General features: G+C 54.4%; 52 protein-coding genes (2 of these 52 running past the window's edge). 18 read left to right on the top strand and 34 right to left on the bottom strand.

Features of this window, described 5'->3' with window-relative positions; translation table 11 throughout:
- The 3 genes from HBA55_RS09580 to HBA55_RS09590 all read left to right on the top strand — a co-directional run.
- On the top strand, positions 1 to 123 hold the end of the coding sequence (locus tag HBA55_RS09580; RefSeq protein WP_166989868.1) for a hypothetical protein. 564 nt of this gene lie to the left of the window's left edge; the window shows 123 of its 687 coding nt (coding positions 565-687); the start codon falls outside the window, past its left edge; it ends in the stop codon at positions 121 to 123.
- 30 nt (positions 124 to 153) lie between these two features.
- Positions 154 to 1,701, top strand: a complete 1,548-nt coding sequence (locus tag HBA55_RS09585; RefSeq protein ID WP_166989870.1) for a M48 family metalloprotease — start codon at positions 154 to 156, stop codon at positions 1,699 to 1,701.
- A gap of 246 nt (positions 1,702 to 1,947) precedes the next feature.
- Positions 1,948 to 3,576, top strand: a complete 1,629-nt coding sequence (locus HBA55_RS09590) for a long-chain-fatty-acid--CoA ligase (protein ID WP_166989872.1) — start codon at positions 1,948 to 1,950, stop codon at positions 3,574 to 3,576.
- A gap of 410 nt (positions 3,577 to 3,986) precedes the next feature.
- On the opposite strand, the gene HBA55_RS09595 is transcribed toward HBA55_RS09590, so the two are convergent.
- Positions 3,987 to 4,574, bottom strand: coding sequence for a TetR/AcrR family transcriptional regulator (locus HBA55_RS09595; RefSeq protein WP_166989874.1), 588 nt, complete (start codon positions 4,572 to 4,574; stop codon positions 3,987 to 3,989).
- A 110-nt stretch (positions 4,575 to 4,684) separates the two neighbouring features.
- Here HBA55_RS09595 and HBA55_RS09600 point away from each other — a divergent pair, with 110 nt between their 5' ends.
- A complete protein-coding gene (locus HBA55_RS09600; RefSeq protein ID WP_166989877.1) occupies positions 4,685 to 5,053 on the top strand; it encodes a nuclear transport factor 2 family protein in 369 nt (122 codons plus the stop codon).
- Between the two features lie 108 nt (positions 5,054 to 5,161).
- On the opposite strand, the gene rnhB is transcribed toward HBA55_RS09600, so the two are convergent.
- The 15 genes from rnhB to rpsB form a co-directional block, all read right to left on the bottom strand.
- Complete coding sequence (rnhB, locus tag HBA55_RS09605; protein ID WP_166989879.1) at positions 5,162 to 5,767, bottom strand: ribonuclease HII; 606 nt, start codon at positions 5,765 to 5,767, stop codon at positions 5,162 to 5,164.
- On the bottom strand, positions 5,767 to 6,906 hold the full coding sequence (lpxB, locus tag HBA55_RS09610) for a lipid-A-disaccharide synthase (protein WP_166989881.1): 1,140 nt from the start codon (positions 6,904 to 6,906) through the stop codon (positions 5,767 to 5,769). Before lpxB ends, rnhB begins: the two co-directional genes overlap by 1 nt.
- On the bottom strand, positions 6,906 to 7,676 hold the full coding sequence (gene lpxA / locus HBA55_RS09615) for an acyl-ACP--UDP-N-acetylglucosamine O-acyltransferase (RefSeq protein ID WP_166989883.1): 771 nt from the start codon (positions 7,674 to 7,676) through the stop codon (positions 6,906 to 6,908). Before lpxA ends, lpxB begins: the two co-directional genes overlap by 1 nt.
- Positions 7,677 to 7,702: 26 nt before the next feature.
- On the bottom strand, positions 7,703 to 8,140 hold the full coding sequence (gene fabZ, locus HBA55_RS09620; protein WP_166989885.1) for a 3-hydroxyacyl-ACP dehydratase FabZ: 438 nt from the start codon (positions 8,138 to 8,140) through the stop codon (positions 7,703 to 7,705).
- An 83-nt stretch (positions 8,141 to 8,223) separates the two neighbouring features.
- Positions 8,224 to 9,279, bottom strand: a complete 1,056-nt coding sequence (lpxD, locus tag HBA55_RS09625) for a UDP-3-O-(3-hydroxymyristoyl)glucosamine N-acyltransferase (RefSeq protein ID WP_166989887.1) — start codon at positions 9,277 to 9,279, stop codon at positions 8,224 to 8,226.
- 101 nt (positions 9,280 to 9,380) lie between these two features.
- Entirely contained in the window at positions 9,381 to 9,884 is a 504-nt protein-coding gene (locus HBA55_RS09630; protein WP_166989889.1) for an OmpH/Skp family outer membrane protein, read from the bottom strand.
- A 119-nt stretch (positions 9,885 to 10,003) separates the two neighbouring features.
- On the bottom strand, positions 10,004 to 12,577 hold the full coding sequence (bamA, locus tag HBA55_RS09635) for an outer membrane protein assembly factor BamA (protein ID WP_166989891.1): 2,574 nt from the start codon (positions 12,575 to 12,577) through the stop codon (positions 10,004 to 10,006).
- 128 nt (positions 12,578 to 12,705) lie between these two features.
- Positions 12,706 to 14,061, bottom strand: a complete 1,356-nt coding sequence (rseP, locus tag HBA55_RS09640) for an RIP metalloprotease RseP (protein WP_166989893.1) — start codon at positions 14,059 to 14,061, stop codon at positions 12,706 to 12,708.
- Between the two features lie 123 nt (positions 14,062 to 14,184).
- Positions 14,185 to 15,360, bottom strand: a complete 1,176-nt coding sequence (gene ispC, locus HBA55_RS09645; protein ID WP_166989895.1) for a 1-deoxy-D-xylulose-5-phosphate reductoisomerase — start codon at positions 15,358 to 15,360, stop codon at positions 14,185 to 14,187.
- Positions 15,361 to 15,394: 34 nt separating this feature from the next.
- Positions 15,395 to 16,243: a phosphatidate cytidylyltransferase gene (locus HBA55_RS09650; protein WP_166989897.1), complete on the bottom strand. Its 849-nt coding sequence runs from the start codon at positions 16,241 to 16,243 to the stop codon at positions 15,395 to 15,397.
- Entirely contained in the window at positions 16,218 to 16,928 is a 711-nt protein-coding gene (uppS, locus tag HBA55_RS09655) for a polyprenyl diphosphate synthase (protein ID WP_206019721.1), read from the bottom strand. The genes HBA55_RS09650 and uppS overlap by 26 nt, the downstream gene beginning before the upstream one ends.
- A gap of 195 nt (positions 16,929 to 17,123) precedes the next feature.
- Complete coding sequence (gene frr / locus HBA55_RS09660) at positions 17,124 to 17,681, bottom strand: ribosome recycling factor (protein ID WP_166989902.1); 558 nt, start codon at positions 17,679 to 17,681, stop codon at positions 17,124 to 17,126.
- Positions 17,678 to 18,433: a UMP kinase gene (gene pyrH, locus HBA55_RS09665; RefSeq protein WP_166989904.1), complete on the bottom strand. Its 756-nt coding sequence runs from the start codon at positions 18,431 to 18,433 to the stop codon at positions 17,678 to 17,680. The genes frr and pyrH overlap by 4 nt, the downstream gene beginning before the upstream one ends.
- Before the next feature lie 160 nt (positions 18,434 to 18,593).
- Positions 18,594 to 19,463: a translation elongation factor Ts gene (gene tsf / locus HBA55_RS09670; RefSeq protein ID WP_166989906.1), complete on the bottom strand. Its 870-nt coding sequence runs from the start codon at positions 19,461 to 19,463 to the stop codon at positions 18,594 to 18,596.
- A 111-nt stretch (positions 19,464 to 19,574) separates the two neighbouring features.
- Complete coding sequence (rpsB, locus tag HBA55_RS09675; protein WP_166989908.1) at positions 19,575 to 20,321, bottom strand: 30S ribosomal protein S2; 747 nt, start codon at positions 20,319 to 20,321, stop codon at positions 19,575 to 19,577.
- 356 nt (positions 20,322 to 20,677) lie between these two features.
- Between rpsB and map the strand changes: the two genes are divergently transcribed.
- From map to HBA55_RS09725, 10 genes are all read left to right on the top strand, one after another.
- Entirely contained in the window at positions 20,678 to 21,448 is a 771-nt protein-coding gene (gene map / locus HBA55_RS09680) for a type I methionyl aminopeptidase (protein ID WP_166989910.1), read from the top strand.
- A gap of 126 nt (positions 21,449 to 21,574) precedes the next feature.
- Complete coding sequence (locus HBA55_RS09685; protein WP_166989912.1) at positions 21,575 to 24,268, top strand: [protein-PII] uridylyltransferase; 2,694 nt, start codon at positions 21,575 to 21,577, stop codon at positions 24,266 to 24,268.
- Positions 24,269 to 24,316: 48 nt separating this feature from the next.
- Positions 24,317 to 25,513 carry a succinyldiaminopimelate transaminase gene (dapC, locus tag HBA55_RS09690; RefSeq protein ID WP_166989914.1) on the top strand — a complete coding sequence of 399 codons (1,197 nt, stop codon included), beginning with the start codon at positions 24,317 to 24,319 and terminating at the stop codon, positions 25,511 to 25,513.
- 105 nt (positions 25,514 to 25,618) lie between these two features.
- Positions 25,619 to 26,272 carry an endonuclease III gene (gene nth / locus HBA55_RS09695; RefSeq protein ID WP_206019722.1) on the top strand — a complete coding sequence of 218 codons (654 nt, stop codon included), beginning with the start codon at positions 25,619 to 25,621 and terminating at the stop codon, positions 26,270 to 26,272.
- A 546-nt stretch (positions 26,273 to 26,818) separates the two neighbouring features.
- Positions 26,819 to 27,163: an ArsC family reductase gene (locus HBA55_RS09700; RefSeq protein ID WP_166989918.1), complete on the top strand. Its 345-nt coding sequence runs from the start codon at positions 26,819 to 26,821 to the stop codon at positions 27,161 to 27,163.
- Positions 27,164 to 27,240: 77 nt separating this feature from the next.
- Positions 27,241 to 28,275 (top strand): 2,3,4,5-tetrahydropyridine-2,6-dicarboxylate N-succinyltransferase, encoded by a 1,035-nt coding sequence (gene dapD / locus HBA55_RS09705; RefSeq protein ID WP_166989920.1) that lies wholly within the window; start codon positions 27,241 to 27,243, stop codon positions 28,273 to 28,275.
- Between the two features lie 8 nt (positions 28,276 to 28,283).
- The gene (locus HBA55_RS09710) at positions 28,284 to 29,309 is read left to right on the top strand and encodes an AraC family transcriptional regulator (RefSeq protein WP_166989922.1); all 1,026 of its coding nucleotides are present in this window, start codon (positions 28,284 to 28,286) and stop codon (positions 29,307 to 29,309) included.
- A 104-nt stretch (positions 29,310 to 29,413) separates the two neighbouring features.
- Complete coding sequence (gene dapE / locus HBA55_RS09715) at positions 29,414 to 30,547, top strand: succinyl-diaminopimelate desuccinylase (protein ID WP_166990956.1); 1,134 nt, start codon at positions 29,414 to 29,416, stop codon at positions 30,545 to 30,547.
- Complete coding sequence (locus HBA55_RS09720) at positions 30,544 to 31,458, top strand: DMT family transporter (protein ID WP_166989925.1); 915 nt, start codon at positions 30,544 to 30,546, stop codon at positions 31,456 to 31,458. Before dapE ends, HBA55_RS09720 begins: the two co-directional genes overlap by 4 nt.
- Before the next feature lie 14 nt (positions 31,459 to 31,472).
- Positions 31,473 to 31,895: a GNAT family N-acetyltransferase gene (locus HBA55_RS09725; protein WP_206019693.1), complete on the top strand. Its 423-nt coding sequence runs from the start codon at positions 31,473 to 31,475 to the stop codon at positions 31,893 to 31,895.
- Between the two features lie 82 nt (positions 31,896 to 31,977).
- Here HBA55_RS09725 and HBA55_RS09730 read toward each other — a convergent pair whose 3' ends face one another.
- From HBA55_RS09730 to HBA55_RS09770, 9 genes are all read right to left on the bottom strand, one after another.
- Positions 31,978 to 32,436 (bottom strand): YehS family protein, encoded by a 459-nt coding sequence (locus tag HBA55_RS09730; RefSeq protein ID WP_166989929.1) that lies wholly within the window; start codon positions 32,434 to 32,436, stop codon positions 31,978 to 31,980.
- 927 nt (positions 32,437 to 33,363) lie between these two features.
- The gene (locus HBA55_RS09735; protein WP_166989931.1) at positions 33,364 to 34,446 is read right to left on the bottom strand and encodes an NHL repeat-containing protein; all 1,083 of its coding nucleotides are present in this window, start codon (positions 34,444 to 34,446) and stop codon (positions 33,364 to 33,366) included.
- Between the two features lie 1,133 nt (positions 34,447 to 35,579).
- Positions 35,580 to 36,335 carry an energy transducer TonB gene (locus HBA55_RS09740; protein ID WP_166989933.1) on the bottom strand — a complete coding sequence of 252 codons (756 nt, stop codon included), beginning with the start codon at positions 36,333 to 36,335 and terminating at the stop codon, positions 35,580 to 35,582.
- A gap of 500 nt (positions 36,336 to 36,835) precedes the next feature.
- Complete coding sequence (locus tag HBA55_RS09745) at positions 36,836 to 37,348, bottom strand: YgjV family protein (RefSeq protein ID WP_166989935.1); 513 nt, start codon at positions 37,346 to 37,348, stop codon at positions 36,836 to 36,838.
- An 80-nt stretch (positions 37,349 to 37,428) separates the two neighbouring features.
- Entirely contained in the window at positions 37,429 to 37,815 is a 387-nt protein-coding gene (locus tag HBA55_RS09750; RefSeq protein ID WP_166989937.1) for a DoxX-like family protein, read from the bottom strand.
- The gene (locus HBA55_RS09755; RefSeq protein ID WP_166989939.1) at positions 37,805 to 38,242 is read right to left on the bottom strand and encodes a thiol-disulfide oxidoreductase DCC family protein; all 438 of its coding nucleotides are present in this window, start codon (positions 38,240 to 38,242) and stop codon (positions 37,805 to 37,807) included. Before HBA55_RS09755 ends, HBA55_RS09750 begins: the two co-directional genes overlap by 11 nt.
- Positions 38,243 to 38,643: 401 nt before the next feature.
- Complete coding sequence (locus HBA55_RS09760; protein WP_166989940.1) at positions 38,644 to 40,341, bottom strand: amidohydrolase family protein; 1,698 nt, start codon at positions 40,339 to 40,341, stop codon at positions 38,644 to 38,646.
- 261 nt (positions 40,342 to 40,602) lie between these two features.
- Positions 40,603 to 42,033 (bottom strand): sodium:solute symporter family transporter, encoded by a 1,431-nt coding sequence (locus tag HBA55_RS09765; RefSeq protein WP_166989942.1) that lies wholly within the window; start codon positions 42,031 to 42,033, stop codon positions 40,603 to 40,605.
- Between the two features lie 45 nt (positions 42,034 to 42,078).
- A complete protein-coding gene (locus HBA55_RS09770; RefSeq protein ID WP_240945990.1) occupies positions 42,079 to 43,113 on the bottom strand; it encodes an agmatine deiminase family protein in 1,035 nt (344 codons plus the stop codon).
- Between the two features lie 197 nt (positions 43,114 to 43,310).
- On the opposite strand from HBA55_RS09770, the gene HBA55_RS09775 reads away from it, so the two are divergent.
- The gene (locus tag HBA55_RS09775) at positions 43,311 to 44,249 is read left to right on the top strand and encodes a LysR substrate-binding domain-containing protein (RefSeq protein WP_166989944.1); all 939 of its coding nucleotides are present in this window, start codon (positions 43,311 to 43,313) and stop codon (positions 44,247 to 44,249) included.
- Here the strand turns inward: HBA55_RS09775 and HBA55_RS09780 are convergent.
- On the bottom strand, positions 44,246 to 44,701 hold the full coding sequence (locus HBA55_RS09780) for a GNAT family N-acetyltransferase (RefSeq protein ID WP_206019694.1): 456 nt from the start codon (positions 44,699 to 44,701) through the stop codon (positions 44,246 to 44,248). The genes HBA55_RS09775 and HBA55_RS09780 overlap by 4 nt on opposite strands.
- 381 nt (positions 44,702 to 45,082) lie before the next feature.
- On the opposite strand from HBA55_RS09780, the gene HBA55_RS38015 reads away from it, so the two are divergent.
- Positions 45,083 to 45,835: a PilZ domain-containing protein gene (locus HBA55_RS38015; RefSeq protein WP_166989948.1), complete on the top strand. Its 753-nt coding sequence runs from the start codon at positions 45,083 to 45,085 to the stop codon at positions 45,833 to 45,835.
- A gap of 14 nt (positions 45,836 to 45,849) precedes the next feature.
- Here HBA55_RS38015 and HBA55_RS09790 read toward each other — a convergent pair whose 3' ends face one another.
- The 4 genes from HBA55_RS09790 to HBA55_RS09805 all read right to left on the bottom strand — a co-directional run bounded on the left by HBA55_RS09790 (position 45,850) and on the right by HBA55_RS09805 (position 51,129).
- Positions 45,850 to 47,055 carry a DUF819 family protein gene (locus tag HBA55_RS09790; RefSeq protein ID WP_166989950.1) on the bottom strand — a complete coding sequence of 402 codons (1,206 nt, stop codon included), beginning with the start codon at positions 47,053 to 47,055 and terminating at the stop codon, positions 45,850 to 45,852.
- Between the two features lie 69 nt (positions 47,056 to 47,124).
- Complete coding sequence (locus HBA55_RS09795; protein WP_166989952.1) at positions 47,125 to 48,045, bottom strand: ChaN family lipoprotein; 921 nt, start codon at positions 48,043 to 48,045, stop codon at positions 47,125 to 47,127.
- A 256-nt stretch (positions 48,046 to 48,301) separates the two neighbouring features.
- Complete coding sequence (locus HBA55_RS09800; RefSeq protein ID WP_166989954.1) at positions 48,302 to 49,759, bottom strand: NAD-dependent succinate-semialdehyde dehydrogenase; 1,458 nt, start codon at positions 49,757 to 49,759, stop codon at positions 48,302 to 48,304.
- A 17-nt stretch (positions 49,760 to 49,776) separates the two neighbouring features.
- Positions 49,777 to 51,129, bottom strand: a complete 1,353-nt coding sequence (locus HBA55_RS09805) for an aminotransferase (protein WP_166989956.1) — start codon at positions 51,127 to 51,129, stop codon at positions 49,777 to 49,779.
- Positions 51,130 to 51,241: 112 nt separating this feature from the next.
- On the opposite strand from HBA55_RS09805, the gene HBA55_RS09810 reads away from it, so the two are divergent.
- Positions 51,242 to 52,141 carry a LysR substrate-binding domain-containing protein gene (locus HBA55_RS09810; protein ID WP_166989958.1) on the top strand — a complete coding sequence of 300 codons (900 nt, stop codon included), beginning with the start codon at positions 51,242 to 51,244 and terminating at the stop codon, positions 52,139 to 52,141.
- On the opposite strand, the gene HBA55_RS09815 is transcribed toward HBA55_RS09810, so the two are convergent.
- A complete protein-coding gene (locus HBA55_RS09815) occupies positions 52,131 to 53,459 on the bottom strand; it encodes a spinster family MFS transporter (protein WP_166989960.1) in 1,329 nt (442 codons plus the stop codon). The genes HBA55_RS09810 and HBA55_RS09815 overlap by 11 nt on opposite strands.
- A 331-nt stretch (positions 53,460 to 53,790) precedes the next feature.
- Between HBA55_RS09815 and HBA55_RS09820 the strand changes: the two genes are divergently transcribed.
- Positions 53,791 to 55,617 carry a DUF885 domain-containing protein gene (locus HBA55_RS09820; RefSeq protein WP_166989962.1) on the top strand — a complete coding sequence of 609 codons (1,827 nt, stop codon included), beginning with the start codon at positions 53,791 to 53,793 and terminating at the stop codon, positions 55,615 to 55,617.
- 448 nt (positions 55,618 to 56,065) lie between these two features.
- Here HBA55_RS09820 and HBA55_RS09825 read toward each other — a convergent pair whose 3' ends face one another.
- The 3 genes from HBA55_RS09825 to HBA55_RS09835 all read right to left on the bottom strand — a co-directional run.
- On the bottom strand, positions 56,066 to 56,452 hold the full coding sequence (locus HBA55_RS09825; RefSeq protein WP_166989964.1) for a DUF3391 domain-containing protein: 387 nt from the start codon (positions 56,450 to 56,452) through the stop codon (positions 56,066 to 56,068).
- A gap of 182 nt (positions 56,453 to 56,634) precedes the next feature.
- Positions 56,635 to 57,402, bottom strand: a complete 768-nt coding sequence (locus HBA55_RS09830) for an SDR family NAD(P)-dependent oxidoreductase (protein WP_166989966.1) — start codon at positions 57,400 to 57,402, stop codon at positions 56,635 to 56,637.
- Positions 57,403 to 57,577: 175 nt separating this feature from the next.
- A protein-coding gene (locus HBA55_RS09835) for a hypothetical protein (RefSeq protein ID WP_166989969.1) crosses the window boundary here: on the bottom strand, positions 57,578 to 57,671 show its 3' portion. Its footprint extends 260 nt past the window's final position; the window shows 94 of its 354 coding nt (coding positions 261-354); its start codon lies beyond the right edge, outside the window; it ends in the stop codon at positions 57,578 to 57,580.

Below are 57,671 nucleotides of genomic sequence, written 5' to 3' on the forward strand. Positions count from 1 at the left end.
GTGGTCCCCATCCCGCTGATTGCACGGGTGCAAAAGAACGCCTGTGAGGCCATGGGCGCGCAGATCAAAACGTTCCTGAACCCGCAGGACATTGTCATCAAACAGGCTGGCGGCTCGAAATAAGCCGCCGCGCCGAACCCGGAGAAAAACGCAATGAAAAGACTGTTAGCCTTGGCTCTGATCAGTATCGGACTGATGGTGCTTGGCGGCTGTGCGGTCAACCCGGCCACCGGCACGCCGGACCTGGTGTTTATGAGCGAAACCAAGGAAATTGAACTAGGCAAGGAACTGCACAAGAAAATCATAGAATCCACGCCCATTTACCAGGATGAAAAACTCCAGGCCTACGTCAATGAGGTTGGCCAGAAGGTCGCTAAAAACAGCCATCGCCCGGATCTTGAATATACCTTTACCATTATCGACAGCCCCGACATCAACGCCTTTGCCCTGCCCGGGGGGTTTATCTATATCAACCGTGGACTGCTTGGTTACTTGCAGTCAGAAGCGCAAATGGCCGCCGTACTGGCTCACGAGGTTGGTCATGTCACGGGCCGTCACTCGGTTCGCCAGGATGCCGCCCGCAAGGGTTCCAGTGTGGTCACCGTGCTCTCGGTGCTGACCACCGGCAGTACCGTTATCGGTGATGTCACGGACCTGTGGGGCACCGCCGCCGTCATGGGCTACGGCCGCGAAATGGAGCTGGAAGCCGATGGCTTCGGAGCGGAGTACCTCTACAACAGCGGCTATAACCCCAAAGCCATGATCGAAGTCATTGGCGTACTTAAAGATCAGGAGCGTTTCTCCCGCCGTCTGGCACGGGAATCCGGTAAGAAAACCGCCACCTATCACGGTGTCTTTTCCACCCACCCCCGCAATGACCAGCGCCTGCAGGAGGTGGTGGGCAAAGCGGTGAAGCTCTCGGAACAGCAGGCAGGTACCGACAACAAAGATACCTACCGCAAACACATTGAAGGGATGCTTTACGGCATCAACTACCAGCCTAAAACGGCCAAAACCGCTGATCGCAATACCTACGCCCACAGCAAACTGGGGTTCGCCGTCGACTTTCCCGAGGGCTGGGAAGTGGAAAACCAACGTAACCGCATCGTTGCCATGGCACCGGACAAACACGCGGAAATGACCATCGAGGTAGACCTTCTGCGCCAGCCGGTGGCGCCGGATGACTATATCCGCGACAAACTCAAAATTCCCATGCTGCGTCAGTCCGAAGCCTTCAAGCAGTTTGGCCTGGTTGGCCATAAGGGACTGATACCCACCATTGAGGGTGAAGAGTATCCCACCCGGCTGGCTGTGCTGTACCAGAACCGCCGTATTTACGTTCTAAAGGGCAAAATCCATGGCCCGGCCACAGAGCCAACGGAAGCCGAAAAAGAGGCCAAAGAAGCCGAGAAGGCTTCTGAACAGGCAAAGCCCCCTGAAGAGGCTAAAGCCGAGGTAAAGACCGACGACGAACTGTTTGTGGATACGATCCACACCTTCCGGCCCCAGCGCACGATTCGACGTAAAGCCACTAAAAGCAAAAGTATCCACTTTGTGAAAGCCAACGACCGCACCAGTTTTGCGGCGCTGGCCAAACACGTACAACTGGGCAAGTACACTGAAGAACAACTGCGGCTGCTGAATGGTTTTTACCCCAGAGGTGAGCCCGAACCCGGCGACTGGATCAAGATCGTGCGTTAACCAGAACGGGTAATTGCGGCGTATCCCGCGTCGGAGGAAGATTTTGTCAACAGTGGAGGTTGTCCCTATGTGCCCTGCCTCCTCGTCTGCATAAGACGCCCGGTGACAAACCGGGAACCTTAGCGCGACTGGCATTCAAACAAACGTTTAATTACAATCACTGTGATATCGAGTGATCAAAGAATTGCGAACATAACAATTGCCACATACGAGTAGTACCAAAACAACTTTTTAAGGGAGACTCCAATGCTCAGCACGATGATGAACACCCCCCTGACCATCACTTCGCTTATGCACTTCGCGGAGAAGGTCCACGGCGCCTCGGAAATTGTCTCCGTCACCGCCGACAACCCCAACCACAGCTACACCTATCGCGATGCCTTCGCCCGCGTACGCAAGCTGGCAAACGCCCTGAAGGCCCTCGGTGCCGAACAGGGTGACCGTATCGCCACTCTGGCCTGGAACGATTATCGCCACCTGGAGCTGTATTACGCGATCTCCTGTTCCGGCATGGTGTGTCACACCATCAATCCCCGGCTGTTCCCTGAGCAGCTTGAGTTTATCGTTAACCATGCTGACGATCGTTGGATCTTTCTGGATGTGGCCTTTGTCCCCATTCTGGAAAAAATGCAGGAATTGATGCCCAAGGTTAAAGGTTTTGTGATTCTTACCGACGAAGCCCATATGCCGGAAACCGGGCTGCGCAATGTTCATTGTTACGAAACACTGATTGCCGACAAGCCCGATACCTTTGACTGGCCGCAGCTGGATGAAAACACCGCCTCTGCGATGTGTTATACCTCGGGTACCACCGGCAACCCCAAGGGCGTGGTCTATAATCATCGCTCCACCATTCTGCACGTCTATGCCAGTTCGTTGCCTGAAGCCTTTAACCTTTCCTCCCGCACAGTGGTGATGCCGATTGTGCCCATGTTCCATGTGAATGGCTGGGGTCTGGTTTACTCTGCGCCTATGGTCGGCGCCAAGCTGGTGATGCCGGGACCCAAGATGGGCGACGGTGAGATTCTTTGCAATCTGATTAACGAGCATAAGGTATCGGCCTCGGCCGGTGTACCCACAGTGTGGCTGGCCCTGCTGCAATACCTGGACAGCTCGGGCCAGCGGGTACCGTCTCTGGAGCGTTTGACGGTGGGCGGTGCAGCCTGCCCGCAGATGATTATCGAGGAGTTCGCCCAGAAGCATAATGTGGAGGTTCAGCAGGCCTGGGGCATGACGGAGATGAGCCCACTGGGTACTTATAACCAGCCCCGCCCGAACGAGCTGGATCTTCCCGCCGATGAGTTTATGAAGAACCGCCTCAAGCAGGGCCGCCCGATTTTTGGTGTGGATATGCGTATCGAGGATGAGGACGGCAATGAACTGCCCTGGGATGGCAAGTCATCCGGTGCGGTGAAGGTGCGCGGACCCTGGATTACGGAGTCTTATTACGGTTTGGACAATGGCGGTGCCGATGAGGATGGCTGGTTCGAGACCGGCGATGTGGCCTGCATGACAAGCGATGGTCTGATGCAGATTACGGACCGTACCAAGGATGTGATTAAGTCAGGTGGCGAGTGGATCTCCTCAATTGATTTGGAGAATTGTGCGGTGAATCATCCGGCGGTGGCGGAGGCTGCGGTAATTGGTGCGCCCCATCCTAAATGGACTGAGCGGCCTTTGCTATTGGCAGTTTTGAAGGAAGGTGAGTCCATAACCCAGGAGGAAATGCTGGGCTGGTTTGACGGCAAGGTCGCCAAGTGGTGGATACCTGCCGATTGTGTGTTTGTGGAGTCTCTGCCTCATACGGCAACCGGTAAAATCAGCAAGAAGGATTTGCGTGAGGACTATCAGGATTTTAAGTGGAGTGATGTCTGATCTCTCCTACTGAGGGGCTTCTAGTTGGGTGCATTATGTTGACTATGGCAGTTCAACTTAGGGGGCTTCTGGTTGGGTGCCTCATAGCAGCTGGGGGTTTCATTTTCGGCACTCACTTGCGCCGCTCCACGGTTCCTTCGTTCCCAAAAGAGCCCGGCAAAAAACGCCGGTCTCTTTTACTCACTCAGCGCTGCGTTTTTACGCGCCGAAAACAAAACCCCCAGCCGCTTTGATTCCGCAGTTCTCGTGGGTGGGTGGTTTGATCGCTTCGTGGTTTATTTTAGATTGGCTTGGAATTTTGGTTTTTGATGTAAATACCTTCGACCCTTGCCGAAACTACGCGCCTTGTGGCGGCGGGATCGCTAGCAGGATTACACCGAATTTTTAATGTTGGGCTGGATGGACACTAATTATGAGGATCTCAGTCCTTGCAGTAATTGTCTGAATGTCATTTCCGCTTCGGTTCTTGAGCGTTGCTTATCAGCTGCACGCACGATGGAAAACGCAATTTCGGCAAGAATTGCATTGAGAATTCGAGCGGTCAGTTCGGTAGATTCCATTTCGATTTCTCCCGCTTTTTCGGCCGCGTCCAACCCACTCACCATCAGAGCGAGACTGTGTTTGGCTTCGATATTGCGGCAGCGCTCCCAACCTATCGCCGCCGGCCCTTCGATCACCGTCACCCTGGCGACTTCCGGGTCCGCCAATTCATCCAGCCAGGCCAGGCATCTGCCGATCAGATCTTCAATCGGCGAACCCGTGAGCTCATAGCTTTTTAGCGCCCGTTCAATACTCTCCTTGGCCTCACATTCGTAAACGGCCTCTATCAGCTCCTCCAGCGATGCAAAATGGTGGTACATTGCACCACGACTGACTTTGGCTGCCTCAAGAATCGCTCTAGTGGTGACTCCCTCAATGCCGTTCTTTCGAAAAAGGGTTCGCGCCGCCTCTACCAAATTGCTCCGGGTAGCCTGCCGCCTCTGCTCCTGGGTCGCCATATCAAACAATCCTGCCCAACTTTTTATCGTCAAAAGCATTTACCGACCAATGGTCGGTATGTATACTTAAATACCGACCGCCAGTCTACCTTTTCCGAGAGGAGAACAAAATGAGCGATTTCCCCGAATCCCTGGTCCACTACCTGGCCGCCTGGAACGAATTGGATACCTCCAAAGTCCGAGAACACCTCGATCGTTCCTGCTCGCCCGACGTCCTGTTTATCGACCCCGCCAACACCACCCGAAATATCGATGAACTCGAAGCCATGATTATCAAAGGTCGTGTTGATAGACCCACCGCCAGCTACCATCGAGTCTCCGGCGTTGACGGACACAATCTCCGCTACCGTTATCTGTGGGAAGTGCGAATAGGTGGCGATCCTCTGTTGCCGGGTATGGACGTGACTACCGTCAACGAGGAAGGAAAGATCTTGCAGATCGACGGCTTCTTTGGGCCGTTTCCGGAGTTGGAAGCCTGACAAACTGGAAAACAAGGCCCCCGACCGCCGTAGTGGCACGAAACAGGAAAGCGGGTTGACCCCGAATCGTCATCTAGATCACCCTTGAGATTCAAGTCTAGAAGATGATCAGAACAAATCCATCTGAGAAAGCTTATTGTGAACGGGCCCAAACGATTTGCGATGAATGGGGGTCACCCCGAGCTTATCAATCGCCGCCAAATGCTCCTTGGTGGGGTAGCCCTTATGCCCCGCTAATCCGTAGCCAGGATACTCAGCATCCAGTGCGATCAGCTCCCGGTCACGGGTCACCTTCGCCAAAATCGAGGCCGCGCTGATCGCCGTCACCCGACTATCCCCTTTAACCACCGACTCAGATGGATACGACCAGGCAGGAATCTTATTACCATCCACCCACACGTGCTCCGGCGTCACATCCAACCCATCCACCGCGCGGGTCATTGCCAGCAGACTCGCCTGCAAAATGTTAATCCGGTCGATTTCCTCAACGGTTGCACGGGAAATACAGTAACTGTGCGCCTTCTCCAAAATCTCATCAAACAGCGCATCACGCTTCTTTTCTGTGAGTTTCTTCGAATCATCCAGCCCCGCAATCGGCTGCTCCGGATCCAGAATAACTGCGGCGGCCACCACGTCACCGGCCAGAGGACCACGCCCCACCTCATCAACACCAGCGCCTAACGCACCCTGGTAAACACTGACAAAAGGCTCCATTAATGCTCCCCCTTACCAATCAACTGCAGCACCGCTGCCGCGGCTTTCTCACTGGCATCACAACGCAACTGCCCATGCAAATCCAAAAACGTCTGCTGTAACTGAGCAGCATGAGTGCGGTCATCAAAATAGCGCATCAACTCCCCTCCCAAACGTTCCGGAGTCACCTGCTTCTGCAAAACCTCCGGCACCAGCTCTCGATCCGCCAACAGATTTGGCAGGGAAAAAAATCGACTTTTTACCAGACGGGAAATAATAAAAAATGACAACCAGGCCAACTTATACGCCACCACCATTGGCCGCTTCAACAACATCGCTTCCAGCGTCGTCGTGCCCGATGCCATCAACACCGCATCCGATGCCGCCATCACCTCGTGCGACTGGCCATCAAAAATGGTGAGCGGCAACGAACCCACTTCAGACAACTGCGATTCAATCTGTGCGCGACGCTGCGCATTGGCCGCAGGCACCAAAAATTGCCAGTCGGGGCGCTGCTGCAAACACCAATGGGCGGTCGCCCAAAACTCCGGCCCCATCAGCTTAACCTCGCCACCACGGCTGCCCGGCATCAAGGCAATATAGGTGGTATTCTCTTCCAACCCCAGGGCCTGACGTGCTGCGGCCCGATCCGGCTGCAAAGGAATATCATCCGCCAGCGGATGCCCCACAAAACACACCGGCACCTGATGTTGCTCATAAAAGCTCGCTTCAAACGGCAACAGGGTCAGCATCAGATCCACTGAGCGGGCAATTTTTATGATGCGCTTCTGCCGCCATGCCCACACCGACGGGCTGACGTAATGCACCGTGGGAATACCCCGGGCCTTCAGCCGCTCTTCAATGGTGAGATTAAAATCCGGGGAATCGATACCAACAAACACATCCGGCGGGTTATCGCTAAAGTGTTCAATGAGGGTACGGCGCATGCGCAACAGCTCAGGCAACCGCTTGAGAGGCTCCACCAACCCCATAACGGCCAGACGCTCTTGCGGAAAAAAACTGTTAAACCCCCGGGCCAGCATGCGCTCACCGCCAATACCTTCAAAGGTGGCGTCAGGGTATTTGCGTAGAATGGCAGCCATCAGGCCAGCGCCGAGAATATCTCCCGACGCCTCGCCCACCACAATGCCAATGCGCATTAACGCACGATGCCGCGACTGGAGCTTTGCAGGGAGTCGATCATCAGCTCCAGCGGCTCACAGGTTGTGGCCAGCTGCTGCAGTTCTTTGATGGCCTCTTCGACGGTCAGACCGCGACGATAAACCAGCTTAAAGGCTTTGTTGATCGTAGAAATCTCTTCTTTGGAAAAGCCCCGACGACGCAGTCCTTCCGAGTTAATACTCTTGGCCGCGGCAGGATTACCGTTCACCATCACAAAGGAAGGTACATCCTTACCGATAGCACTGCCCATACCGGTAAAACAGTGTTCGCCAATAGTGCAGAACTGGTGCACCAGCGTATAGCCGCCCAGTATGGCCCAGTCGCCAATGTGCACATGACCCGCCAAGGCCGCATTATTAATCAGGATACAGTGGTTGCCGATGACGCTGTCATGACCAACGTGGGCGTAAGCCATTATCAGGTTATCGTTACCGATGGTGGTTTCGCTGCGATCCTGGACCGTGCCGCGATGGATGGTCACACCCTCGCGGATCACATTGTTATCGCCCATCACCAGACGAGTATCCTCGCCCTTGTACTTCAGATCGGGGGTATCCTCACCCACCGAAGCAAATTGATAGATGTGGTTATTGCGACCAATTTTGGTTGGCCCTTTGATAATCACATGGGATTCGACTCGGGTGCCCTCACCCAGCTCTACCCCCGGACCGATGATGGACCAGGGGCCCACCTCTACGTTTTCGCCCAATTTGGCCGATGGATCAATGATTGCTCTGGGATCGATCAATGCAGTCGTCCTTATATTGGTTGTTCTCAGACTTCACGATCGGCACACATAATTGTGGCCGACGCCGCCAGGGCACCATCCACTGTGGCCTTGCATTCAAATTTCCAAATGCCTCGTTTCTCTGAAACAACCCGGGCTTCCAGCTCGAGCTTATCACCGGGAACCACCTGGCGCTTAAAGCGCACCTTGTCGGCGCCGGCAAACAGGTAAATCGACCCGTCAGCAGGTTTCTTGCCGACCGTTTTAAAGCCCAGAATACCCGCTGCCTGAGCCATAGCCTCGACGATCATCACGCCGGGAAAGATCGGCGCCTGGGGAAAATGCCCGTTAAACACTTCTTCGTTGATCGACACATTCTTGTAAGCGCGGATCAGTTCACCCTCGACCAACTCCTCGACTCGATCTATCAGCAGAAACGGGTACCGGTGGGGCAGGTATTCACGAATTTCTTGTACATCCATCATCAGTTCAATCCCAGTAAGGTTACGGGTTACCACAGGCTTTACCACCCGGCCCGTCAATCAGCCCTTTATTTTGTTGTAATCGGTTATTCAGAGTCGTCGGATGGAAGATCTGGCGAGGCCAGGTTTTTCTCCACCGCGGCGAGCCGTACGGCAATCTGGTCGAGCTGGCTAAAACGCACGGCATTGCGGCGCCAGCTTTTCGTGGGTGCCGCGACTGTGCCGGACGAATAGGATCCGGGCGTGCTGATAGATTTGTTCACCAGTGTCATCACACTGATGTGCACGCCATCGCAGATATCCAGATGCCCAATAATGGAAACCGCACCGGCAATGGTGCAGTTTCGACCAATTGTGGTGCTGCCTGCAATGCCAGTACAGCCAGCAATTGCGGTATTTTCGCCAATCTTAACGTTGTGGGCAATTTGTACCTGATTATCGATGATGACGCCATCACCAATGCAGGTATCATCCAGCGCACCTCGATCAACCGTGGTACAGGCGCCGATCTCTACCCGGTCACCAATCACCACCCCGCCAATCTGGTGAATCTTTGTCCAGCCCTCTGTGCCGGGAGCAAACCCAAAGCCATCGGCGCCAATCACGCTACCGCTGTGAATTCGAACACTCTTGCCCAACACCACACCGTGGTAAACAGTGACATTGGCATGCAGATGACTGCCTGCGCCAATACAGGTATCAGCGCCTATCACACAGCCTGCTTCAATCACCACATCGTCGCCGATGTCGACACCTGCAGCAATGCTGGCATTGGCGCCCACGGAAACCCCTTTACCAAGATTGGCAGATTCGTCTACCGACGCACTCGGATGAATACCAGCGGCTGCAGCCGGAGCCCGATCAAACAACTTGCTGATCCGGGCATAGCCGAGATAAGGGTTATCCAACAGCAGTTTGTTACCGTTGTATTCTGATGCCAGTTCCGGCTTCAGAATCACCGCCAAGGCATCCGTTGTACGCAATTGCTTTTGATAGGCAGGATTGGACAGAAAAGTGAGTTCAGAACCAGTGGCCTGTTGCAGGGTGCTCAGCCCCGTCACTTCGGCGCTTGGATCACCTTCGAGGCTTGCCCCCAGAAATTCCGCCAGCGCCTTTAGGGTCCACACTCGAGTCTGGGTCATGGTTCCGTATCTTGAATGGTCTTAAGGCGTGATATGAAAAAGGCATGAAGCCCACCTACGCGGGATCATGCCTGTCGACATCGGTTTTTGCAAACGCCGGCTTACTTGGCCTTGTTGAGCTTGTCGGTCACTTTGCCGGTAATATCATAGGAAGCATTAGCGAAGTGAGCTACGCTGGCGTCCAGAACCAGGCCAATGTCTTCGGAGGTCACCAGCTCGTTCAGCACCTCTTGAGCCTTGCGGCCTTGCTCCTGCATGATGCGTTTTACCACCGCATTGCGTTCGGCCTTGAGTTTCTCTGCCGCCAGTTTCAGATCAGCGCTCTTGTACTCAACCTTTTTGCGGTGATCCGCTTTTTGCTCAACAGACCAGGTCATACCATTGGTTTTTGCATCTTTGTCCAGGTTGACCAGATCGGCACGCAGGCTTTCGAACTTGGCTTTCATGGCAGCAAAGTCAGCATCGGCATCCAAAGCCTGAAGGCTCTTTTTGGCCGCTTCCGTCTGAATAATAGCGGCCTGCAGGTTAACGATAACCACTTTACCCTGCGCGCTGGCCGCAACAGAGAACACCATGGCAACCAGGGCCAGAGACAATTTTTTCATAATACCCACGTTATAACTCCACTTATTATGGCTTGGTATTGATGTTAAGGGTGCAATACTGAACCGCAGCTTAACTTGTCGATAAGCGCGCCGCGGCGGTATTGTGCATCAAAACCGGGTTAAAAGGCTGTTCCCAGAGAGAACTGGAAGAACTCTGTATCATCATCCTCATTTTCCTTCAGTGGCTTGGCGATACTGAAGGTCAAAGGTCCGAATCCGGTAATCCAGGTGACACCGATACCGGCGGAAACACTCAGTTTGTTCAAATCAACGTCAAAACAGTTGAGCTGCTTTTCACCACACTGAGTGTCGAATACGTTACCCGCGTCGATAAAGAAGGCCGACTGCAGGGAGCGCTGGTCTTTAATAAACGGCATCGGGAACAGAATTTCGGCGCTACCTTCGATCAGGATATTGCCGCCGAAGGGGTCGTCATCGTCGTCAATGACGCTGGTGCGAAGTTTGCCGTCGCTACCGATCAGGTAGGCAAAGTCATCAAACTGGCTAATGCCGTTGTCGGTGACCACATCCTGGATGGAATAGTTTTCAGCGGGGGTTGCCCTGGGGCCTAAAGTATTGCGTTTGAAACCGCGCACGGAGCCAAAACCACCGGCATAGAAGTGCTCAAAGAATGGCAGTTCGGTAGTATCGCCGTACGAATCCGCATAGCCCAGTTTGGTACGCAGACGTAGCGTTAATGCATTAGTCAGTGGACGGAAGTATTGTCCGGTGTAGGTCAGCTTATAGTATTCCAGATCCCCACCTGGAAGACTCAGCTCCAGGGACAGTGACTGAGAGGCACCACGCGTTGCCAGACGGCCACGGTTCAACGTGGACTGACGCCAGCTGGCATTAACGGTCATGATGTCAAAATCGTCTCCGTTGGCATCAATCCAGCCATCAGGACTGTCTACGATGTAGCTCTCATTCGGATCAAACGCCGAGCGAATACCGCTCAAGTCACAGCCTCCGCCATCAGCGTCAGTCACACACTCGGTGTCGAAGGTGGCTCCATCCACTACCCAATCGATATTATCGATTGGACGAGGCGACCCAATAATCTCCTGCACCGCCCGACTACCGGTCTCAATAGAAATATTGGTGTAACCAATACCAAAATTCAGACGCTCAATTTCCGAAATCGGGTAACCAAAGTTCACCGAGCCACCAAACGAATCCGTGGTATAGCTAGATACGTTCACCTCTTCAAAGTCCCGCTCACGGAAGAACACGTTAAAACCACGGCTCACACCATCGGGGGTAAAGTAGGGATCGGTATAGTTAAAACTGTAAACAGTCTGATACGTCGAGGTACTGACATTAAAGCCCACTCGTTTACCGGTACCAAACCAGTTGTTCTGCTGAATATTGGCACCCAGTACCAGACCGGAGCCCTGGGCAAAACCGAGGCTGGCACCGATACTGCCGGAAGGTTGCTCTTCCACGGTGTATTCCACATCCACCTGATCAGAAGTACCGGGCACCTCTTTGGTATCAGCGACGACTTCTTTAAAGAATCCGAGACGCTCAAGACGTACCTTGGAAGCCTCAATACGGGCCGTGGAGGCGGAGCCACCTTCCATCTGGCGCATCTCACGGCGCAGCACTTCATCGGCGGTTTTGGTATTGCCCCGGAACTCGATGCGGCGAACATAGGCACGCTTGCCCGGGTCCATAAAGAAGGTCACCTTCACGGTGTTGTCTTCTTCATTCAGTTCGGGAATGCCGCGAACCTCTGCAAAAGTGTAACCCTCGTTGCCCAGGCGGCGGGTGATGTAATCGGAGGTGGTGGTCATCAGCACCTGAGAGAAGGTCTGGCCTTCTTTCATCAGGAACAAACGCTTGATCTGCTCTTCGGGTACCACCGGCTCACCGGCCAGATCCACTTCACTTACCTTAAAGATCTCACCCTCGGTGATGTTGACGGTGATGTATACCGCCTCTTTGTCCGGGGTCAGGGACACCTGGGTGGAATCAATGCTGAACTTCAGGTAACCGCGATCCAGGTAGTGGCTTTCCAGGCGCTCCAGGTCGCCTGTGAGTTTTTCTCTGGAATAGCGGTCGTTGCTGTTGAGCCAGGACAACCAGCCGGTGGTTTTCAGCTCAAACAACTCACCCAGCTCTGCGTCGTCGAAAACTTTGTTGCCTACCACATTGATGTGTTTGATGGAGGCCACGGAGCCTTCATCCACATTGATCTCCAGTTTGACCTGGTTACGGGGCAGAGTAACAACATCGGCTTCCACCGAAGCACTGTAACGGCCCTGGGCCACGTATTGGCGCTCCAGTTCCTGGGTCAAACCTTCCAGAGTGGCCTGCTTAAAGATCTGCCCTTCTGCCAGACCGTTCTCAACCAGGCCCTTCATCAGGTCTTCGGTCTTGATGGCTTTGTTGCCCTCGATCACGATCTCGCTGATCGCCGGGCGCTCCAATACGGAAATCACCAGCACGTTGCCGTCACGGCCGATCTGGATGTCGGCAAAGTAGCCGGTTCGGAACAGCGAACGGGTCGCCTCCCGCAGGGCCACATCATCAACGGTCTCACCGATCTGTACCGGCAATGCCGCAAACACTGTTCCGGCGGAGACCCGCTGCAGCCCCTCCAGACGAATGTCGTTGACGCGGAAGTCCTGGGCGTAAACGCAGACAGGGAAAACAATCAAACTGAGAATTAGAAGGCGCAGACGCATCATAAATTGAATTCTGATTTTATTTTTACGACAAATTGCTGACGGGCCACTGCCCGCCAGATCAAACACATACACTGAGGTAGCCGGAATCTGGCTAATACTAGAAGTCAGTTCCTTTTCGTCAGTTCCTGTTACAGGCGCATAATATCGTTGTATAACGCCAGTATCATCAATCCCATCACCATTACCAGGCCAACTTGGTAACCCGCCACCTGCACTTTTTCGGATACCGGACTGCCCTTAATCACCTCTATCAGGTAATAGAACAGATGTCCCCCGTCCAGCACCGGAATCGGCAGCAGGTTAAACACCCCCAGACTGATGCTCATCAACGCCAGAAAGCCCACATAATAGGCGATTCCGGCTTTTGCGGAAGCGCCCGCCACTTTAGCAATGGTGATGGGTCCGCTCAAGTTTTTCGTGGATATTTCCCCAAGAATCAGCTTCTTAAGTGACAAGAGCACAAAGGCGGAGGTTTCCCAGGTCTTGTCGACCGCCTTGTTGAAGGCGCCAACCAGGGTGTATTCCTGCTTTCGTAACATATGTTCAGGCCAAGTAGGCCTGACCGGCATCACACCAATCTGGCCGACGCTCTCACCGGAGTCAGTGGTAATTGTTTTCGGGGTAAGCTTTGTGGTCAGAATTTCGCCATCGCGCTCATATTCCATCACCATGGTCTTGCCGGGGCGCACCTTGACGTAGTCAACCAGACCGTACCAATCCCCAAATTCGACCCCGTCAGCTCCAAGCAGAGTGTCACCCGCCTTGAGACCGGCTGCCTCTGCGGGGCTGCCTTCCATTACCTGGGATAAGGTGGCCGTCACCTTGGGGCGCCAGAGCGTCAGCCCCAGCCCTTCAACAGGATCGGGCTCCTCTTCGCCCTTGAGCCAGTCCTGCAAATTGGCCTCGGATTCATACTCCAGGCTGGAGTCAGAGTAGCGCGCGGTAAAAGAGATCACACCGGTTTCACCCAGGCGCTTCATCAGTTGGCGGTTGAGGTCCTGCCAGGTGGCGATGCGCTTGCCGTCCACCGCGATGATTTCCTGCCCGGCCTCAAGCCCGGCCTCTGCCGCCACGGAGTCGGGCTTTACGGCGTCAATCACGGGCGCCACATCCGTGGTACCCGGCAGCAACATGGCCCAGAACAGCAACACCGCCAGAATAAAGTTGGCAACCGGGCCCGCCGCTACAATGGCAATGCGCTGCCACACGCTCTTGCGGTTAAAAGCCTGCTCCCGCAGCTCGTCGGGCACCTGCCCTTCGCGCTCGTCCAGCATCTTTACGTAGCCGCCAAGAGGGATGCCGGCCACCACATATTCGGTGCCGGAACGGTCACGCCAGGAATACAGCGGCTTGCCAAAACCCACGGAAAAGCGCAGCACTTTGACGCCACAGCGACGGGCTACATAGAAGTGGCCGAATTCGTGGAAGGTGACCAACACACCCAGTGCCACCAGGAACCACAAAACGGTAAAAATGCTGTCCACGTTGAAACAACCTCTCGCTACACCAAACTGCCAGTCTAGCCCGGCCCGTGCGGCAGGGAAAGGAGTTTCCCTGCGCTCTTATTGTCAAAAACAGTTGTCAGAAACTATCGCCAGAAGCTATCGTCAAAAACGCGCCAGACGCTCCCGCGCCAGATCCCTCGCTTCCTGATCGGCGTCTTTGACCACATCGAGGCTGATGGGTTCACGGGCAGAGGCGTTTTCCAGCACCTGTTCGATCACCTTGGGAATAGCGGTAAAGGGAATTTGCTCGTCCAGGAATGCCGCCACCGCCACTTCATTGGCGGCATTGAGTACCGCCGGAGACGCGCCGGCGCCCTGAATCGCCTCGCGGGCCAATCGCAGACACGGGAAGCGCTGTTCGCAGGGAGCCTCGAAATCCAGGCGCGAGGTGGCGATAAAGTCCAGACTAGCCACCCCGGATTCTATGCGCTCCGGCCAGGCCAGCGCGTGGGCAATCGGTGTACGCATGTCCGGATTGCCCATCTGGGCCAGCACCGAACCATCGGCGTATTCCACCATGGAATGAATCACGCTCTGGGGATGGACCACCACCTCAATTTGCTCAGGCCTGGCATCAAACAGCCAACAGGCCTCGATGTATTCCAGCCCTTTATTCATCATGGTGGCTGAGTCCACGGAAATCTTGCGGCCCATGGACCAATTGGGGTGGGCGCAGGCCTGATCGGGCGTCACGGCATCCAGGCTGTCCAGCGCCGCCTGGCGAAACGGGCCGCCGGAGCCGGTCAGCAGTATCCGCCGGATACCGGAGGCTTCGATACCCCGGTAGCTCGATGGCATACACTGGAAGATCGCGTTGTGTTCACTGTCAATGGGCAGCAGGGTGGCGCCATTGTCCGCCACCGCCTGCATAAACAAGTCTCCGGCCATAACCAGTGATTCCTTGTTCGCCAGCAACACCTTCTTGCCCGCCTTCACCCCTGCCAGAGTGGGTTCCAGACCGGCGGCGCCTACGATGGCCGCCATCAGAATATCCACTTCCGCAGCCCCGGAGACTTCGACCAACCCGGATTCGCCCGCCAGTACGTGGGTGTCACTCCCCTGCTGACGCAGTCTTCGTTCCAGCTGAGAGGCGGCATCTTCGTCCCGCATAACCGCAAAACGGGGCTTAACCTCCAGACACTGCTGCAACAGCTTGTCCACCTGGGAGTTGGCCGTCAGGGCATGCACCTGATAGCGATCCGGGTGGCGGGCCACCACATCTAAAGTACTGACACCAATAGAACCGGTGGAGCCAAGTACGGTAAGGGTCTGAATCATGATGTGAATCCGGAGCGTTTATGGAGTCAGTTGACTAGAACTTCCAGCCGCTGAGCAGTACAGCGAGTGCGAAAAAGGGAGCGGCGGCGGTGATGCTGTCAACTCGATCAAGCACGCCACCGTGACCAGGCAGAAGCTGGCTGCTGTCTTTGATGCCCCGCTGGCGCTTGACCATGCTCTCCAGCAAGTCGCCCAGCACAGACGCCAGGGCCGCCGGTGCAATTAACAGGAGCGTAATCCAGCCACCGCCAAAGCCGTAACCGACAATCAGCGCCAATAACAGGCAACTGGCAAAACCACCCCAGAAACCCTCCCAGGATTTACCGGGGCTGACATCCGGCGCCAGCTTGTGGCGACCAAAGGCCTTGCCACTGAAGTACGCCCCAATGTCTGCCGCAGCAACAATCAATACCACCAGCAGAATCAGCCATTCACCGTAATTTTGTGCCCTCAGGTAAACCATGGCGAGCCAGGCCGGCACCAATACCAGGAAGCCCATCAGGGCCTTGAGCAGCAGGTGGCCCCACAACACCGAGCTGGCGGGATACCCCTGCACCCACAGCAGCGCTACGGCCCACCAGGTACAGCCCGCCAACAGTATGGTGCGGGTATTGTCCTGGTGCAGCTGACCGGTTTCTATGAATCCGGTCAGGCCGGCACTGGCGGCCACAGCAAGGGCCATGATTCCAGCGTACAACAAGCGCTGCCACTGGGCCGTGAACCCCGCCAGATTGGCCCACTCCCAACTGGCAATGACCACCACCAGGGCAATGGCGAGGGCAAAACCCTGGGCGCTGAGGGAAAACAGGGCCCCCAGCAGCAGCGCCGCCAGTACAATCGCTGTAATAATCCGTTGTTTAAGCACCCTGTTCCCCCAAGGCATTGGCCTGCTCCACCTGCTCAGAGGTTTTGCCGAAACGGCGCTGGCGGCAGTGGAAATCCTCCACCGCCCGATCCAAGGCAGCGGCGTTAAAGTCCGGCCAGTAGTCTTCACAGAAATAGAGTTCGGTATAGGCGGCCTGCCACAACAGGAAATTGCTGATGCGGTGGTCACCGCCGGTACGAATCAGGAGATCAGGCGCGGGCAGATCACCCAGGCAGATATGCTGCTGAATCAACGCCTCGTCAACCGCGTCCGGCCCTATTTGCCCACTGGCAACCTTCTCGGCAACCCGTCTGGCGGCATTGGCCATATCCCATTGACCGCCGTAGTCGGCGGCTATCACCAGGGTAGTATCGCCTTCTGCAGCCAGGGCTTCGGCTTCATCAATGGCCCGGCAGATCTTGTCGCTAAAGCGGTCTCGCCGGCCGATCACCCGCAGGCGCACGCCGTTTTGATTCAGCTTTTTGGCTTCGCGTTTAAGATAGGTCAGGAACAGAGTCATCAGGGCTTCGACTTCCCTGGGGGGGCGCTGCCAATTCTCAGAACTGAAGGCGAACAGGGTAAGTACTTCCACCCCGTGGCGCTGGCAGGCCTCCATCACCTCACGGATGGCCTCCACACCGGCCTTATGGCCCAGGTGGCCCGGTTTTTTCCGCTGTTTGGCCCAGCGATTATTCCCATCCATGATGATGGCGATGTGGCGTAAACCTTGACCACTCACGAGTTGTCTCCTGCCCCCGGGCTATTGAAATAATTATCGGACAAAGGGCTCACATCCTACCCTGCAGGCGAGATTTATCAAGACTCGGCGAAAACACAGCCGGAAGAGAGCGGAAGAGCCCGGCCGCCGCTGGTCAGAGAGGCGACCGGGGCGACAGAATCAGATCTCCATCAGATCCTTTTCTTTGGTGGCCAGGGCGGCGTCGACCTGGGCCACAAACTTGTCGGTGATCTTCTGGATATCACCCTGGGCGCGACGATCGTCGTCTTCACTGATCTCTTTTTCCTTCAGCAGCTCTTTGACGTCTGACAGCACATCGCGGCGCACATTGCGGATGGAAACACGCGCGTTCTCAGCTTCTGCCCTGGCCTGCTTGATGTAACCTTTACGGGTTTCTTCGGTCAGAGGTGGCATGGGAATACGCATCAGATCACCGGTGGTCACCGGGTTCAGCCCCAGATCAGACTTCATGATGGCCTTTTCGATTTCCGGGGTCATTTGCTTTTCCCAGGGGCTCACAGACAGGGTACGTGCGTCCAGTACAGAGACGTTGGCAACCTGAGTCAGGGGCGTGTCGGCACCGTAGTAATTCACGGTGACGTTGGCCAGGATGCTGGGGTGCGCACGACCGGTGCGAATCTTGGCGAAATTGTTGCCCAGAGCTTCGATGGCCTTGGCCATGCGCTCTTCGGCGTCGGCTTTGATATCTTCTATCATGCTTGCGAATCCTCTACGGTTTCTTCTTCTATAAGGGTGCCTTCATCTTCACCCTTGAGTATGTTCAGCAGCGCGCCGGTTTTATCCATACGGAACACGCGCACCGGCATATCGTGCTCACGGCACAGGCAGATGGCCGTCAGGTCCATCACGCCCAATTTCTTGTCCAAAACCTCATCATAGGTCAGACGCTCGTAGCGGGTGGCGCTCGGATCCTTCATCGGATCAGCCGTATAGACACCGTCCACCTTGGTCGCCTTAAGGACGATATCGGACTCGACCTCAATGCCTCTCAGGCAGGCCGCCGAATCTGTGGTAAAAAAAGGGTTACCGGTACCGGCGGCAAAAATAACCACTTCGCCTTGCTCCAGAAAGCGAATGGCCTTGCGGCGGTCATAGTGATCGACAATGCCGCTCATGGGAATCGAGGACATCACGCGGGAAGAAATATTGCTGCGCTCCAGAGCATCACGCATGGCCAGGGCGTTCATGACCGTTGCCAGCATACCCATGTGGTCGCCGGTCACACGGTCCAGGCCGGCAGCATTGAGAGCAGCACCTCGAAACAGATTACCACCACCGATGACCAAACCCACCTGTACGCCAATACCAACCAACTGGCCGATTTCCAGCGCCATTTTATCCAGCACCTTGGGGTCAATCCCAAAGCCCTCGGAGCCCATCAGCTCCTCGCCACTGAGTTTCAGCAAAATACGCTTGTATTTCTTGTCCCGGCTGGGGGTTGACGGCATCGGTTTCTCCTAGAATGGCGGGTGTTGGGCAAATTTGGTGAAGTGTAACAGTAAAAAGGCGGAGGTCGCGACCCCCGCCTTTCCTTGATCCACCCCGTCAGAACAAGGCTGACGCAGTTTGATCAGTTTCTCAGCAACGTCTGCTTGCAGACGCCGAAGCTTACTTGTTGGCAGCTTCAACCTGAGCGGCAACTTCAGCAGCGAAGTCAGCCTCTTCAACCTCGATACCTTCGCCCACTTCGAAGCGAACGAAGTTGCTGATGGTAGCGTCGGCGTTCTTGGCCAGCTTACCAACAGTGACGTCCGGATCTTTAACGAAAGGCTGCTCGGTCAGGCTGTTTTCCTTCAGGAACTTGTTGATACGACCAACCATCATCTTCTCAACAATGTTCTCAGGCTTGCCTTCCATATCCGGCTGCGCCTTGATGATTTCCTTCTCTTTGTTCAGCTCTTCCTCAGGCATGTCGTCTGGATTGATCACGCGAGGGTTAACCGCGGCAACGTGCATAGCAACGTCTTTGGCCACTTCAGTGGTACCACCATCCAGCTGAGCCAGAACAGCGATGCGGTTGTTGGAGTGAACATAAGCACCCAGAACACCGCCTTCCAGAACTTCGATACGACGAACGCCGATGTTCTCACCAATCTTCTGAACCAGAGCCTGGCGGGTATCTTCCAGACCAGCGGCCATCAGAGCTTCAACGTCACCGTTCTTGGCTTCGAACGCCTTCTCAACCACGGTGTTCACAAAGCCCAGGAAGTTTTCGTCGCGAGCGGCGAAGTCAGTCTCGGAGTTAACCTCAACCAGCACGGCGTAGGAGCTGTCGTCAGCAACCTTAACGGCCACAACACCCTCAGCGGCAGTACGGCCGGCTTTCTTCTCCGCCTTAAGGCCAGAGGCCTTACGCAGGTTCTCGATGGCAACGTTGATGTCACCGTCAGCTTCTTTCAGTGCTTTTTTGCACTCCATCATGCCGAGGCCGGTGCGCTCGCGCAGTTCTTTAACCATAGAAGCAGAAACAGCTGCCATGACAATATCCTCTTAAATTCTGTATAGACAGTTTAAATTCAAAAAAGGGGCCAGGGCCCCTTTCTTCTTGCCCGGCCAGACTATGACCGGACAATATGACAAAAATGCAACTTACTTGGCTGCAGCTTCGTCTTCGCTTACTTCTACAAACTCGTCAGCCTTGGGAGCCGCCTGAGAGTTGGCAGCACCTTCCAGGCAAGCATCGGCCACAGCAGTGACGTACAGCTTAACGGCGCGGATGGCGTCGTCGTTGCCAGGAATCACGTAGTCGATGCCGTCGGGGTTGCTGTTGGTATCCACGATACCGATCACAGGGATACCCAGCTTGTTGGCTTCCTGAATGGCGATGCGCTCGTGCTCAACGTCGATAACGAACAGAGCGTCAGGCAGACCGCCCATGTCCTTGATACCACCGATGGACAGCTCCAGCTTGTCCTTCATGCGGGTACGCATCAGGGCTTCTTTTTTGGTCAGCTTGTCAAAAGTACCATCGGTCTCTTGAGTTTCCAGGTCGCGGTAGCGACGGATGGAAGCGCGGATGGTCTTGTAGTTGGTGAGCATACCGCCCAACCAGCGGTGGCTGACGAAAGGCTGGCCAGCACGTTCGGCCTGCTCTTTGATGATCTTGGAAGCGGCGCGCTTGGTACCAACGAACAGAACCTTCTTCTTCTGGGAGGCCATCTGCTGGATGATCTGCAGAGCTTCGTTGAAGGCAGGAACAGTGTGCTCCAGGTTGATGATATGAATCTTGTTGCGGGCACCGAAAATGTACTGGTCCATTTTAGGGTTCCAGTAACGGGTCTGGTGGCCAAAGTGGACACCGGCTTGCAGCATATCGCGCATGCTTACGTTTGGCATAGGATAGTTTCCTTGGGTTAGGCCTCCATATACCCCATCTATCAACCCGGCAGGAACCATAGCTTTTAAGTAAGCCGCGAGTTCCTTTGGGCACCCAGACAGACGTGCCGGTATATGTGTGACTATTTCAATAAATTAAGTTTGGTTTCCCCGATCTGAGGCCCACACAGGGGACGACCTACAAATCAGGGCGCGCTTTATACCATGATAGCAAAGCTGTGTCGAGTTCCATGTAGTTCTATGGAACAATAAACGCTTGGTTTACAATAGGCGGCTTTAACCAGCCCGGTCGCGTAATGCAAGGTAAAAAATGGAACCCTGGCGACCACCAACAAGGACAACTTACGTCGAATCCTATGAAAGTCAGCATCAAAACCCCTGAGCAGATCGAAAAAATGCGTGTCGCCGGCCAAATGGCGGCAGAAGTCCTGGATCTGATCGGGGAATATGTGGTCCCCGGCGTCACCACCGCCGAACTGGACCGAATCTGCCACGAGCACATCGTCAACGTACAAAAGGCGATTCCCTCCTGCCTGAACTACAAGGGCTTCCCCAAGTCCATCTGTACCTCGGTCAATCAGGTGGTCTGTCACGGCATCCCCTCGGAAAAGAAAGTGCTCAAGAGCGGTGATATCGTCAATATCGACGTCACCGTCACCAACGATGGCTGGTTTGGGGATACCAGCAAGATGTACACCGTCGGCAAGGCGGCCCCTCACGCCGAGCGCCTGATCAAGATCACCCAGGAATGCCTGTACAAAGCCATCGAGATTGTCCGCCCGGGCACCCGTCTTGGTGATATCGGTCACATCATCCAGCAGCACGCCGAAGGCAACTACTACTCGGTGGTACGGGAGTACTGCGGCCACGGCATTGGTGATGTCTTCCACGAAGACCCTCAGGTGGTTCACTACGGCAAGCCCAATACCGGCATGGAGCTCAAGGAGGGCATGACCTTTACGATCGAGCCTATGATTAACGCCGGCAAGGCAGGCACCAAGCTGCTCAAAGACGGCTGGACGGTAGAAACCCGTGACAAGCGCCTGTCTGCCCAATGGGAACACACCCTGGCCGTGACCGCTGATGGTGTGGACGTTCTCACCAAGCGCCCCGATGAGCCTTTCTAAGTACAGCCCCATTGACCAGATTGCGCTCCTCCAGCAAACGGGGAGCGCGTCCAGACTTCGAGCAGCAGGCTCCGAACAGCAACCGCCCAACCCCGTCCGGCCCCCTTTGGTGATAAAGACCTCAGTATGAACATCCCCTATTTTGAGCGCCCTCTGTTCTTCTTTGACCAATCGCGCTTTCGCCGCAGCCTCGGCCAAGCCGACGGCAAACTGATCCCCATCTTTAAAGATGCGCTCAACGCCGCCAACGTGCAGTTCGACACCCGATTCGCCGAAGGGGAGGAGATCCGCAGTCTGATCTATGAGCGGGCCCTGTTTATCGACTGCATCCTCCACTACGCCTGGCACCAGTTTGAGTGGAGCGATAAGGTCTGCCTGATTGCGGTGGGTGGCTACGGGCGCGGCGAACTCCACCCGCGCTCGGATATCGACCTGTTGTTGTTGATGCAAGAAGAAGTGGCGTCAGATCTGGAAAGCGCTCAAAGCCTGCTGATGCTGCTGTGGGATATTGGCCTCGACATCGGCCACAGTGTGCGCACCATCGACCAGTGCGTCGACATCGCCCGGGAAGACATCACCGTGGCGACCAACGTCATGGAATGCCGCACCGTGGTGGGCAATAAACAGCTCTGTCTGCAACTGCAGCAACTGACCCAGCCGGATAACCTGTGGCCCGCGGACCAGTTCTTTAAAGCCAAGTACGACGAACAGGACGCACGCCACCACAAGCATAACAACACCGAATACAACCTTGAGCCCAACATCAAAAACGCGCCGGGCGGCCTGCGCGACATTCAAACCATCGGCTGGGTGGCCAAACGCTATTACGGCGTGCGCACACTGCGCCAACTGGCGGGCAAAGACTTTTTTACAGAAGAAGAGTTTGCCCTACTGTTATCGGGCGAGGAATTTCTCTGGAAAGTACGGTACGGTCTGCACAAATTAGCCGGGCGAGCCGAAGAACGACTGCTGTTCGACTTCCAACGCCAGTTAGCTGCCGAATTCGGTTACAAAGACACCGACAGCAGCCTGGCTGTTGAGCAGTTTATGCATAAGTACTACCGGGTCGTGCTATCTCTGCGTGAGCTGAACGACGTACTGCTGCATTTTCTGGACGAAGCCGTACTTAACCGCAACGGCAACGCCACGATCACACCGCTGAACGAGCGCTTCCAGCTGCGTGACAACTATATTGAAGTCACCCATCCGGACGTCTTTCTCGAAGATCCCTCGGCGCTGCTGGAAATCTTTGTACTGATGGGGCACGACCACAAGATTGTTGGTGTCAGACCGGAAACCATCCGCCTGTTGCGCGAACACCGCAACCTGATCGACGACAACTTTCGCAACGACTCACGCAACACCGCTCTGTTTCTCGAACTGCTCAAGAGCGACAACACCCTGGTCACCCAGCTGCGGCGTATGAAGCGCTACAACATCCTCGGCCGCTACCTGCCGGAATTCGGCCAGATCATCGGCCAGATGCAGCACGACCTGTTTCATATTTACACGGTGGATGCCCATACCCTCTGGGTGGTGAAAAACATGCGCCTTTTGCGCTTGCCCGAGGCCAAAGAAAAATTCTCGGTCGCCCACGAAATCATCAATCAGCTCAACAAACCGGAACTGCTCTACATCGCTGGCCTCTACCACGACATCGCCAAGGGTCGCGGTGGCGACCACTCTGAGCTGGGCGCCGTGGATGCCTACGACTTCTGCATTCGTCACGGTCTGAAAAAACACGAAGCCAATATGGTCAGCTGGCTGGTCAAAAACCACCTGCTGATGTCCCAGGTCTCGCAAAAACGTGACCTGTCAGACCCGGACGTGATCCACGAATTCGCCGTCGCCATGGGCGACCAGCCGCACCTGGATTACCTCTACGTGCTGACCGTAGCGGACATCAACGCCACCAACCCCACCCTGTGGACCACCTGGCGCGCCAGCCTCATGCGCCAGCTCTACAACGAAACCAAACGCGCCCTGCGCCGCGGTCTGGAAAACCCGGTGGACCGCCACGACCTGATCGAAGAAACCCAGGAAGCCGCCATGCAACTACTGCTGGAAAAAGGCTTTGAAAAGGCGTCGGTACAGAAACTGTGGGGTTACCTGGGTGACGACTACTTCCTGCGCGAAAGCGCGAGAGACATCACCTGGCAGAGCGAAGCCATCATCCAGCACCACAGCCAGGATGACCTGATTCTGGTGCGTGAGACCACCAGCCGCCGCAACGAAGGCGCCACTGAAATCTTTATTCGCACCAAAGACCGCAGCAACGTCTTTGCCGCCGTCGCCTCCGCTCTGGATCACCTGCGGCTGTCCATTCAAGATGCGCGTATCTACAACACCGAACGAGGCGGTTACACCATCGACACCTTCTACGTACTCGATGAAGACAACCTGCCCATCGGTAACGACCCGCAAAAAGTAGAACGCATCAAAAAGGCGCTGGCCGAAGAACTGGCCCTGGTGGACGACTACCGCGACATCATCAGCCGCCGCACGCCACGGGTACTCAAGAACTTTGCCATTCCCACCCGTACCAGTCTCAGCAACGACATCCACGGCAACACCACCGTGCTGGAAGTCATAAGCCCCGACCGTCCCGGACTGCTGGCATTGATCGCGCGCATCTTTCTGCAGTTCAACCTGCAGATCGACAACGCCAAGATCGCCACACTGGGTGAGCGGGTGGAGGACATCTTCTACATTACCAACGAAGACGGCCACCCCCTCAGCGACCCGGAGCTGTGTGAACAACTGCAGCAGGAACTTTGCCGCGAGCTGGATCGCCAAGTAGAAGACCTGGGGCAGGCTTAAGCCAACCATTGAAAAACCAAGACAAATTCTATTGACCAGGAAGCCATTATGAACCCGGATCTGGATCGACTGCAGCCATACCCGTTCGAAAAACTCAACGCCCTAAAGGCTCAGGTACAGGCGCCCACCGAGCTGGAGCACATCGCCCTGTCTATCGGCGAACCGCGTCATGAGCCACCGGCCTTTGTTCTGCAAACAGTCGCTGACAACCTCCATCGCGTGGCCAACTACCCCACCACCAAAGGTATGCCCGAGCTGCGCCAGACCATCGCCGATTGGACCACACGCCGCTTTAAACTCAACGAAGGCAGTCTCGATAGCGAGCGCAACGTTCTGCCTGTCAACGGCACCCGCGAAGCCCTGTTTGCCTTTGCACAGGCAGTCGTTGATCGCACAAAGAACCCGCTGGTGATCAGCCCCAACCCCTTCTACCAGATCTACGAAGGCGCTGCATTTCTGGCCGGAGCCGAACCCCACTTCCTGAACTGCACCCGTGACAACAACTATATCCCCGACTTCGACGCCGTACCGGCTGACGTCTGGCAACGCTGTCAACTGCTGTTTCTGTGCTCACCGGGCAATCCCACCGGCTCCGTGATCGACACCGCCACCTTGAAAAAACTCATCGCCCTGGCCGACGAGCATGACTTCGTGATCGCCAGCGACGAATGCTACTCCGAACTCTACTTTGACGAAGACAACCCTCCTGTGGGACTGCTGCAGGCCTGCGCCGAACTGGGCCGCGACGACTACCGCCGCTGCGTTGTGTTCCACTCCCTGTCCAAGCGCTCCAACCTGCCAGGGCTGCGCTCCGGCTTTGTCGCTGGTGATGGCGACATCCTCAGCCGCTTCCTGCTGTACCGTACCTACCACGGCTGCTCCATGCCGGTCACCACCCAGCTGGCCTCCATCGCCGCCTGGAACGACGAAGCCCATGTCAAAGCCAACCGCGACGCATACCGCACCAAATTCGACGCGGTACTGGCAGAACTCGATGGCCTGATCGACGTACAACGCCCCGACGCCAGCTTCTACCTCTGGCCCAAAACCGCCATCAGCGACCTCGACTTCGCCCAACGCCTGTTTGCCGAACAACACATTACCGTACTGCCCGGCCGCTACATCGGCCGCGAAGCAGAAGGCATCAACCCGGGAGAAAACCACGTTCGTATGGCACTGGTCGCCACCGTGGACGAATGCGTGGAAGCGGCACAGCGACTGCGGCACTTCCTGCAAAAGGGTTAAAACGACTGGGTTGAAAGTAGAACACGGCTCACATGTTGGATTACGATGCTCCGCATCTAATCCAACCTACGTTTTGGGGAATAACGCACCATGACCGCAAAAAACATGCTCAAGGCCGAGCGGGTCGAATACGTCCACCGACGACTGCAACAACTCTACCCCGAGCCTCCCATTCCGCTCGACCACAAAGATCCCTACACCTTGCTGGTTGCCGTGCTGCTGTCTGCCCAATGCACCGACGAACGGGTTAACCAAGTCACCCCAAGCCTGTGGCAACTGGCGGACAACCCCTTCGACATGGCGGAACAAAGCGTCGAAGACATCAAAGCCATCATCCGCCCCTGCGGCCTGTCGCCACAAAAATCCAAGGCCATCTCTGTACTCTCCAAAATGCTGGTAGAACAACACAACGGCGAAGTCCCCGCCGACATGGAAGCCCTGGAAAAACTGCCCGGCGTCGGCCACAAAACCGCCGGCGTGGTCATGGCCCAGGCCTTTGGTCAGCCCGCCTTCCCGGTAGACACCCACATCCACCGCCTGGCCCAACGCTGGGGCCTGACCAACGGCAAAAACGTCCAACAAACCGAAAAAGACCTCAAACGCCTGTTCCCCGCAGAAAGCTGGAACAAACTGCACCTGCAGATCATTTTCTACGGCCGGGAATACTGCACCGCCAGAGGCTGCGACGGCACAGTCTGCGAGATTTGCACAACCTGCTATCCCGCCAGAAAACACCCCAAGAAAGTGCACAAACCATAGGCCGGAACCTCCACCAAACTTCCAAATTAAAGTTCAGTGAGACCCACTCGGCCCACCACAGACTATAGGGTTGCCAGGTGTTCGTTGTAGCACCCAGCCCTCAGGCCCCTGGAACAAAACTCCCTAGATCTGACCCCTACGCTGGTTTTCTAGCTACCTATCCAATTAAAGTTCAGTGAGACCCACTCGGCATACCACAGACTAAGGGGTGGCCGGGTGTTCGTTTGAGGAGCATTTAAGCGGCCGCTGAAGGAGCCAGGGAGACAAGCGCTTTTTGCTTGGCTCCCTGGGGACTGAAGGCAGCCTGGAGGGCCGGCCGCGCGCTCCTCAAACGGACACCCGGCCGCCCGTTGAGGCACCCAAGCCTGAAGCCCCGGGAACAAAACTCCCGAGATCTGACCCCTACCCTGCGTGGTACCCAACCCTCCATTCCCAGGAACAACACTCATAAGCCCAAGCTGGTACCTAGAATCAACCTCCCCATACTCCACGCCACCCAAGAATTTTGATATCCTCTGCGACCTCCAAAAAACCCAAGGGCCACCCATGACCACACTCTACGGCATCAGCAACTGCGACACCGTCAAAAAAGCCCGCAAATGGCTCGAACAACAAGGTGTCGACTACACCTTTCACGACTTCCGCAAAGACGGAATTGAGCGCCAACAAGTGATCGACTGGGTCAACGCCCTGGGTTGGGAAACCCTGGTCAACAAACGCAGCACCACCTGGAAGGGCCTCGACGACGCCACCAAAAACAGCCTCAACGACACCAGCATCATCGACATCATCCTCGATCAGCCAACCCTGATCAAAAGGCCACTGCTCAACAACAGCGGCGACCTCTCGGTAGGCTTCAAAGCTGCCGATTATGAACAACGCTTTGCCTGAAGCGGCTCGGCGATATACACAGCAGTGATCCAAACAATCGTGATTTAAACACCAGACTTAAAACGGGAAACCACACCATGACCAAACTTTACTCCCTGGGCCTCGGCGTCGGCACCAACAACGCCAAAGGCGAATGGCTGGAAGTCTTCTACCCCCAGCCCCTGCTCAACCCCTCCGAAGAAGTCGCCTCTGCCGTGGCCAGCGTACTTAACTACGAAGGCGGCAGCCAGGCCATCGCCCTAGACACCTCCAAACTGGGCCCCCTGGCCGAAGCCCTGGAAGCCGCCGGCAGCCCCGAACAAGCCGCCGTTGCCAAATCCTTCCAGCACAGCAAACGCCCCCTGGTCGCCACCCTGCTGGCCGAAGACGCCGCCCCCTCCTCCGTCCCCGAGGGCTACCTGAAACTGCACCTGATCTCACACCGCCTGGTCAAGCCACACGGCACCGTCCTGGACGGCCTGTTCGGCACACTGCCCAACGTCGCCTGGACCAACCAGGGCGCCATCGACCTGGCCGAACTGCCCGAGCGCCAGCTGCAAGCCCGCCTCAACGGCGAGCTGCTGGATGTCGACTGCGTCGACAAATTCCCCAAAATGACCAACTACGTGGTACCTGCCGGCGTACGTATTGCCCACACCGCCCGCGTGCGCCTGGGCGCCTACATAGGCGAAGGCACCACCATCATGCACGAAGGCTTCGTCAACTTTAACGCTGGCACCGAAGGTCCCGGCATGATCGAAGGCCGCATCTCCGCTGGCGTCTTCGTTGGTAAGGGCTCCGACCTGGGTGGCGGCTGCTCCACCATGGGCACCCTCTCCGGTGGCGGCAACATCGTTATCTCCGTCGGCGACGAATGCCTGCTGGGCGCCAACGCCGGTATCGGTATTCCTCTGGGTGACCGCTGCACTGTAGAAGCTGGCCTGTACATCACCGCCGGCTCCAAAGTAGCCGTTCTGGACGACCAGGGTGAACTGGTTGAAAACGTTAAAGCACGCGACCTGGCCGGCAAATCCGACCTGTTGTTCCGCCGCAACACCCTCAATGGCCGCGTTGAGTGCAAAACCAACAAAAGTGCCATCGCCCTGAACGAAGAGCTGCACGCGAACAACTGATTCGTTCCATGAGCCGTAAGCGAACCCGTGCCCCCGAGCCCACCAGTCTGTCTGGCTGGGCTCTGGCCGTGGTTCGCACCATCAGCGCCGCCGGCGTAGACCCCCACCCCCTGCTGCAACAGGCCGGCATCGACAACGCCGCCCTGACCGATCCGGAAGCCCGGGTACCTGTCGCTTCCATGACCAAATTGTGGCGGCTGGCGATAGACGCCACCGGCGACGAAGCCCTGGGGTTAAGAACACCGGATCACGTCGACCCCTCGTCAATGTTCGCCATGCAGACCCTGACCCTGTCGGCCCCCACCGCCGAAATGGGTTGGAACCAATTCTCCCGCTACTTGCCCGTACTCAGCACCGGGCTCAAAATCGAACTGCACAAAAATGCCGAGCAGGACTTCACCATCAGTCTGCAAACCGCTGACCCTCGCATGGCGGCCTTCGAGGCCGGAGACGCCAGCGTCGCCTGTCTGATTGCCAATCTGCGCAACCTGAAACACCTGGGCGTGACCATCACCGCCATCGACCTGTTCAGACCCGAACCCCAGGCCGCCGACGAATTCGAACGCTTGCTGGGCGCCCCCGTGAGCTTCGAACAAAAGGCCACACGCGTGCACTTCTCCACCGAGCGCCCGCTCCATACGCCCCAGGAGACCGCCAACCCCGCCTTGGAACAAGCGCTGCAACAGGTCCTGCAGGACTATATGGAACGCCTCCGAAGCACGGGGTTTCAGGAGCAGGTGAAACGGGAAATCGCCCGCGCCATGACCCACGGTGAACCCTCCCTGGCCAAAGTCGCCGAGCAGATGCACATCAGCGGCCGCACCCTGCAGCGCCACTTGGTGGACGAAGACAGCAGCTTCAGCGACCTGGTTAACGACGTACGCCAAAACATGGCTAAACAACTGGTGGGTGAAACCGACCTCAACATTACTGACATCGCCTTTCGCCTGGGCTTTCGCGATGCCAGCAACTTCAGCCGTGTGTTCCGCCGCTGGTTTGGACAGACACCGCGGGAATTCCGCAAACAGCCCTGAGCCCCACCCTACACACGACATAAGTCCCCGGCCCTATCGACACCGATGCGATTGCGCTAAAATGCCGCGCTTTCTGCAATCACCCCCGGTGCCCCATGACCAGCATGACCCCTACCCTCGAACTGGCCTGCGACCTGATTCGCCGCCCCTCCGTCACGCCCCTGGATGAGGGCTGCCAACACCTGATGGCAGAGCGTCTGATGGCCATCGGCTTTCACGTCGACCACCTGCGCTTCGACGACGTCGACAACCTTTGGGCCGTGCGCGGTGACGAGGGCCCGATCCTGTGTTTTGCCGGCCACACCGACGTGGTACCCACCGGACCGGAAGACAAATGGCAGATACCGCCCTTTAGCGCCATTGTGCGCGACGGCATGTTGCACGGTCGTGGCGCCGCCGACATGAAAGGCAGCCTGGCGGCCATGGTCGTCGCCTGCGAACGCTTCGTCGCCGAAAACCCCGACCATAAAGGCCGCATCGCCTTTCTGATCACCAGCGACGAAGAAGGCCCCGCCATCAACGGCACCGTCAAAGTGGTGGAATGGCTGGAAGCCCGCAACGAAAAAATCACCTGGTGCGTGGTGGGCGAACCCTCCTCCACCAACAAAACCGGCGACACCATCAAAAATGGCCGTCGCGGCTCACTCGGTTGCTGGCTGACCGTCAAAGGTGTGCAGGGCCACGTCGCCTACCCGCACCTGGCGGACAACCCCATCCACAAGGTGGCACCGGCACTGGCGGAACTGTCTGCCGAGCACTGGGACAACGGCAACGACTTCTTCCCCGCCACCAGCTTCCAGGTTTCCAATATCAATGGCGGCACTGGCGCCACCAACGTGATTCCCGGCGAAGTGCAGATCATCTTTAACTTCCGCTTCTCCACCGAAGTGACCGAAGAACAACTGCGCAGCCGCACCGAGGCCATCCTCGACAAACACGGTCTGGACTACGACATCGACTGGCGCCTGAGCGGCCACCCATTCCTGACCTCCGAAGGCCCCTTGGTGGAGTCCGCCGTTAAAGCCATCTCCGACGCAGCGGGATTCGAAACCGAACTCTCCACTGCCGGCGGTACCTCAGACGGTCGCTTTATTGCTCCCACCGGCGCCCAGGTAGTAGAACTCGGCCCCGTGAACGCCACCATTCACAAAGTGGATGAATGCGTAAACGCCGAAGACCTCAACTTGCTGACCGATATGTACGAAGGCGTCTTAAAGGGATTACTGACTGACGGATGAACCCATCGAGCGGTGAACATGATCAACTGCTGCTAGGCACCACCTACGGGCTGATTACCGTGTTGATCTGGGCCGCGTTCCCGATCATCACCAAAATCAGCCTGCAGCAGCAACTCACCCCCATGGATGTTGCGATACTGCGTTACGCGTCATCGGGCTTGATCCTGTTGCCCTTTCTGCTGCGGCGCGGCATTGCCGGCCTGCCCTTAAAAGCGATCATCCTGCTCGTCTGCGGCGCCGGTCTGCCATACATGTTGATGTCCACCGGCGGTCTGCAATACTCCAGTGCCAGCCACTTCGGCATGATCACGCCCAGCACCATGCTGCTTTGTACCACCCTCGGCGGTTTTTGGCTGTTCGGTGAATCCCTCGATCGCACCAAACTCCTGGGCATCGGCGCGGTGATCACCGGGCTGGTGCTTGTTGCCATCAACGGTTTTCATGCCGGTGAAAGCACCTGGCAAGGCGACCTGATGTTCGTCGCGGCGGGCGCGCTCTGGGCCATTTACACCCTCTCCCTGCGTCACTGGCAAATCGAACCCATGCGTGCCACGGCGCTGGTGGCCACCGTATCGATGCTGCTTTCCGTGCCAGCCTTCTGGCTCATGGCAGACTCCGGGATCAGTACCGCCAGCTGGGGCACCATTGCCACACAGATTGGTTACCAGGGCATCCTCTCCTCCATACTGGCGCTGGTCTTCTACAGCCGTGCCGTGGCCATGCTCGGGCCATCGCGGGGTGCGGTATTCGGTGCTATGGTTCCTGGTATGGCCTTGTTGTTGGCCGTGATCGTACTGGGCGAAGAAGCCACTGCCCTGCAATACGCCGGTGTGGTGATCATCTTCTCCGGCGTTATTACCGTGCTCGGCCTATGGCCCAAAAACCTCCTGCGCGAGAAGCGCCCGACGTAAAAGGAGCGCCGCCTTTGAAAGTCGAAATCGTCACCGTCGACTCGCACTACCAACAGCTGGCCGCCATCCGCCAGCGGGTATTTACCCAGGAACAGGGCGTGCCCGAATCCCTTGAATTCGACGACCGCGACCCTCACTGCGTACAAGTGCTGATCACCGACAAAGATGAGCCCATCGCCTGCGGCCGCATTGACTTGGAAAAAGGTGGCAAGGTGGGCCGGGTTGCCGTGCAGGCCAATGCGCGCCACCTGGGTTTGGGCCGCAAAGTTATGCAAGCCCTGGAGCAAGCGGCCGACGATGCCGGCCTGGATAAAGTCTGGTTTCACGCCCAAAAAAGTGCCGTCGGGTTTTACGAAAAACTTGGCTACCACTGTGTGGGAGAAGAGTTTCTCGAAGCGGGCATTGTCCACAGACAAATGGAGAAGTCGCTGGATTGACATCCCAACTCAAAAATTGAATCCACTGAGACGAGGTGTCAATTCGAACGGATTAATGCGCAGACGAGAGTACGACAAAGCATCAGGGACGATACCGAATCCTCAAACCCTCCAGGAAATTGCGCAGCACCTGATCCTTGCACTCCCGGTAGTGCTTATGCCCCGGCTTTCGAAAAAAAGCACTCAATTCGTGCTCGCTAATCTCCAGCCCCGACAGCTTTAGCGTCGCCAGAATATCATCGCTTTTAAAATCCAGTGCAATCTTCAACTTACGCAGAACCAGATTATTATTAAGCTTTTTCTCAACGGGCGGCGTCACGCCATCCTTCCTCCCCCGCCGGGCGATAATAAATCCGTTCAAAAAAGTGGCCAACTGTACATCCGGGCAATTACGATAGTAGGCATCATCATCTCTTCTCAACCAGCGATTAACCTGACTGAGCTCCACCTCTCCGCCAGCCAGAACAAACAGCTTCACGATCTTGGTATCGGCCAGATCAAACACATAACGCAGTCGGCGAAGAACATCATTGTTGGTCATAGGTCTGTCTCGGAAGGAATATCAGCATGGCTCTCGATCATCTCATTGACGCCAGCCAACGTCTTTGTGAACGAAGAGGGCTGCACCATCGCGTGTAGATATTCCGAACGCCTGCTTATCTTCGTCATGCCATCTATTTCCCCTTTGCCTGGCTATATATTCAACGCCCATTGGATGTGGTTGATCATGTCATATCGATGGCTATCCACACAAGGGAATTCGGGTGGGTGGCAGTAGGTCTTTATATCGATAAAACAGCCCTTCAGCCCCGCAACCTGTTTATCCGGTCGGCAAACACATTTTTTGTACCCTGGAATCGTCTTTCCCGGCCGGGAGACCGTTCTTGAATGGTTTGGACCGATCCCTAACGGTTTTCAGACATTAAAAAACTGGCAACCACAGATCGATCAGAATCAAGCTATTGAAGAAATACAGCTGAATTTATTTGCCGCTGCATAATTTGAATTTCGTCATTGCGACAGAAGCGAACCGTTCGTCATTTGCAATTCAATAAATCTACTTAGCCAATAGTATGCGATAGGCAATGAGCCAAGCTAGAAAACCCACCCAACGAAAACTCCTGGCCACGCCTAAATAAAGTATTCATTTATTTCATAGAAATTAGTATGCCCTTAACAATAATAGTGCGTTAAACGAGCCTTCGCGGCTGCGTATCCCAGTATTTTCCCCTTCCGCCTTTAATAATCTTCAACCCCTTCATACATCCAGAAAGAGACATTACCTCCAGGTGCAGCCAGCTCAAGGGCAGCCGTAGGAAGCTGAGGGAATCCACCCTCAGAGTACGGCTGACCACCTAAGTCCAAGTCAATGCAATGGAAGAGAAATATGGGTGAAACAATAGTCAAACTCTTATCCAGCTCAAAAGTTTTTGCTCAATGGAGCATAGATGAATAAATGTGAGCACAACTAATTGGCAACATATTCCTCAGAACAGTCGGTAGTTCCAGCATTACAAACAACAAAGACTTGCGACAACTTCTTGAAATGCGTGTATACCGCTGTATTTTTACCCGAAATACTCTCAACAAACTGCCCATTGAAATATACATCAATACCGGAAGCGTCGGTTGACCAGCTCAATGTGGTTTGAATATTTCGACCTCTCCTTCTGTGGCTTCCACTAAGAACTGGAGGTTCTGGTGTTGTCACTGGGGAAGCAAACGATACAAAGGTGTTCGAGTTGGTGATCTGGATGCCGTCGAATGTAGAAAGCGTTTCGTGAGTCAAATAAACCCTGCCGAGTCGATCGCCAACAATGATGTTGCCATTGCTATCCATATCAATATCTTGAAGATTGCTACCGATATATAGTGTGTTTAGAAGAACTCCAGCTACATCATAATGCCCAACATAACCCTGCCAGCTGACCATATAAATCATGCCGTCAGCGTTAGCGGTAACACCGCGGGAATCAGAGGAGTGGCCCAAATCAACACTTCGTATGACCTCTAAAGTAGTCGGGTCAATGACATCAACGGCACCATAAGTATTTTTCAACGCATAAAACAGGCTGTCTTTGCCCAGCGTTATGTCAATATAGTCGCCGGTATCAATAAAGCGGTGACTTTCCCCATCCTCTAAATTGATCGCAATAAGCCCTTTGGCCTCACCACTAGAACCCGTATATCCGTCGGTTACAAAAACGACGTTCCCGATACTGGTTATGCCCCCATAAGAGCCATTATTTGGCGTGCTCCACCCGTCGACCAGATAACTCTGCCAGCTAGAGCCATCATATACCGACAGCTCGGGGTAAAAGGTACCGTTAAATACAGCTAGTCTACCATCTTCAAGCACGGTTATGTCCCTAGCCACTTCATTGGAAGCATTTGTCGGTATGGGCAATTCTGTCATTAGCTCCCCATTGGGGCTGTACTCAAATAAAGTACTATTGCTTGATATGAGAATACTGTCATTCTGGAACAGAGGATCTGCCAGCACAGGAAACGACACGGTTAGAAATAAGAGTATTGATACAGTTTTCTTCACAGTTAATTCCTTTTAAAGTATCTTCTACGGCGTATTCGTTAACGGGTAGAAGTTGACTACCGGTGATAAACGGCAATGATTTCGTGGTCACCCGAACTCAATCGATCGGTCACAACAACAGCTCCACAGGATATTGCCTTGAGATCTCTGGGCTTCGTTCAGTGGCCGCGGCATTATCACAACTGTTCTTATCTCCAACTCCTTCGTCATTGAATTCGAACACGCACCATTTACCGAGTAAATTTTTCGGAAAAATACATTTTCGTCAATATGAGACTCCTTATCTTCTCCTTGATTCAGGTGAGCGCGATAGCCACCTATACCTTATTCATCGCCCCATAGGCAATATCAAGTATGTCATGCAACTGAAATATATGGGATGAAACCGAAGAAGGTAACCAAATCCCTTTGCACTGATGACGATACAAAATTCCTTCCAAGTGTAGAGTTATATCACGTTGCGGCTACGAATTTCTATAGTGGCGTGATCGTAATTCATGCAAAAAATTCAATTTTATCCGACTGGAGCTGGAGACCTCAGCTATAGAGGACGGTCAACTCCCATAATATGGATTTACACGACAAATGAATCATCCACTTTCCTTGTGCGCCATTATACTGTTCATCCTATAGAGTCTTTACTGTGCTACGAGGTCAACCGGTAGTTGAAACGCTCTTCAACTCGATTACGCATACGCTTGTAATCCTGCATATAGCATACTTACAAGTAAACCCGCGGCCCCAAGTCTCACGAACCACCAGAGGCGACGAACCACCTTTGAGCGTAGTGACACTCCCTCTTCGGTTAACAAGCTCTTATCAATGGTTATCACACCAAGCGGCCACCGCAGTCTCCACCACAATTTTTCAACCGGAACTATCACATGCTTCAGCTTGATCAACAAGAACAAGGAAGAGATCAAGCTGAGAGTCGCGGCTATGAGCGGTAATAGCAAAATAAATTCCACTGGTATCACTCGTTTAGTTCCTTTTTCTCATATCGGCCACTGCGGCTCCAGGAGTTGCCAGTTTCTCGTGTCGATTTCGTTCCAATAAATTGTGTTGTACAACTGGCGGTATTGGACCACGTCACTGACACCGAAAAAACCGTAAGATCAAACTACAAATTTTCACTACCTGCAATCGTATAGTTCAGCGTAAGTTCCGGTAACATACTCTCCATTCTGTCGAGCGGGTATGTAACTGCTATTTAATATATTATCGACAGCCTGTCTCTTACATTCTTCCGAAGCCCTCCCAGATACAAAGGACGCTTTTATCGCCCTACCTTTATTGTCAATTTTTGCGGCAATCCATAAAAAAGAATTTGCTCTGCATGCTCTTGGGAATCTCGGAGTATTGTACCTCTGCGGTGCAAAATAACTGATGCCATGCGCATCAATATCGTACAGTGAATTAGGGATGATTTTGATTACTTCCTTTCCCGAAGAGCGATCAAAGATAACAGAAAATCTTAGCCAGACTCGTTTCTTTTCACCGTTAACTCTTGCTGGAACAAATTTAAGCTTTCTAAGACCTCTTTGAACCGCCCTTTCAAAACGCCTACTTATCACGTTATCTGAAGAATCAACATATACGTAAAGCTTTGCAGATCCGTTTTTTGATACATATGCAGCATTCCTTACTACTACGACATCCTCTATTTTGCTTTTTGGAAATTTAATCCTTTGCTCCCATTTTGCGTATCCCCCTTTAAATTCCGCTGGTTGAAATTCCCAGCTCTCAGCATAAGCGAACCCTGTACATACGACTGACGTTATAATTAGCAAGCAGGCCAATCTGTATAGGAAGCCGCTCATTCTCGGAATCTTGACATTTAGCCCGCAGTTTCCTGGAAAAAGCTGGATATTGGTATAAACATAGGACATCCAACTCTCAGAGTTAAACGATATCGCGGAAGAGGTATATAGAATCATAAGGCGATATAAAATCCATTTTAGATACAGTCCATTTCCACACAGGCTTGAAGAGACACCGCCTCTCACTTGCCACTAATAAGAGCGTCTACCCATATAGAATCGGACAATTCACCCCATATTTCAACCACAGGTCTACATTGGCTCATTTACACACAGGGTTTCTTCTTTGGCCTCTTGAAACCTGCAATGAGTCCAATCATCCTTGGCGCCACAGCCTGCTAATTGTTAGTGCCCGCTAGCAGTCCGCATGGGGTTATCCCCTGCCACCGGCAAAATCGGAGATTGTACGATCGACGACCATGTGTAAGAGGCTCTTGGCGACACGAATTGGTCTGTGGCCAAAGACAACCCATAAACTGACTCACAAGGTCTCCGATGACTTCTGCCCAGTGATGCCGGTTGGTCCGTCGGGGTGCCTCGCAATCACCGGATTCGCATCGGAAAGCCGTTTAGGCCGCACAACCTTGTTTTTGAGGTCGATAAACATGACGGTAGTAGCCGATACTGCCACTCACAAGAAAAACCAGTTCTAACAGGATTGCGGCCGGGCTGAAGATAATGACGTTAATGATAAGCCATACAAATGCCCCTACCATCAGCAGCAAGCGCATATTCTTTTGCGTATGGGAAAATGAACCAGACACCATCAATATATTGGCCAGCCCGCTCAACAGGCTCAAATAGCTGCTGTAAGTCAGCGCCACCAGACCCAAGGCACTCAACACGAAGACCAGGTAAAGATACCGCGAACGAAAGCGAATGGTAATAAAGTGCCTGACGGCCGCAATAACAAACATCGAAGCCGCTGTATATTGCTCAAGCATATAGAAATGTCCGGCTATAAACAGCGCCCCAATACCCATGGCCGAAAAGAAATAGACTCTTTTTTTGAATTGAGCCGATCCGGAGTCAAATATTAATCCCAGCAACCCCAAGATTTGCGAGAATACAAAGTCACTCATTGTTGATTAGAACCTAAAACTGACGAATCACAGTATCAGGTCACAGGGAAATTCATATCCCCTGATGAGGTGGGTAGGTATTACACCTTCTGATGCTCAATCCGCAGTACCAGGTAACACATCACCATTGCGGATATATTGGTGGTGACCGGGTTAAAGGCTTCAAACAGTAGCGCTTGATCCACCGCCGCCACATACAGAAGGAGCAGGACAAGCGAAACAAACGCTGTATAAATTGGGATTTTGCTGGATTTCCACAGAATAATAAGCAGGCCAAGCACTATTTCACCCATTCCCGCAATCGGTGACACCAGTTGGGCCGACAGGCCAAAGCCGCCCGCCTCAACCAAGGATACCTCTACATCACTTAGCCAGACGATTTTGGGGAACAAGCCATGAAAGACAAATACGAACCCAAGGCACCATCGGCATGCCCTTGACACGAAGGCCAACTCATCAGTCTTCATGAATATACCTGCCTTTGTGATCAGCGGAGGGCAGTACACAATAGTCATACCTTCCAAAGATTCGATATCGATTCAGTGCGATTCTGTCGTATATCCAATCACGGAGCGAGATGGGCAAGACACGAAAAACACAGAACATCTTCCACGGGTAACCCAATTTATCCACAACCCCGAAAAAGGCTGTGCTCTTTTCGTAGAATCTATTACCTTCAACGTACAGCATGGTCTCATAGTAGTCCGTCGGATAATTGAAGTGATCGAGTATTGCTTTCCCCTCAGCCGACTGAACACTGCACAGTTTGAACGTTCGGTTGGCGTCTTTATCGATGATAAAGTTAGCCCAGGCGTTGCAGAGCTTGCATACTCCGTCAAAAAGAATGATGCAATCGCCGTCCTTGATGTATGGTGGATTATGCGTTTGCCTCATGGCGTTTCACTCCTACTGCGACTCTAATTCCCGCATGTAGGATACTGTATCAAAGGTGCACCGATAAATAAGTTTAGCGACAAATCGCTACCAAGCGGGCTGCTACGGAGATTAGCTTCAAACTGGCTTAAGGTAAATGCCATGGAGATCAGACACTGAGTTGCGTACGCCAATGAGGCACCCAACACCGAATACCGCGGAGTAAAGGGTGGCTGGGTGTTCTCTGGAGGGGCATTTCAAGCGAACGCCGAAGGAGTCAATGAGACAAGCGTTTTTCAGCTTGGCTCATTGGGGACTGAGGGAAGCCCGGAGGGCCGGAAGCGTGCCCCTCCAGAGGACACCCAGTCGCCCATTTTGGCACCTAAATCCGGGTGCCTGAACAACGATCATGAAGACAGAAACTACTTCAATTCGTAAACAATTTTACCGTCGACAACCGTCATCACCACCTTGGTATCACTCAGATTCTTAACTGCGGTGTTAAACAAATTTCGATCCACAATGGTTAAATCGGCCCGCTTGCCCACCTTAATCGAACCCACCAGATTCTCTTGCCTAAGCGCATAAGCCGCATTGATTGTGTAGGCCTCCAGCACCGTATGCAGATTCGGCAACGACTGGTCACCACGCGTTAACGCATGCTCCATCGCCACAAACGGATTCAGCGTCGAGACTCCCCAATCGCTGCTCAACGTCAAGGTCGCATTGGCGTTGTGCAGATCCTTCAGCGGGAACAAGCGATCCATACGAGCATGCCCCAACAACTCAATCTCCGCCGCCGAATGATTCTGCGGATTACTCCAGTCACCCGCCACCTGCGCATCCGCAATCACATCCAAGGCATCAAAACGCGCCATATCCGCCGTATCCACGTGTTCCACATGCGTCAAGCGGTGGCGTCGATCAAGATTATTGCCGTTCACACTCTGTGCATATTCAATGGCGTTAAGCGCCTCGTGCACACCACGATCACCAATCGCATGAATCGTCATATCAAAGCCCACCTTTTCCAGCTCCGATATCACATAACCCATGCGACTCTCCTGCAAATAGTTCAAGCCTTTGTTACTCGCCAGGCCATAGCCGAGATCCTTCAAATAGGGCTGCTTCATAGCGGCGGTGGTATTGATGGAAATACCATCGTCATACATCTTGATCTGATTGACCCGCATCATCGGATCACTGTCGTCGAACATCTGAGTCAGTTCTGCGATCTGCTGGTCGTCATTGGTATCCTCCGGGTAATACCACAAACCCAGAGTAGTGCGAGCCGTCAATTTGCCCTGGTTGCGAGCTTTATACCAGACATCCAGATACTCTCGCTTCCAGTAAACCCGCGCATTCATAATCGACGTCAGGCCATTTTTGCGAATCTGCTTAAGCGACCACAACAGCCCCTGGTAATCCGCATTCTTCTGAGCACTAGTGGGATTCGTCAACGCCAAATGGAAGGCCATATCTCCGGCAGTATCCATCAAAATACCGTTAGGCTCTCCATTGCCCAGACGGCCGATATGCCCGCCCGCTGGATTTTCAGCGCCGGCATCAAACCCCAACAGTTCCAACGCTCTGCTGTTTACCCATACCGCGTGTGACGTCTGCTCCATAATCGCAATCGGGCGAGTGCTCGAAATGGCGTCCAACGCAGCCGCTGGGTTGCGACCATCTTCAACCAGAGCACTGATATTAAAACCATAACCTAACAACCAGTCACTGCCCGTGTTCGCACACTGGCCGATTGCGGTCAGCCAGTTGTCCACTGACTTCTTGCCATCGACAATACAGTTGACCACATCGCTGCCCTGCTCCAGCGGGTGCATATGCACATCATGCAGGCCAGGCAATACCATATCGTTGCTATAAAGATTGATAACGTTGGTACGATTGCCTATAAACTTTCTAACACCATTATTGCTGCCGACAAAGACAATCTCGCCATTATCAATGGCCACTGCATCTGCCCAGGGTTTGGCGGGGTCCATGGTGTAGATCTTGCCATAGCGGATAACGGTATCGGCGGCAGACAACGCCAGAGTAGAAAAACTGATTGCTGCGGCGGCAATAAGGCCGGCAAACAAATTTGATTTGCTAGGGTTCACAAAAGGTCTCCAATCGTCTTATTAAAATTATTACTGTATGGGGTTGGCCTGTAAGCAGGCGTGATGTATAAGCTATGACAGTTCGATTTCAGACACTATTGAAACATTCTGCAATGACCCATTAATTCCATTCATCGTTATTTTCCACAATAATGAGAACAGCATCACACCCTGCCAGCACCGACTTGTACTTGCCTCCTCAGCCAGAAAACTTTTTAAAAGCAAACCCAAGTGTCGGATTATGGCTTCGCCTAATCCGACCTACGCGCGGGCTGTTCGCTGGGAACGATGCCCCCAACTGACCAACGAATGAGTGATCCAATAAACCGCAACACTGCCGATCAACATCAGCAACGGCATGGGAATCAGAGACGCTTCCGTTTCGCTCTTCCAACCCGCCAGCAGACTGACCAGGTCGTAACCCCAAACCAACAGCCCCAACACGCTGGTGACGATAGCGGGTGCGGGATAAGTTTGTTTTTGATAAATACCAAAAGTCAAAATCACCAGAGGAGGAATACCCAGGGCAAAAGAACTCTGCAACAGATCGATTGCCGACGTGCCACTGAGCGCCAGCGCCGCGCTGGAGACTGCCACAAAAACCACACAGTAGCGTGTTAAAGACAGTGTAGAGATGCGCTCGGGCACACGGCGTCGCAAAAGATTTTGCGCAAAGGTACTCGCCGGCCCCAACAGTGCACTATCCACCGTGGATGTGATGGCTGCGGTTAAAGTGAGGATAAAAATCACCGACAGTGCCGGAGACAAAAACTTCTCGGCCAGCGCCGGAATCACCCCTTCGGACACTTCCGGTAACATCACCCTGGCGGCCATGCCCAACATCACCGGCAATAGGGCAATGACGATATAAATCATCCCGGAGTTCACACAGGCGCGTACGGCGATATCCGGAGTTCGTGCAGCGAATATTCGCTGCATTAAATCCTGCGAGGCAATATTGCCGAGCGAACCCACCAGAAACAGTCCCAGCCAGTAGTTAAACTCACTCAGACGTTCTGTCGGAATCCAGGTGGTGTAGGCTTTATCCTCAATCAAAAACAACTGATCCAAGCCGGTCAGCAGACTGCCGCTGCCCAGCGCCGTCAATACGTTAAAGCTAAGCACCACCAAACCGAGAATCAGTAGCAGAACCTGCACTGCGTCTGTCAGCGCCACCGACCACATACCGCCCAGCAATGTATAAGCCGTTAACAAGCCGGTGACCAGAATCAAACTGGTGCTGACATCCAGCCCAAACGCCATATGTACAATATTGCCAATCGCCAGTAACTGCACGGCAATCCAGCCGAAGTAACTGATGTTGTAGATAACCTGGAAGAATTCAGCGGTAGCGCCAAAGCGGCGGCGAATCACGTCCGCCAAGGTCAGCACTTTTTCCTCCCACATGGGGCGCGCGTAGATCCATCCCGCCAGAATCAGGCAGACTCCCACCCCAAACGGCTCCAGGGCGGTCACTCGCAAGCCTTCGTTGCGTACCATATCGGCGGAGACGGACAAACTGCCGGCCCCAAACCAGGTGGCCACCAGGGTGGCCATGAGCACCCAACTGGAGAGCCCGCGGCCGGCGACAATAAAGTCCTCCGCATCCTTGACCCGTTCCTTGGCCCAGAGAGCCACCAGGAACATAACAACAAAAAAAGTGGTGAGCGCCGCCGCGTAGACAAATTGCAAATGAGTTCTCCTGTCGAGCCGTACCTAAAAAGAGCGCCGCAAAGCTCAGGGTCGAGGCTGTTGCTGTGTAATGCAGTGGATACCGCCGCCGCCCACGGCAACACCGTCGACATTAACCTGCACAATACGCCGCTCCGGAAACAGCTTTTCGAATACAGCGCGGGCGCGTTCGTCGGCGGCAATACCGTACTTGGGCATTACCACACCACCATTGGGCAGATAGCTGTTGATGTATGAGGTACAAAAGCTGTCGCTCAACATTTCGCAACCGTAGGCATCTTCAATCAGTACAATATCAATTGTACGCCCCTTGGCATCAGTCTGCCCTTTCAACGCTTCGAGATTGGCCCGCATAATGTCGTACCACGGGTGTTCGGGATCGTAGCTGATTTCCATCAACACCACGCCAGGGCGAACAAAGGCCGCCAGGCCATCCACATGGCCGTTGGTTTCCACCTCGTCGTCGTTGCCGGGCAACCAAATCACCTTGGTGGCCCCCAGGGTGCGACAAAGCTCCTCCTCTACCTGGCGGCGTGACCAGCCGGGGTTGCGGTTGGTGTGCAGCAGGCAGGATTCCGTTGTGAGCACCGTGCCCTCACCGTCGACACTGATGGCACCGCCTTCGGCCACCAACTCAGAAACAAAGCTGCGGGCTCCTGCGTGTTTCAGAATTACCTCACCCACCGCGTTGTCGTTGTGATGGGGCTGGTATTTTTGGCCCCAGGCGTTAAATTCCCAGCAGCTGCCAGCCAGCTCGCCCCGCTCATTGACCAGAAAGTTGGGGCCGGCGTCCCTTGCCCAGGAGTCATCGATAGGGGCCACCATCAGATCGATGTCTTCGCCCATCAGAGACCGCGCCTCTTGTGCATCCTGCTCACAGACCACCACGGTGACCGGTTCAAATTCGCTGATGGCCTGGGCAATGCCCGCGAAACAGCTTTTGGTCTTGTCGAAGTCTTCCCACATGCTTTCGCGGCTGGGCCACATCATCCAGCAGCGGTCGTGAGCCTCCCACTCGGCCGGCATGCGAAACCCCTCGTCGGCGGGGCTCATCAAAGACTGACTATTAGTATTACTCATCAATTCACTCCAACTTCCTGGTTTTACCCACTCCGGCCCGGGTGACAAACGGGCCTTTCATTACTAGAATTCATACAGCAGGTACAAAGGATCTAAGTGCCTGCCATGCCCTGCTAGAGTAGTGTTGGCAGCACGGATGCCGCAAACGATAAAAAATCATTCGGGTTATTAGAATTATTCATCAATCGGCAAATATCATGAGTAGACGATTTGGCAAGCTGCCGCCCCTGAGCGCCCTTGAAGGCTTCGAGGCCGCCGCCCGGCTCAAGAGCTTCTCTCTCGCCGCCGAGGAGCTGAACATCACCCAGTCGGCGGTATCGCACCAGATACGCTCCCTGGAGGAGTTTTTCGGTCTGGACCTGTTCAACCGGGTGGGTCGCTCGGTAGAGCCCACCGTGGCCGGCCTGGACTTTCTGCACACGGCCACCCAGGCGCTGGACGTATTGTCCAAGGGCAAACGCCGCCTGGACTTTTATTACCGCCCGGGCTCGGTGGTGTTTGGCACCAGCGCCGCCTTTGCCAGTAAATGGCTGATGCCACGCTATGACTCTCTGCGGGAGTGGTTTCCCGAAGTGCAACCCTGGCTGTTTACCACTGAAGAGAATTTTGATCTGGAAACCCAGGAGGTGGATTTGGCGATCTGGTACGGCCATGGCCAGTGGCCCGGGGTGGAAAGCCAGCTGCTGTTCCACGATGTTCTGACGCCACTTTATGCCCCCAATGCGTTTTCTCACCTGCCCACACTGGAAGAGCCCGATCAGCTGCAACAATTCCCGTTGCTGCACGATGAACGGCCGGATGATTGGCTGTCCTGGTTTCAAAGGGTGGAACTGCAAGGAGAAGATCGGGTGGAAGGCTGCGTATTCAGCGACAGCGGCCTGATGCTGGAATGTGCCGCCAACGGTCAGGGCGTTGCCCTGGGCAGTTTGGTGCTGGCATCCGATATGATTGAGCAAGGCCGATTGGTGCAGCCGTTTTCTGAAACGGTTGTGACAGAAGATGCTTATTATCTGGTGTACGACAGTAGCCAACCCATGCGGCCTTCTGTCGCACGAGCGAGGGATTGGTTGCTGGATGCGGCCAAAGGGTTTGCGTCGAAATGGAATACGGCTCCGCAATCGGTCCAGGCGGATTAAACATCCAACGCGTATTTGACGAATCCGTCGGCCGGCCCCGCCACTCGATCATACAGCCGGCGAGCGGTCGTATTGCCGGATTCAGTGTGCCAGTAAACACGACTCCAGCCTCTTGCACGGGCGTCAGTTACCACCTGCTCGATCAGGCGCCTTCCCAGACCGGTACCGCGGGTCTCAGGAGCCACATACAAGTCCTGTAGATAGCACACGGGCTGGCTGCGCCAGGTATTGGCGTGTGGTAAGTAGTGAACAAACCCCTTCAAGATTCCGGCTTCGCCCTGCTGCGAAACCACCCATCCCTGAATGGGGTTTTGGGGATCCAACAGTCTTTGCCAGAGTTGACGTGTGGCAGAAAAGGGTAAATCGGTACGATAGAAATGCAAATACTGACGCCAAAGTGACGCCCATTTTTCCCAGTCCTCTGCCGCCGGGCGGCGCAAATAACTCTCCACAGACATTCACCTCGCTCAGAAAACTTGCCAGACATGTCGCTCAAATCCTTTTTGATTGAGCGTTTTCGAACACAGGTTAATTCTCTGGGCGCTACAGACACAAATGATAAAAACTGCGCCAATTCATAAGAGGCTGTCATGCAAATTGCCTGGACTTGTTGAGTGACGCGCCACAATCAGGGGGATGATAACCGCTGGACATAACCAGCATTCGGTTAAGCGGGCAACAATCTAAAATATTTGCTTAAGATTCCGCCGTTGACGCCGATTGCTACGTATACTGTTAGCCTGAGTGTTGAGTGTAGTGACACCGGGCCAACAAATTATTGGGGGCTTGGGACTGCGGGATCATTGCCCGTGGACAACAGAAGGGTTTTTTCTGTGGCGAATCAATCAGTAGTCAGCAATGTGGAACAGTGGTTAAAAAAAATCAGACCCAAAGGCGGTAGGGACGAACCCAACCAGGGCCTGCAGGGCATTTATCGTATTCTGGAGCGATACCGAAAAAACCACACCCTGATATACGTCTCAATCCCCGAAGACGAAGAAGAAGTCCACCAGAGCATTATTCTGAACGTGGACCCCTTCTCGCGCTGCATCGATATCGACGAACTGTTTCCCGGCAACATCACGCTGTTCTCCGGCCAGCGCCTGAATATTACCTTGAAGGAAGAGGGCCATCGTACCCTGGCATTTGAGACGCAAATGATCACCACAGAACAGGAAAACAACTACACCAGCTACACACTGGCCCTGCCGGAATTTGTACAGCATGAACAGCGACGGGCTGCCTTTAGGCTGCCTGTTAGAGGCAATGCCACCTGGGGTGAAAAAGACCAGCGCGGACGCATCCTCGACTTGTCTGTTACCGGAGTACAAATCCGCCTCAATAAAAATGTGAAGGTACAGCCAGGCGATAGAATCAGCGATTGCCGCATGGAGATGCCGCGGCTGAAGCTCGATTGCGATATCAGCGTGGCACGCATTATTGAAGATGAAGAACAGAAAAATGGCCCACTGATCGGCGCTCAATTGACATCGCTGCAACCCTCCCAGCAACGTCACTTGGAACGCTATCTGATGACCGAACAGCGTCGTCGTCGTATTATGCAGGAGACAGCAGCCGGCTTTTGAAACTGCTCTTTATCTTAATGAGCAAGCAACGCCGCCACGGCCAGTCCGATCGGCGTACCCACAATGTAACCCGCAACCCCCACTAATACTCCCGGCGTTACCAATGCGGGCCAGCCTCGGGCCATCGCCAGCGCGGGCGCTGTAGTTGCGCCCAAGATCGCGGCGTTGGATGCGGTAATCAATTCCGGCAACGACAATGCCAACTCACTTTCGCGCTGTTGACTTATCGCCTGTACCACACGATTAATCAGATAACCCCCAACAAACACCACCAGCCCATGTACAGCAAGCAGCACTAATACAAACGCCAACAAAATGGGGGCAGTGCCTAACAGTTTTGAAATATCCGCCCCGGCCGCAATCGCCGCAAAAAATACAAAGGCCAATACCAACCCCAGACTCTTACCACCTTGCATTTGCGCCATTTGATTGGGCATAAAAGTCGCCGGCAACACCGCGAGCAAGGTAATAAAAACGTAACGCAAGCTGGCAAAATCAAAACCGCCGCCTAACGCGTTTAACCAGATCACAATGCCGTCGGCAAGCGCGACTACACACAGAGCGAACGCCATCGATGCGGCGAGACTGAAGCCGCTGACTTCCCCTTCAGATTCCTCCAACGCCGCACCGTCGGATTCCAAGTGAGAGCGCTGCGCAAAGCGATTCATCAACCATTGTGACGCGGGCATCACCGCAAGCACCGCCAGAAACACCGCACTCATCAGGTTATCCACCGCTGTCGCTGCCGCAATAACATTGGCATCGTCAAATCCGGTGGACTGAATCAGGGCCGCATAATTGACAGAACCGCCGGTATAGGTCGCGGTAAAAATCCCGGCAAGGTCAGCCTCCCTTGCCCCCAAATCCAGCAATTGCGACGCCAGCACGGCGCCGGCCGCTGTACCAATACAGGCGAGTACAAAAGCCAAACCGACACGGCCACTTTCGGAAACAATACGACGCACATCCGCATGCATCAGAAACAGTGGAATCAGCGCCGGCACAAAGTACTTGAAGACCACCCCGTAGGCCGGCGCATCTTTGGGAATCAACCCGACATTGGATGCCACAATCGCCGCCAAGATCGCCCAGACCGCCCCGGTGACCAGCTTCCCCCACGCCTGCTTTTCTGCCCAGAAGCCAAAGAACGCAATCGCAAGCAAGGCGGCCAGAACGGCGAATGGCTGGTCGGCGGGAATCAGAGAAAAGGCGTCATTCATCAGGTTTTGGCTTGTTGGCTAGAGTGGATAAACCCGATAATAAGCTAGCGTGATAAAACAGACCATCCCTTAATTCGGCTTGCAGGATTTGGCTTTTTCACGCGCCTTGGCGAACATCGCCCGACGCGACCGTTTTTTATACTCTGGATCCACAAACTCCGCGGGCTGCGAATTAATCAGATAGGTGAAATCCTCGACCGGCTCGGTATCTGCTGCTTCACCCGGGAACTCCTCCACGTGAACAGGAGTGATTACCCGTATATTCAACTCGGGCTTCAAACGCTGCAATGCCGCAACTGTGCCCAAACGCTCCTCACTGTGAAAGCTGCCGTTAAGATGAACAACCTGACTGCCCGGATGTTGATCCAGGGCCTGAGCAATAGACTCCGCCATCGTGTTATCCCGGGTTGCCTGGGCAAGATAACTATTGCGTAGATGTGAACTCGGCATATGTTTGGCGCCGCTCATATGGCCCAAAAACTTGTCCTCATAGCCGGGGATCTCAGCGAATGGCTGCAGCGCTACATAACCCCTCTCCTCCTGACCGAGCGCCTCCATATAAGCCTCACCGGTGCGGCCAATACAGCGCACAATATCACCGGCTGCATTGGCGGCAATGACCGGCAGCTTATTGCGTTTGGCGTAATCCACCAATGGCCGATAACTGCCCCGGTAATTATCCCAGGCAGGCGCCTCTTTAATCAGATACCTCTCACCCACTTCATTTCGCAGATATCGATCCACAATGGGCTGCTGATCGCGACTAAACATCTCCATACTCAGGACCGTGGTCCTCTGCCCACTCTCATTACTCTGGTGACGCGCTGCAAATAGCCGCATCTGTAACAAGTGCGAGGCCTGATTACCGTGATACTCACCAATAAAAATCACATCGGCGGTCTGCAGCGAATTCGACAATTCCGCTAACGACAAAGGACGATATTGTTGATCAAGAAGTTGATAATCGTAGGCCGTTGCAAGAGATGACATAACACTATGCTGCTCGGCACGATCACCCAAAGGGCCAGACACACAGCCGACTAGAGACCCCACCAAACCAGAGAAAACGATCCATCGATACAACATCGCGTTTCCTTATCCATATAAACCGAAAGACACGACCCAAATTATAGTTGACAACCATTATCACTTGCAGCCACAAAACCAACAAACAAAAAAGCCGCCGGTTTTCACACCGACGGCTTCCAGTCTCAGAGACTCAAGTGATCAGGAAAAAACGGCTAAATTAAGCCAGCCCCCCCAAACACATATACTTAATCTCAACATAATCATCGATTCCGTATTTGGAACCCTCACGCCCACTGCCGGACTCCTTCACACCCCCAAAGGGCGCCATCTCATTAGAGATAATCCCCTCATTAATACCGACCATACCGTACTCCAGCCCCTCGCCCATACGGAAAATACGGCCCAGATCACGGGTATAAAAATACGCCGCCAACCCGAATTCAGTATCATTCGCCATCGCCAGAGCCTGCTCCTCCGTTTCAAAACGGAACACCGGCGCCACAGGACCAAAAATCTCCTCACGAAACACACGCATATCCTCAGTAGCGCCCGTCAGAATCGTAGGCTCGTAGAAACACGCCCCCAACTCAGAACGCTGCCCGCCGACAACCGCATTGGCACCTTTCTCCAGAGCATCTTCCACCAATGCATGTACGTCATTAGCGGCTTTGGCATTTACCAGCGGGCCGTGGGTAACGCCGTCTTCCGCACCATCACCCAGATTAAATCCGGACACCGCTTCGCGCAGCTTTTCGACGAATGCATCGTAAACACCGCTCTGAACCAAAATACGATTCGAGCAAACACAGGTCTGGCCGGAATTGCGATACTTCGACGCCAGCGCACCCTGCACCGCGGCATCCAGATCCGCGTCATCAAACACAATAAACGGCGCGTTACCACCCAACTCCATGGACGTCTTCTTCAAAGTGCCGACACACTGCTCCATCAACACCTTGCCGACGGGTGTGGAGCCGGTAAAGGTCAACTTCTTCACCTTCGGGTTGCTGGTCATCTCACCACCGATGGTACGAGAGCTCTGACCCACCACCATATTGAACACACCCGCCGGAATGCCCGCCTCCTCAGCCAACACACACAACGCCAGTGCCGACAAGGGCGTCTCAGTGGCGGGCTTGCCAACAAATGTACAACCCGCCGCCAGGGCTGGGGCCGCTTTACGGGTAATCATTGCGCAGGGAAAATTCCACGGCGTAATGGAAGCCACCACACCCACCGGCTGCTTGATCACCAACAGACGCTTGTCGCCGGAAGGCGCTGGAATAATATCTCCATCAATACGTTTGGCCTGCTCTGCAAACCACTCAATATAACTGGCTCCGTAAGCGATTTCGCCACGCGCTTCCGCCAAGGCTTTGCCCTGTTCAGCCGTCAGAATTCGGGCCAAGTCTTCCTGATTTTCCATAATCAGGTTAAACCAGTTGCGCAGAATATTACTGCGCTCCTTGGCGCTTTTCGCTCGCCATGCGGGCAACGCCGCCTCGGCCGCATCAATAGCAACACGAGTCTCTTCAATACCTGAACTTGCCAAGGTGGCAATCGTGGCACCTGATGCGGGGTTTTGCACATCAAAACTGGCGGTAGCGTCATTCAACCACTGCCCGTTGATATAAGAGCCGGCAGCCAGTAACTCGGGGCGATTAAGATTCAGCATGTTCATATCCTTTAAAATTATCCCTTCAGCAGATTGTTGCCCTGGGCAAACTCCAGCGTCTCATCCAGCACGCGACCGACGATATCGCAAATTTCGTCGACGTGGCTTTCATCAATAATCAGCGGAGGACACACCGCCAGGCTGTTGCCGGCAACGGCACGCAGAATCAAACCGTGCTCCTGACAGCGAGCGATGGCATAAGCGCCCACCGAACCGTCAGCAAAAGCCTCACCGGTGGCCTTGTTGGCAGACATTTCAATCGCACCAATCATGCCTTTACCGCGCACTTCTCCCACCAGTGCGTGGTCCTTAAACTGTGCCAACTTGTTTTGCAGGTAATCACCCAAAGTGGCAGCGTGTGCAAACAGATTATCGCGCTCGTAAATTTCCAGAGTCTTCAAAGCCACCGCACAAGCCACCGGGTGCCCGGAGTAGGTATAACCGTGACCAAAGACACCGGCCTTGGCACTCTGCTCTGCAATCGCCGCGTGCATATCGCTGCGAATCACCGAAGCACTGATAGGGTAATAAGCCGACGACAACTGCTTGGCAAAACTCATCATGTCCGGCTTCTGGATACCCATGGCGTTGGAGCCGAAGTCAGCTCCCAGGCGGCCAAAGCCAGTAATCACTTCGTCCGCCCAAAAAAGAATGTCGTACTTGTTCAGGATCGCCTGTACTTTCTCGTAGTACCCGGCCGGTGGAACAATCACACCGCTGGCACCGGTTACCGGCTCGCAGATAAACGCGGCGATGGTTTCCGGCCCTTCGCGCAGAATCAACTCTTCCAGATTGTTGGTGATGCGGTTAACGAACTCAGCTTCCGATTCGTTGCCCTGGCGACCGCTAAAGTAATGGGGATGGTCGGTACGCAAAATACCCACCGCATCCAACGGCGCGTCAAAGTGATTCACATTCACGGGTAGGCTGGTCAGACAACCGGCGGCAACGGTCACGCCATGATAAGCGCGCTCTCGGGTAATGATCTTGCGCTTCTCGGGTTTGCCGATGGCGTTAAAGTAGTAACGCAGCATCTTGATGTGGGTATCGTTGGCGTCGGAGCCGGAATTGCCGAAGAACACATGGGCATCGTCCATCGGCACCATCTCCGCCAGCTTATCGGCCAGCGCCATGCCCTGCGGGTGCGTCTTGCCACCAAACATATGGCTATAGGAAAGGCGTGACAGCTGCTCCTGAACCGTATCGATCAGCTCCTGGTTGCCATAACCCAGCGACGTACACCACAGACCTGCCAGGCCCTCCAGATAGCGTTTACCCTGGTCGTCATAAACATAAGCGCCTTCGCCGCGGTCAATAACCAGCTGCTCGGTGGCCTTGAGATTGGTGGTGGGGTAGATCACGTGAGTCATGGTGCGTTTCCTCGATGTTCCAACTGTTGTTCTATGCATCTAGTCTACCTATTGACCAGATCACCACAATCGATATATTTTTACCAAATTGGTGACTAAAGGTAACCAGAGTATGAAATTCAATCGCCGAAACCTGCCTCTCAACGCCATGCGCGCCTTTGAGGCCGCCGCTCGCCACTGCCATATGCGCCGGGCGGCTGAGGAGCTGGGGGTCACCCACGGAGCCTTGAGCCGTCAGGTAAAACAGCTCGAGGAGCTGCTGGGCACCGCCTTGTTTGACCGCAGCCACAATCGCCTGGCCCTGACCCACGCAGGCCAACGCCTGCAGCATTCGGTGGAGCAGGCTCTGGATCTGCTCACGACCGGTGCGCTCTACCTGGATCCGGATTCGATTCACGGTGACCTGACGATCGCCGCCACCCCCTCGGTATCCTCAGCCTGGTTGCTGCCTATCGTGGGAGATTTCGCCCAGCAGTACCCGGAAATCAACGTACAGCTGATCAACATTGCCCCCCGCACCAAACAGATCGACAGCCAGATAGACGTTGCCGTATGCTTCGGGCCACCGGACCCGGGGAAACGACGGATAGAACCACTGTTTCGAGAGCACTATTTTCCTGTTTGCAACCCCAAACTGCTCAAACCCGGACATCGTATTCGGGGGCCACAAGACCTCCTGCAGTACCCGCTATTATGTGACCGCCACAACAACTGGCCCCGCTGGTTCAAGGGCGCGGGAATGGAAGAGACGCCGACCTATCGGCAATTGACGCTGGAAGAATCCTTCCTGGTGCTGGCTGCCGTAAAAGCGGGGTACGGCATTGCCCTGGTGGATCGCATCGAAATGCACAAGGAGCTGCACAACGGCCAGCTGGTGGCCCTGCATGAGGCCACACTACCGGCGGGAGAAGAGTATTTCCTACTGACGGATGCAGGCCCGCTGTCATTGCGCGCGCAACTGTTCGTAGAATACCTGCACGCGCAACTGGAGCGGATGGGCGTTACGCGTTAGCGTAACGCTGGGCTTGCGCCTGGCGTTCTTCAGCGGCGACTGCGGCGCGGGCCAGATCCGACTTGAGGTGACGGGCGCCCAGGAAGAAATGCAGCGCCGACCAGCAGGTCGCCAGGGTACCGAGGATCAGGAGGGACTGACGCAGGGATTCCACCCCCAGAGACGCCGACAACGCATCACTGAGCATGCCCACCATCAAAGGCCCCAGCCCAAGGCCGATAATATTCAAGACCAGGAACAAGATCGCGGAAGCCAGCGCCCGCATGCGGTTTTCCACCAGCCGGTGCGTCACCGCAATCACCGGTGCCAGGTATAAGGTCGTCACACAGGCCGGGAACAGATGAGCGGCCATGGTGGCTTCAAACGAGCCCGCCCAGAAGGTCAGGAACACCAGGGGCGTTGCCAGCGCCAGAGCCACCGCCGGTGTCCACGCATACCAACGAATATCTCGCACCGACAATCGATCTGCCAGCCAGCTGCCGCTAAAGGTGCCTATAGCCCCGCCCAGGCCTGCAAACAGAGCCAGCCAGGTGCCGATATCCGCCGAATCCAATTGATAGGATCGCATCAGGAACGAAGGCATCCAGTTGGCTGCGGCATAGCCCGCAAAGGCGGCCAGACCACTGCCCACCGCCAGATGGCGAAAAGAGGGCATCGAGATCAGATGCCTGACCACCGCCATCATTGGCGGAGCCGCCTTGTCAGTAACGAAACTGTCACCGCTGCGCCCCTCGGAAAAACCGCGCTCCGGCTCACGAATGGTATAGCGCATCAGCAATGCCAGTGCGATACCGGGCACACCGACAATAAAAAAGGTCATGCGCCAGCCGTAGAGATGATTGAGCCAACCGCCGGCTAAAAAGCCGAATAGAATGCCCACATTGACCCCGATAGAGTAGACACCCAGTGCCGTGGCCCGCTTCTCGGGGGCAAAGATATCGGAGATCAGGGAGTGGGATGGCGGGCTGCCACCGGCCTCACCGGCGGCCACACCTATACGGGCTAACAGCATCTGCCAGAAGTTCTGAGCCATGCCACAGAACACTGTCATCAGGCTCCAGACCCCAACTGCCAGGGCCACAATACCACGCCGACTGCCCTTATCCGCCCAACGGGCGATAGGCAATCCCAACACCACATAAAACAGAGCGAAGGAGAAACCGCTGATCAGCCCCAACTGAGAGTCACTCAATCCCAATTCCAGCTTGATGGGTTCTTGAAGAATCGCCAGAATCTGGCGATCGATAAAACTGAACACATAGCCAATGGTCAACAGACCCAGGACATAGTAACGGTAGTGTTTGTTGTTATAGTTCATGGTCACAGCCTGTTTTTGAGGAGGACGTTCTTGTGCTCTGCACAGGGACACAAGGTGCTCCAGTATAGGTAATTACCCCTATAATTAAAAGTGACCAATTTAGCGCCTTTCACTGAAAATCAGACTGCCTGATTCTACTTTATCGCTGCCAAATGGCGCCTTGCGCAGGGTGAACGTCGCCTAGAGCGCCAACTTTTGAAATCCACCAGAATTGTGACGAGGACCATTCCCATGAATTGGAGGTGAGGGATTTGTCCTCAAGCTCGTCCTGCTATTAAATGACGCCCGATAGATAAAATCGACACACAGACACCACCATAGAGAGTGAACTATGCCCTTCCTTAGGTCCGTCCTTTTCAGCTGCCTACTGCTAACCGGAACCGGCTGCAGTCTCAACACCAGCATTGCAACCCAGGAGCCTGCCACTGCAGCGCAAGCGCTGAGCCCGTCTGAGCATGCCAACCAGCTGTTCGACGAGCTGTTTATGGAAGAGGTGATGCTGAGCCCGGTTTACCAGACCTTTCTCGGGATCAAAACCGATCAGGATAAGTGGGACGACATCAGCGAAACCGGTAAAGAGCGTCATCAGGCCATGCGCTTGAGACATCTGAAGCTGATTAGAAACCTCGACACCTCTCAATTCGACGAGCAGACCCAACTCAGTTACCATCTTTTCTTACAGAATCTGGAAAACGGAATTGCCGACTACCAGTGGCGCCACCACACCTACCCGGTCAACCAGATGCGCGGCGTGCACTCGCTGGTACCCTCACTGCTGATCAACCAACACCAGATTCACGACATTAAGGATGCCGAAGACTACATCGCACGCCTGCAAGCCGTGCCCGCCTACTTTGACCAGCTGATTGACGGACTCAATCTACGCGCCGACAAGGGCATTATTGCCCCGGCATTTGTCTTCCCCCACGTTATCAGAGATTCGCGCAACATCATCAGTGGGGCTCCTTTTGATGACGGCGTCGACAGCACTCTACTGGCAGACTTTGCCAGCAAAGTGGCCAAATTGGATATCCCCTCAGAACACAAAAAACACTTGGTACTCACCACCTCCGACGCGCTCTTGAAACAAGTGGGCCCCGCCTATAAAAAATTAATCAACGCGATTGAAGCTCTGCAACAGCGGGCGGACACCCGCGACGGTGCCTGGAAATTGCCCGCAGGTGATGCCTTCTACAAAAACGCGTTGCAACGCACCACAACAACAACCCTGAGTGCCGCACAAATTCACACCATTGGACTGGAAGAAGTCGAGCGCATTCACGGCCAAATGCGTGACATCATGAAAGCGGTAAACTTCAAGGGCGACCTGCAAGCCTTCTTCGAATTTATGCGCACCGACAAACGCTTTTACAAACCGGAATCCGACATTGGCAAAGAAGAATACCTGACGGAAGCCACGGCGTTGATCGACACCATGAAATTGCAACTCGACGCCATGTTTATCACCAAACCCAAAGCCGACCTGATTGTTAAAGCCGTCGAACCCTTCCGGGAAAAATCCGCCGGCAAAGCCTTTTACCAGAGACCTGCTCCTGACGGCTCCCGCCCCGGTATGTACTACGCCAACCTATACCGCATGAGCGACATGCCCACTTATCAAATGGAAGCGCTGGCCTACCACGAAGGCATCCCCGGCCATCATATGCAGCTGGCGATCTCCCAGGAACTGCAAGGCATTCCCAAATTCCGCCGCTTCGGTGGCTACACGGCCTATACCGAAGGCTGGGGACTCTACTCAGAATATGTGCCCAAAGAAATGGGATTCTACCAAGACCCCTACTCCGACTTCGGCCGCCTGGCCATGGAACTCTGGCGCGCCTGCCGACTGGTAGTGGACACCGGAATTCACCACAAACGCTGGACCCGAGAACAAGCCATTGACTACCTGGCTAAAAACACTCCCAATCCCCAGGGCGACGTTGTCAAAGCCATTGAGCGTTATATCGTCATGCCGTCCCAGGCGACGGCCTACAAAATCGGCATGCTGAAAATTCTGGAACTGCGGGAAAATGCACGTGCGCAACTCGGCGACAAGTTTGATATCCGCCAGTTTCACGATTTAGTGTTGAAAAACGGCCCGCTGCCGCTGGACGTACTCGAAGAACAAGTGAGCTTGTGGGTGAAAAACACTGATTGAAACAGTTAAATGATGTCGGCGGATCCGGAAAGATTGAAAGCTGTTTTTTTGGTTCAGACTGTGGCGGCGAAGTGCCATAACCGGAAGTTCATAATCCTGGTTCAGGGCACCATGGGCCTTCGATGATGTCCGCAACGGCCGCACGACGTAGGGTGGATTAGAAGCGCTTTGCGCTTCGTAATCCACCGATCCGCCGAAGGTTTAAATTGGCGGCGGCCGTGTATAAATCACCTGTTGCAGGCACATTCAAGGGTGTTAAAAACCGGGCCGCAGCCAACGAACATCTCCGGCAGAACCGGCGGATTACGGCGCAAGCGCCTAATCCGCCCTACGCATAAACAACGCCGTCAGAGTACCAATCCTGCGAATTTCTAAGACCGGTTATGGCACTTTCCAGCCTATCCGATCCTGCTTAACGGTTGTTGAAAACAAAGTTCAAATAGTGAGGCTAGACCTTCAAGAATTGCCACATCAGCAGGCAGACTGAAAGCAGAAACATCAAGCGGGTCACCCGCCCTTTTCTGCGCTTGGGAACCGGCTTCACCGGCTGCAAGAGCCTCTCGGTCCGATAGCCCTTGGGATCGGTCAGTGCCTTCGGAATATCCTCGATCTCAAACTGCATGGAGCGATGAATACTCTGAACCGCTTTACTCTTGGCAATATTGACCATCACAAAATTGCAATGCTTGGACAGCTCGATTACTTCTTCCTTGGTCCGGATATAGAATCCTTCAAGCGGGAATGGGGTCTGATAGACAGGCACATCATACCCGGACACAAACATCCCAATACTCAAGTCTTGCACTGAATAACGTTTTGTTGCTGAAGTAGACATTGTCATCACACCATGGTTATCGGCTGTTTCTTGTGATTCTTATACTAAGGGAAATTTACGCGCCAAACTGTGAAGCACCTCTCTCTACAGAAAAAAGCCCTTCAAGCAGTCTGCTCTCATAATCCAACCCCCAAAAACGTGACGCCAATCACACTAATGAGGCACCCAAACCGGCAGCAGCCTCAACTAATCAACTCAGAAAAACCAATCTCGGTCATACCACACCCCATCCCCCCATCCAGCAACAAAGCCTGACCATTCACAAACCCACACTCCTCACTGGCCAGAAAGTGAATGGCCGCAGCCACCTCCTCCGCTTCGCAAATACGCCCCAGCGGTACCAACAACCGCTCACCGGCAATCATAAAATCCCCGCCCTGCTCATGGGCCATGGGCGTATTCACCGTGGTTGGACACACACAATTTACCCGAATACCCTGGGCCCCCAACTCAACCGCCGCCGTCTTGCTCAACCCCACCACCGCATGCTTGGACGCCACATAAGCCCCCAGCGATACCGCCCCCGTCAAACCCGCCGCCGAAGCCGTATTCACAATCCGCCCGCCAGGTTGCATCCGTTTGGCCGCATGCTTAATACCATGGGCAACCCCCAACAAATTCACCCGATAACAACGCTCAAACACGTCCGTCGTGATCTCATCCAACTTCTGATAAGCCCCAAACACCCCAGCGTTATTGACCAGAATGTCCAGCCGACCGTACTCTCGCAGCGTCGCCTCCAGCAACTGTTCAACATCCGATTCCTTACTGACGTCACACGCCGCGAAGGTAGCACCCAGCGCGCTCGCCTTCTCACTGCAATGGTCGCGATCCGCCATCACTACCCGGGCACCTGCCGCAATAAACCGCTCCACCGTCTTAAGACCGATACCCGAACCACCGCCGGTCACCACCGCCACCTGACCTTTTAAGTTAAAAAAATCAGACATGCCCAATACCTCTTCGCTGCAATACCGTCAGCAAAGTGTGGCAGAACTTCCATCAATGTGAGTTACCCAGAACGGGTAATAGAGCTTAACGCCGCTATTAGCAGGAGAATTCCGTTTGAGACCCGGCGCAAGACCGGCCGGGAGGGGGACAACAAAGGTCGGGAAGACGGGCTGCCTAGGAGCCTGAAACGTGTAGCGCTTTTAGAACTTTACGGAATTGGCCAAAACTCATGGCTTCCGGTCCAATAGGTTTGGTGACCCGTATGGTA

The sequence above is a fragment of the Pseudomaricurvus alkylphenolicus genome, from assembly GCF_011683955.1.
Lineage (GTDB): Bacteria > Pseudomonadota > Gammaproteobacteria > Pseudomonadales > Cellvibrionaceae > Pseudomaricurvus > Pseudomaricurvus alkylphenolicus.

Excerpts from the sequence above, each read along its gene's own strand:
- lpxD (WP_166989887.1), bottom strand. The coding sequence starts at position 9,279 with ATGACCCAGACTCGAGTGTGGACCCTAAAGGCGCTGGCGGAATTTCTG.
- HBA55_RS09585 (WP_166989870.1), top strand. The coding sequence starts at position 154 with ATGAAAAGACTGTTAGCCTTGGCTCTGATCAGTATCGGACTGATGGTG.
- HBA55_RS09595 (WP_166989874.1), bottom strand. The coding sequence starts at position 4,574 with ATGGCGACCCAGGAGCAGAGGCGGCAGGCTACCCGGAGCAATTTGGTA.
- lpxB (WP_166989881.1), bottom strand. The coding sequence starts at position 6,906 with ATGCGCATTGGCATTGTGGTGGGCGAGGCGTCGGGAGATATTCTCGGC.
- HBA55_RS09770 (WP_240945990.1), bottom strand. The coding sequence starts at position 43,113 with ATGAGTAATACTAATAGTCAGTCTTTGATGAGCCCCGCCGACGAGGGG.
- ispC (WP_166989895.1), bottom strand. The coding sequence starts at position 15,360 with ATGATTCAGACCCTTACCGTACTTGGCTCCACCGGTTCTATTGGTGTC.
- HBA55_RS09745 (WP_166989935.1), bottom strand. The coding sequence starts at position 37,348 with ATGAGTGACTTTGTATTCTCGCAAATCTTGGGGTTGCTGGGATTAATA.
- HBA55_RS09795 (WP_166989952.1), bottom strand. The coding sequence starts at position 48,045 with ATGTCATCTCTTGCAACGGCCTACGATTATCAACTTCTTGATCAACAA.
- uppS (WP_206019721.1), bottom strand. The coding sequence starts at position 16,928 with ATGGATGGGAATAATCGCTGGGCCAAACAGCGGAAAAAACCGGGCCAC.
- HBA55_RS09730 (WP_166989929.1), bottom strand. The coding sequence starts at position 32,436 with ATGACCAACAATGATGTTCTTCGCCGACTGCGTTATGTGTTTGATCTG.
- HBA55_RS09825 (WP_166989964.1), bottom strand. The coding sequence starts at position 56,452 with ATGTCTACTTCAGCAACAAAACGTTATTCAGTGCAAGACTTGAGTATT.
- HBA55_RS09830 (WP_166989966.1), bottom strand. The coding sequence starts at position 57,402 with ATGTCTGATTTTTTTAACTTAAAAGGTCAGGTGGCGGTGGTGACCGGC.
- HBA55_RS09700 (WP_166989918.1), top strand. The coding sequence starts at position 26,819 with ATGACCACACTCTACGGCATCAGCAACTGCGACACCGTCAAAAAAGCC.
- HBA55_RS09800 (WP_166989954.1), bottom strand. The coding sequence starts at position 49,759 with ATGCTGAATCTTAATCGCCCCGAGTTACTGGCTGCCGGCTCTTATATC.
- HBA55_RS09805 (WP_166989956.1), bottom strand. The coding sequence starts at position 51,129 with ATGACTCACGTGATCTACCCCACCACCAATCTCAAGGCCACCGAGCAG.
- HBA55_RS09740 (WP_166989933.1), bottom strand. The coding sequence starts at position 36,335 with ATGTCCTATGTTTATACCAATATCCAGCTTTTTCCAGGAAACTGCGGG.
- pyrH (WP_166989904.1), bottom strand. The coding sequence starts at position 18,433 with ATGCCGTCAACCCCCAGCCGGGACAAGAAATACAAGCGTATTTTGCTG.
- HBA55_RS09685 (WP_166989912.1), top strand. The coding sequence starts at position 21,575 with ATGAACATCCCCTATTTTGAGCGCCCTCTGTTCTTCTTTGACCAATCG.
- map (WP_166989910.1), top strand. The coding sequence starts at position 20,678 with ATGAAAGTCAGCATCAAAACCCCTGAGCAGATCGAAAAAATGCGTGTC.
- HBA55_RS09600 (WP_166989877.1), top strand. The coding sequence starts at position 4,685 with ATGAGCGATTTCCCCGAATCCCTGGTCCACTACCTGGCCGCCTGGAAC.
- nth (WP_206019722.1), top strand. The coding sequence starts at position 25,619 with ATGCTCAAGGCCGAGCGGGTCGAATACGTCCACCGACGACTGCAACAA.
- dapE (WP_166990956.1), top strand. The coding sequence starts at position 29,414 with ATGACCCCTACCCTCGAACTGGCCTGCGACCTGATTCGCCGCCCCTCC.
- HBA55_RS09710 (WP_166989922.1), top strand. The coding sequence starts at position 28,284 with ATGAGCCGTAAGCGAACCCGTGCCCCCGAGCCCACCAGTCTGTCTGGC.
- HBA55_RS09750 (WP_166989937.1), bottom strand. The coding sequence starts at position 37,815 with ATGAAGACTGATGAGTTGGCCTTCGTGTCAAGGGCATGCCGATGGTGC.
- HBA55_RS09755 (WP_166989939.1), bottom strand. The coding sequence starts at position 38,242 with ATGAGGCAAACGCATAATCCACCATACATCAAGGACGGCGATTGCATC.
- bamA (WP_166989891.1), bottom strand. The coding sequence starts at position 12,577 with ATGATGCGTCTGCGCCTTCTAATTCTCAGTTTGATTGTTTTCCCTGTC.
- dapC (WP_166989914.1), top strand. The coding sequence starts at position 24,317 with ATGAACCCGGATCTGGATCGACTGCAGCCATACCCGTTCGAAAAACTC.
- tsf (WP_166989906.1), bottom strand. The coding sequence starts at position 19,463 with ATGGCAGCTGTTTCTGCTTCTATGGTTAAAGAACTGCGCGAGCGCACC.
- HBA55_RS09630 (WP_166989889.1), bottom strand. The coding sequence starts at position 9,884 with ATGAAAAAATTGTCTCTGGCCCTGGTTGCCATGGTGTTCTCTGTTGCG.
- fabZ (WP_166989885.1), bottom strand. The coding sequence starts at position 8,140 with ATGATGGATGTACAAGAAATTCGTGAATACCTGCCCCACCGGTACCCG.
- HBA55_RS09790 (WP_166989950.1), bottom strand. The coding sequence starts at position 47,055 with ATGAATGACGCCTTTTCTCTGATTCCCGCCGACCAGCCATTCGCCGTT.
- frr (WP_166989902.1), bottom strand. The coding sequence starts at position 17,681 with ATGATAGAAGATATCAAAGCCGACGCCGAAGAGCGCATGGCCAAGGCC.
- HBA55_RS09810 (WP_166989958.1), top strand. The coding sequence starts at position 51,242 with ATGAAATTCAATCGCCGAAACCTGCCTCTCAACGCCATGCGCGCCTTT.
- HBA55_RS09590 (WP_166989872.1), top strand. The coding sequence starts at position 1,948 with ATGCTCAGCACGATGATGAACACCCCCCTGACCATCACTTCGCTTATG.
- HBA55_RS09815 (WP_166989960.1), bottom strand. The coding sequence starts at position 53,459 with ATGAACTATAACAACAAACACTACCGTTACTATGTCCTGGGTCTGTTG.
- rpsB (WP_166989908.1), bottom strand. The coding sequence starts at position 20,321 with ATGCCAAACGTAAGCATGCGCGATATGCTGCAAGCCGGTGTCCACTTT.
- dapD (WP_166989920.1), top strand. The coding sequence starts at position 27,241 with ATGACCAAACTTTACTCCCTGGGCCTCGGCGTCGGCACCAACAACGCC.
- HBA55_RS09650 (WP_166989897.1), bottom strand. The coding sequence starts at position 16,243 with ATGCCTTGGGGGAACAGGGTGCTTAAACAACGGATTATTACAGCGATT.
- HBA55_RS09820 (WP_166989962.1), top strand. The coding sequence starts at position 53,791 with ATGCCCTTCCTTAGGTCCGTCCTTTTCAGCTGCCTACTGCTAACCGGA.
- HBA55_RS09720 (WP_166989925.1), top strand. The coding sequence starts at position 30,544 with ATGAACCCATCGAGCGGTGAACATGATCAACTGCTGCTAGGCACCACC.
- rnhB (WP_166989879.1), bottom strand. The coding sequence starts at position 5,767 with ATGGAGCCTTTTGTCAGTGTTTACCAGGGTGCGTTAGGCGCTGGTGTT.
- HBA55_RS09775 (WP_166989944.1), top strand. The coding sequence starts at position 43,311 with ATGAGTAGACGATTTGGCAAGCTGCCGCCCCTGAGCGCCCTTGAAGGC.